The sequence below is a fragment of the Pseudomonas sp. HP_08 genome, from assembly GCF_055284095.1.
The window spans coordinates 55095-97218 of record NZ_JBTOQC010000019.1 but is presented as its reverse complement, the minus strand read 5'-3'; the positions used below and the strand labels follow the sequence as shown (position 1 = coordinate 97218).

The window sequence follows — 42124 nt, the reverse complement described above, 5'->3', positions numbered from 1 at the left end:
GGCCGCCCGCTGGGCCGGGCGCGCCCCCGCCCCGCCCCCCGGCCCTCCCCGCCCCCGCCCCGCCCCCCGTGGGGGGGCGCGGCGCGTGGGGGGCCGGGCCGGCCCCCCCCCCCCCCCCCCGGCTGTTGCGGCTGCCATGACGGCGTAGCCAATCACGGCAGCCAGGATCGAGCCGGTCAGAATGCCCATGCGGTCTACGCCGGCATACGGGCTGACACCCGGTTCAAACGCGAGTGAGCCGACAAACAGGCTCATGGTAAAGCCGATGCCGCACAGAATCGAAACCCCGAACACCTGACCCCAGTTGGCGCCCTTCGGCAACTGTGCCAGGCCGCAGGCCACGGCCAGCCAGGTCAGGCCAAACACGCCCAGCGTCTTGCCCAGCAGCAGCCCTGCGGTAATGCCCATGGCCACCGGATGAGTGAAGCTCTCCAGCGTCACGCCGGCCAGTGGCACGCCTGCATTGGCGAAGGCAAACAGCGGCAGGATGGCGAAGGCCACCCAAGGGTGCAGGCTGTGTTCAAGGATCAACAGTGGGGAAGCTTCCCGCGCCGGATCACGTGCATTGCGCAACGGTATGCACAAGGCCAGTGCCACGCCGGCCAGCGTTGCATGCACGCCGCTCTTGAGCACACACACCCACAGCAGCAGGCCGATCAGCAGGTACGGTGCCAGCCGGACCACGCCTAGGCGGTTCATCGCCACCAGCGCCACCAGTGAGGCAACTGCAAGGCCGAGTGCCAGATTGGACAACTCGCCGGAATAGAACAGCGCAATGACGATGATTGCGCCCAGGTCGTCGATGATCGCCAGGGTCATGAGAAACAGTTTGAGCGACAACGGCACGCGTTTACCGAGCAGGGCCAGCACCCCGAGGGCAAAGGCAATGTCGGTCGCCATCGGGATCGCCCAGCCGCCCAACGCGGTGGTGTTGTTCATGTTCAGCAACACATAGATGAGCGCCGGGATCAACATGCCGCCAATGGCTGCGGCACCGGGCAGAACGATTTGCGAAGGTTTGGAAAGATGACCGACCAGTATTTCGCGCTTCACTTCCAGGCCTATGACCAGAAAGAACAGCGCCATCAGTCCGTCGTTGATCCATAACAGCAAGGGCTTGGCGATTTGCAGAGTGCCAACGCCTGCCACCACCGGAACTTCAAGAAATGCGTTATACAGCCACGCCAGAGGAGAGTTGTTGATAATCAGGGCCAGTGCTGCCGCCGCAATCAGCAACAGGCCGCCTGCCGCTTCAAGCTGGAAAAAACGAATAATGGTATGGCGCATGGGGCCGCTCTGCAGGTGATGAAGAGGAATCGGGACTCTGATTCACAAAAGCTCTGATTCATAAAAGCCTTGGCTCACACAGAGGGTGTGAAACGCCTGCGCTCAGCCATATTGCCGACCTGGAACGCATTAACCAAAGTGCCAGAAAGTCTAACAATTACAGGGTTAATTACTGCGCGGCTGTATCTACAGATGTTGTAGGACTATTCCTAAAATAATCTTTGTTATTGCCTGCCAGCCACTTTGAAAGTCTTGTAATACTTTTGGGAGCGTCATCAATGAGCGATAACCGTCTGTGGGTGCGTGATGCAATCCGCATCATCGAGGCCGATTTCCAGCGCAGCGCCGATACCCATTTGATTCCGTTACCTTTACCGGGTCTGCCCGGAATCGATCTGTATTTCAAGGATGAGTCCAGCCACCCCACCGGCAGCCTTAAACATCGCCTGGCGCGTTCGCTGTTTCTGTATGCATTGTGTAACGGCTGGCTCAAACCTGGCGCACCGGTGATCGAGGCCTCAAGCGGCTCTACGGCGGTGTCGGAGGCTTATTTTGCGCGACTGCTGGGCGTACCGTTTATCGCGGTGATGCCGGCCAGCACTTCCAGGATCAAGATCGAGCAGATTGCTTTCTATGGGGGCCAGAGTCATCTGGTCCAGGACCCGACCCGCATCCACGAAGAGTCCGAGCGTCTGGCCCGCGAGAGTGGCGGGCACTTCATGGACCAGTTCACCTATGCCGAGCGCGCCACCGACTGGCGCGCCAACAACAATATTGCCGAGTCGATCTTTCAACAGATGCGCCTGGAGCGTTATCCGCAACCCAACTGGCTGGTGTCGAGCCCCGGCACCGGAGGCACCACGGCGACCCTGGGCCGTTATGTGTGTTATCGGCAGTACGCGACCCGCGTGTTATGCGCCGATGCCGAACGCTCGGTATTTTTCGACGCTTATCGCAGCGGCGACAGCAGCCTGCGCCTGGACCACGGTTCACGCATCGAAGGCATCGGCCGGCCACGGGTCGAGGCGTCGTTCCTGCCCAATGTCATCGATGCGATGGTCAAGGTCCCGGATGCCTTGTCACTGGCGGCCATGCACTATCTGGCGCGGCGGCTGGGGCGCAAGGTCGGCGGTTCCAGCGGCACCAACCTGATCGGCGCCCTGCAAGCGGCCCGGCACATGGTCCAGGCCGGCGAGCAGGGCTCGATCGTGGCGATTCTCTGCGATGGCGGCGAACGCTACGCCAGCACTTATTACGACGATACCTGGCTCAAGGCGCAGGGCTTTGAGCTGGACGAACTGATCGACGCTGTCGCCGCCAGTGCCGAGCGCGGCGCACCGTTGCCCGAAGGGATTGCGCGCCACGGTATTTGAGCCAGGGCCGGTGTGCCCAGCAGCAGGTCTGCGGCCTTTTCGCCGATCATGATCGCCCCGGCATTGGTATTGCCGGTGGTCAGGGTCGGCATGATCGACGCATCGGCCACGCGCAGCCCTTGCAGGCCGTGGACGCGCAACTGATCGTCGACCACGGCCAGTGCGTCGCTGCCCATCTTGCAGGTGCCGACCGGGTGAAACACGGTGCCGAGGTTATGGCGAATCCATTGTTCGATCTGTTGCTGGCTGTCGATTTGCCGACCGGGCACCAGTTCGCCCTTGAGCCGTGCCGAAAAGGCTTTTGTGTCGGCCAACTGGCGCACCAGACGCACGCCGGCTACCAGCTTGCGCAGGTCTTCGGGGTGGCTGAGAAAGTTGGCGTCGATAATCGGCTTGTCGTGCGGGTCGGCAGAGTTGAGGCGCACCTGGCCGCGGCTTTGCGGGTGCATGACGCCGATGTGCAGGCTGATACCGTGGCCGACCGGCACCAGGCGCTGCGGCTGGTTCTTCAGTGCCGGCGCGACAATCAGCCCCAGCTCCGGGACTTCATCGTCGGGCGCCAGGCGCAGAAAGGCACCCGATTCCACGGTATTGGAGGTCAACGGCCCCTGACGCCTGGCCAGATACTTCAAGGGCGAAGTTGCCAGCGGCCATACGCCCTTGGCCGAAAGGCCATAGCCCAGATCGCTGTCGCTGCGGTACATCAGCACCACATCCTGGTGGTCCTGCAGGTTCTGGCCCACGCCGGGCAGTTCATGCTGCTGGGCAATGCCATGACGCGCCAGCTCCTGCGCCGGGCCGATCCCGGATAGCAACAACAGTTGCGGTGAATTGATGGAGCCGGCACTGAGTATCACCTCACGCTTGGCCAGCACCCGCGAGACCGTACCGTTCTGGCTGATCTCGACACCGGTGGCGCGCAGGTTTTCCAGGATCACCCGATGGGTCAGGGTCGAGCTCAGTACCGTGAGGTTGGGGCGATGCAGTGCCGGGTAGAGAAAGGCCCGGGCGGCGCTGCAACGTTCGCCGTTGATCTGGGTGACATGGAACGGGCCGTAGCCTTCCTGCTCTTCGCTGTTGAAATCGGGGTTATAGCGCCAGCCCAGCTCGGCAGCGGCATCGAAGAACACCCGGTTGACCGGGGCCGGGCTGCGCAGGTCGGTGACGTTCAATTCGCCGTTCTGGCCATGCCAGGGCGAGGCGCCAGGCTCGAAGTGCTCGGAGCGCAGAAAATACGGCAGCAGTTCGTCGTAGCTCCAGCCCTGATTGCCGGCGGCGGCCCAGCGGTCGTAATCGTTGCGGTGGCCGCGAATGTAGATCATGCCGTTGATGGCACTGGAGCCGCCCCAAAGCCTGCCGCGCGGGCAGGGAATCGCTCGTTCGCCGCTGCTGCTCTGGGCGCTGAACTGGTGCATCCAGTTCCACTTGGGATTGGCGATCAGGCGAATAATGCCAGCGGGCGTGCGCACATAGGCACCGGGAAACAGGTTGCGATCGCTGGGGCCGGCCTCGATCAGGCAGACCGTGGTCTGCGGATCGGCGGACAACCGGTTAGCCAGCACGCAACCGGCCGACCCGGCCCCGACCACAATGTAGTCGAACGCACGCGGGGCTGAATGAGTCATGGCAGGCTCCTTATCAAAGAATGAAATCAAGGGTGAATAAACAGCTCACAGGCCCAGCAGCGAGCCGACATCGAGCATCACTTGCACGCCAGCGACAAAGCCGTTGGCGCTGAGCTGGCGAGCTTCGGGGTTATAAAAATTGTCTGGGTTGATCACGTACTGGATGCTGGGCTCCAGGGCCAGGTGGCGGGTTATGGCAATGTGCGCGTTGGCCTCGACGGCGTAGACGTTGCGCTCGCCGGGCCGGCTGTCACCGTCATTGGCGATGCGCGCGCGTTGCTGGGCGCGCAACTGGCTGTCGTTGAGGCGCAGATAACTGGCCTTGAGGTTGAGCTTGTCGTGCGCACGGCCAAATGGCGCCAGATAGGTAAGCCCGGCTTCGGCAAAGTGCCGGAAGGGCTGCTTGTCATCGGCCGTTGTCGACAGCGAACCGAACAGCAGCAGTGCTTGCGGCGAATGACGCAGGCCGTGATCGGCCCGCCACAGCGACTGCTGAAACTTGAAAAACGCGCCTGCTGTACCGTTTTCACGTGCCCCGCTCAACGGGTCGATCTGCTCGGCGCTGTTGAAGTAGCCGTTAAGTTCGTAATGCCAGGCGTAGGCGTCGGCGCTTTTGCTGCCGATGCCCAGTAGCACACTGGTACCGCTGGCATCGGTGGTGCTGAAATCCAGGCCGTTGCGCTCTTTGAGGTAATCCTGTGGGTTGGACTCGAACGCGCCGCCATGCACATACAGGTTGGGCGTCAGGTTGTACTTGAGATAACCGCCCCACGCGCCGTAGGGAGGCGGCAGGATGCCGGTGGACGAGTCGATGACCGGGTCGTTGCAGGTGACCACGGTTTCGCAGTTATAGATGTAGAAATAACGCCGGGCGTTGGTGCGTCCCAGACTCATGTCGAGCCGCGCGTCTAACCAGGTTTGCTGATAAGTCAGCAGGCTGAGCTGGTGGCTGGTGAGATCGTTGTGAATCGGCGCGCCGGCAAAGTAACTGCCCGCTGCGCCTTGCCAGTTGCGCGAGGTCGGCTGGCCGGTGCCGTTATCGAGGATAAACAGGGTTTGTTCGACGTGCAGGCTGGCCCCGTCGATGCTTGAAAGTTTTTGCAGGTCGATATCGGCACCCAGATACAGGTTGCCGCTATTGCCAAAGCTGTGTGGGCGAGGACCGGTGTCGAGGTTTTTCATCGACAGGTTCCAGAACTGCACATGCGCCTGGATGCCGTAGCTGGACAATTGTTTGCCCAGGCTGGCCAGCGGAGCGTCGGCGGGCGGGGATTGGGCCAGGCACAGAGGGCTGCACAAGGCCGTGGCCAGTAATGACACCAGCAAAACAGGGGTTTTCATGTTCGCTACTCTTATTGTTTTTGTGGGTGTGTCGAATGCTCAGCCGCGCTGGCGAGCCAGTACCGACGGTGCGGTTTCCTTGAGAAACAGCGCCAGCAATGCCGCGAGCAGGGCGCTGGCGCAGGAAATCCACATGACGATGGGCAGGCCGAAATGATCGGCGGCAAAGCCTGCCAGGGTCGGGGCGATAAAGCCGCCGATCAGTTCGCCAATGCCCATGATCATGCCCAGTGCAGTGGCGATCATTTCCCGCGGCACGGTTTCTGCCGGAATCGTGGCCATGAACAGGGTGAAGCAGCCCAGTCCCGTGTAGGTCAAAAGCATCAAGGCGCCGAGCATCCAGGGCCCGGTGGCATACAGCAGTGCCAGTGGACAGCAGGCTGCAATCAGGGAAAACACCACCAGTGTCGGCCGTCGACCGAAGCGGTCAGAAAGGGTCGCCACGCCAAAGCCCCATACCACCCAGGCTGCGCCCAGGCAGCTCATGACCACGCCCATGCTGGCCGGGCTGTAGCTCATGACCTTGACCAGATAGGTCGGGGTGAAGGCAATCAGAATCACGAACCAACTGACAAACACGCAGCTGATCAGCGTGCACAGCACGATGTTACGGCTCTTGAGCAGGGTCAAAGCGTGTGGCGCTGCGGGTGATCCATCGAGCGTTTTGGGGTTGCTGGCCGGCGCGATATCGGGTTTGACATAGCGCCAGATCAACAGGGCGATAATCAGGCCGGGAATCAGTGAAACGATAAATGCATGGCGCCAGCCCCAGGCTTCGGCCATGGCAACCAGTACTGGCGGGCCAATCACCGCGCCGAACAGGCCGGCTGCCGAGCCTTGTAGCAGGCCCATGTTCAGGCCTCGACGGTGTGGCGACGAGGCCTGAACCATCAATGACTGCGACAGCGGCAGGATGGGCCCTTCGGCCAGGCCCATGATGGCGCGAAACAGCAGCAGGCTGAGAAAGCCTGTCACCAGTCCCGACAGCGCAGAGCACAGTGAGAACAGGATCACCGCGATGATCAGCAGCGGTTTGCGCTTGCCGGTGCGATCCGACCAAGCCCCGACCAGGGCGCCGGAAATCGCCCAGGCCAGTGCCAGAATCGAGGTCAGCATGCCCAGGTGGCTGTTGCTCAGTTGCAGTTCGTCGGCCATGAATGGAAACAGGAACGACAGGGCCAGCCGGTCGAAGAATACGAAGCCGAAGGTCAGGAACAGCACACTCAATAAAACGTTTTCGTAGCGGGCTCCGGTGTTTTTATAGCGCGCAGAATGTTGGGCAGTAGTGGGCATGATCAGCCTCTGATTGTTGTTGTGATGGGGCATTCAGAAGTGACTTTAAGCGGGCAGCCAGCAGCCGGTTTGATCGAATCGGACCGGTTTTTTGTCGTTATCGGACGCTGTCGATCAGCGCCAAGGCAGGCGTTGACAAGGCACATGGTTCATATGTTAATGACCGGCCAGGGCCTGCCGGTTTTGCCTTGTTGAACCTTTGCGGAAGATTCGTCGCCCATGAAAAAAATAATGATGGCGTCATGTTCACTGCTCGAAATCCGACACGCCGATACCCAGAGCATCGCGCCGCCACAGCGGCTGGCGTTCTGGGAACACTACAACGCCGCCTCTCTGGTCGGGCTCAAATGCAACAGCTGGTGCGAGAGTGGCTTTGTGGGCAGGCAGCACAACCTGCAACTCGATGAACTGGGACTGGCATGGGTTGCCGGCAACCAGCATGTGGTCGAGCGCGACAGCTCGATGATCCGCACGGTGCCCAAAGAGTCTGTGTTTGTGTCGCTGGTGACGGGCAGCGGCTCATTCTTCTATCAGGACGGCGACTGCCAGTTGCTGGAGCCGGGCGAACTGATCATCTACCGCACCGATAAACCCTATCTGATCGGATTTTCCGGTACCTGCGAGCAATTCATTTTCGATGTGCCGCAGGCACAGTTCGCCGAGCGCTGCCTGAAGCGCTTCGACAAATCATTGAAAATCAGCGCCGATAACCGCGTGCAACGCCTGCTGCTGCGCACCCTGAGCGAGCAGACCGGCGCCTTCTTTCGGCGGCCGGACAGCGAGCAGGCCAACGGTTACAAGGAGCAGACGTTCGAGCTGTTGGGCAATATCATCGCCGGCCAGCTGGGGATAGGGCGCATCAATGCCCTGAGCGCTTCTTACTTGCTGGCTGCCAAGAAGTGCATTCAGGAGCAACTGAGCGATTCGGACTTGAGTTGCGAGCGGGTGGCGGCGCAGATCGGTATTTCGCCACGCCATCTGACCCGGTTATTCGCGCTGGAAGACACGCTGCCCAGTCGTTTCATTCTGGAGCAGCGTCTGATGCAGGCCCACGAACTGCTGGTCACGCGGCGCAGTGTCGGGCTGGATGTCAGCGAAATCGCTTACCGTCACGGTTTTACCAGCCAGGCCCATTTTGCCCGCGCCTTCAAGGCCCGCTTCGGTGTAACACCGAGTCAGGCCCGTGAGGCGCAGCGTCCGGCGACTTAGGCGGTGATCAGCCTTCGATCCCCAGCAGGTCCCGCGCCACTGCTTCGGCAATACGAATACCGTCCACGCCGGCCGACAGAATGCCGCCGGCATAGCCTGCGCCTTCACCGGCCGGGTACAGGCCCTTGACGTTGAGGCTCTGCATGTCGGCGCCGCGGGTAATGCGCACCGGTGCCGAGGTGCGGGTTTCAAGGCCGGTCAGCACCGCATCGTGCAGGGCATAGCCCTTGATCTGCCGGTCGAAGACGGGCAGGGCTTCACGAATCGCGTCGATGGCGAACGCCGGCAAGGCTTCGGCCAGATCGACCAGCTTCACGCCCGGCTTGTAGGATGGCTCGACACTGCCCAGCGCCGTGGATGGCCGGCCGGCAATGAAGTCGCCAACCAGTTGCGCTGGTGCCTCGTAGTTGCTGCCGCCCAGGGTGTAGGCCAGCGATTCCAGGCGCTCCTGAAACTCGATGCCGGCCAGCGGGCCGCCCGGATAGTCACGCTCCGGGTCGATGCCGACCACCAGCCCCGAGTTGGCATTGCGCTCGTTGCGCGAATACTGGCTCATGCCGTTGGTGACCACGCGCTCCGGTTCCGAGGTCGCGGCCACTACCGTGCCGCCTGGGCACATGCAGAAGCTGTACACCGAACGGCCGTTGCTGGCGTGGTAGACCAGTTTGTAATCGGCGGCGCCCAGTTTCGGGTGGCCGGCGTATTTGCCCAGGCGGGCCTGGTCGATCAGCGACTGCGGGTGCTCGATGCGGAAGCCCACCGAGAATGGCTTGGCTTCCATGTACACGCCACGGCCGTGCAGCATGCGGAAGGTGTCGCGGGCGCTGTGACCCAAGGCCAGCACCACATGACGCGACTCGATGCGCTCGCCGTTGGCCAGCTCGACGCCGTGCACCTGGCCATCGTCGATCAGCAGGTCGCTGACCTTGTGTTCGAAGCGCACTTCACCGCCCAGCGCGATGATTTCGGCGCGCATGTTCTCGACCATGCCGGTCAGGCGGAAGGTGCCGATGTGCGGCTTGTTGACGTAGAGAATCTCGTCCGGGGCGCCGGCCTTGACGAACTCGTTGAGCACCTTGCGACCATGAAACTGCGGGTCCTTGATCTGGCTGTAGAGCTTGCCGTCGGAGAACGTCCCGGCGCCGCCTTCGCCAAACTGCACATTGGACTCGGTGTTGAGCACGCTCTTGCGCCACAGGCCCCAGGTGTCCTTGGTGCGCTGACGGACTTCCTTGCCGCGCTCCAGCACGATCGGCTTGAAGCCCATCTGCGCCAGTAGCAGGCCGGCGAAGATGCCGCACGGGCCGAAGCCGATCACCAGCGGGCGGGTGCTGAAGCCTTCAGGTGCGTGGCCGACGAATTTGTAGCTGACATCCGGCGCCGGAACCAGTTGATGGTCGTGGGCCAGTTTTTTCAGCAGCGCCGCTTCATCACTGACGGTGAAGTCCAGCGTGTAGATGAACAGCAGCTCGGAGGATTTCTTGCGCGCGTCATAACTGCGCTTGAAGACGCTGAAATCCAGCAGTTCGCTGCTGTCGATGCCCAGGCGCTCGAGCAGGGCGCTGCGCAGCGCCTCTTCGGGGTGATCGAGGGGCAGCTTGAGTTCGTTGATTCGTAACATTCAAAAGGTCCAGTTTCCGGGCCGCAGGTTCAGCCCGGCAGCACTACAAGAACCGGGCATTATAGGCGGCATCGAAGACCAGATGTTATGCGTTTAATCGTTGCGCGCACCGCCGTAGTAGCCACAGCCGCGCACGGCTTTGCCGTTGATGCGCAACTCGGCGCTCAGATGGCCCACCGCGCCGGTCTTGCTATCGACGCAGCGCTGCGGCGCGACCCACAGTTCGACGCGCTGGCCGTTGGCTTCGCTGCTGAGGTTGAAGCGCCCGTCCGGCAATTGTTCTTCCAGGTAGGGCAGGGCAACCGGCGGCTGGTCCTGGACCTCGATGATCATGCCCTTGCCGCTGACATTCACATTCCACGCCGGATCAAGGCCCTCGGCATGCAGGGTCAGGCGCTTGAAGTTAGGGTCTTCGCAGGCCTGCCCGGGGCGTTCGACACGGTACAACTGGTACAGATCGACCTGGCCATCGCTGCCGGCCGCCTTGCTGGCATTGAAATGACCGCGCAGGTCGGCGAAGACCCGGCCCTGGCTGTCGGCCAGGCTGGCGGCTTCCTGCAGGATGCCGGTGGCGCCACGGTCCAGCACGACATAGCGGCGCTGCTCGTGGCACGGCTCGAACAACAGTTTGCCGGCCTCGCCACTGAGCGTGCCCTGCATGCGGACCATGCTGGCGGTGGAAACCTTGGCAGGTGCGGCGGTTTGCAGTCCCAGCCACTGACAGCCGGCGAACAGGGGCAACAGGGAAAATACGAGGGCGGTGCGGACAAAGGACATGGGCAGCCTCCAGACAGGAGGTGCCACGTTACGCAGAGTGAGAATGTATCTCAAGAGGGGAGCGCGGGTTGACAGGCTTTGTTCAGCGCATTCATCGCGGCGATAGCGGATCGCCGCGATGAATCTTTGAAGGGCTCGTGAGGCGCTTAACCGCCCAGATACGCCTCGCGCACTTTCGGGTCGGTCAGCAGTTGCTCGCCCGAACCTTCCATCACCACCCGGCCGTTCTCCAGCACATAGGCACGGTCGGCGATCTTCAGGGCCTGGTTGGCGTTCTGTTCGACCAGAAACACCGTCACGCCATCGCGACGCAGTTGTTCGATGATGTCGAAAATCTGCTGGATGATGATCGGTGCCAGGCCCAGCGACGGCTCGTCGAGCAGCAGCAGTTTGGGCTTGCTCATCAACGCACGGCCGATGGCGAGCATTTGCTGCTCGCCGCCGGACATGGTGCCGCCGCGCTGGCTGAAGCGCTCTTTGAGGCGCGGGAACAGGTGCAAGACCTTGTCCATCTGCTCCTGATAGTCGCCCTTGTCGGTGAAGAACCCGCCCATGGCCAGGTTCTCCTCGACGGTCAGGCGGGCAAACACGCGGCGGCCTTCAGGCACCACCGCGATGCTCTTGCGCATGATCACCGAGGACTCCTGGCCCACCAGTTCTTCACCCAGGTAGCGGATGCTGCCGCTGTGCGCGCGCGGCGAGCCGCACAGCGTCATCAGCAGGGTCGATTTACCGGCACCGTTGGCGCCGATCAGGGTGACGATCTCGCCCTTGCGCACCTCGACATTGACGCTGTGCAGCGCCTGGATCTTGCCGTAGAAGGTCGAAACGTTCTCGAACTGGAGCATTTACGCTTCCCCCAGATAGGCTTTGATGACATCCGGGTTGTCGCGGATCTCGTGCGGCACACCGTTGGCCAGGGGCGTGCCCTGGTTGATCACGAAGATATGGTCGGAAATGCTCATGACCAGTTTCATGTCGTGTTCGATCAGCAATACCGTGGCATTGTGATCGTTGCGCAGCACGCCGATCAAGGCCTTGAGGTCTTCGGTTTCACGCGGGTTGAGGCCCGCGGCCGGTTCGTCGAGCATCAGGATGCGCGGCCGGGTCATCATGCAACGGGCAATTTCCAGGCGGCGTTGCTGACCGTAGGCCAGGGTACCGGCCGGGCGGTTGGCGAACTCCTTGAGGTTGACCGCTTCCAGCCAGTACTCGGCGTACTCCATGGCCTCGCGCTCGCTACGGCGGAACGCCGGCGTCTTGAACAGGCCAGCCAGAAAGTTGGTGTTCAAGTGACGGTGCTGGGCGACCAGCAGGTTTTCCACGGCGGTCATTTCTTTGAACAACCGCACGTTCTGGAAGGTGCGCACCACGCCCTTGCGCGCGATCTGATGCCCGGCCAGGCCCTGGATCGGCTCGCCGTCGAGCAGGATGCTGCCGGAGGTCGGCTTGTAGAAACCGGTCAGGCAGTTGAACACCGTGGTCTTGCCGGCACCGTTGGGGCCGATGATCGACACCACCTGTTTTTCATTGACGGTCAGCGCCACGCCGTTAACGGCCAGCAGGCCACCAAAGCGCATGGACAGACCCGAGGCTTGCAATAGTGGGCGGCTCATTTGCGCAGCTCCATATGAGGACGTTGCATGGGCAGGAAGCCTTGAGGACGCCAGACCATCATCAGCACCATCATGGCGCCGAACATCAACATGCGGTATTCGCTGAATTCACGCATCAGTTCGGGCAGCAGAATCATCACGATCGCCGCCAGGATCACGCCCAGTTGCGAGCCCATGCCGCCGAGCACGACGATGGCGAGGATGATTGCCGATTCGATGAAGGTGAACGACTCCGGTGTCACAAGTCCCTGGCGAGCGGCAAAGAAGCTGCCGGCAAAGCCTGCAAACGCAGCGCCCAGGGTGAAGGCCGAGAGTTTGATGATGGTCGGGTTCAGGCCCAGCGCGCGGCAGGCGATCTCGTCTTCACGCAACGCTTCCCAGGCGCGGCCGATCGGCATGCGCAGCAGGCGGTTGATGACGAACAGCGCGACCAGCGCCAGCATCAGGGCAACCAGATACAGGAAGATGACCTTGTTGATCGAGTTGTACGGCAGGCCGAAAAACTCGTGGAAGGTCTGCATGCCTTCAGCGGCCTTGCGCTCGAACGACAGGCCGAAGAAGGTCGGCTTCTCGATGTTGCTGATGCCGTTGGGGCCGCCGGTGAAGCTGGTCATGTTACGCAGCAGCAGGCGAATGATTTCGCCGAAGCCCAGCGTCACGATAGCCAGATAGTCACCGCGCAAACGCAGTACCGGAAAGCCCAGCAAAAAGCCGAACAGTGCGGCCATCATCCCGGCAATCGGCAGGCAGATCCAGAAACCCCAGCCGAAGTAGAACGACAGCAGGGCATAGCTGTAGGCGCCGACCGCATAGAAACCCACGTAGCCCAGGTCGAGCAGACCGGCAAGGCCGACCACGATGTTCAGGCCCAGGCCGAGCATCACGTAGATCAGGATCAGGGTGGCGATGTCGACCGCGCCGCGCGAGCCGAAGAACGGCCACACCAGTGCGACCATGACCATGGCCAGAATGATCCAGCGCTGGGTGCTCGGCAGGGTCAGGAAGTTGCTGGCCTTGGCCGGCACCACCGGCAGGCTCGGCGAGGCGCGCCACAGGGCGGAAATCTGCTCGTGGAACAGGACGCGCAGGAAGATCGCCAGGGCGCTGCCGAGGATGATTGCAATGGTCGAACTGCTGGCATTGAGGACAGTCAGGTTGACCCCGACGATCTCCAGCTTCAGGCCCAGCACCGGGTAGGCGACGGCCAGCACCAGCAAGGCGCTGAAAAATGCCGACTTGAGATTCTTGCTCATACTTTTTCAACCTCCGGGCGGCCCAGCAGGCCGGTAGGCCGGAACAGCAGTACCAGAACCAGCAGGCTGAACGCCACGACATCCTTGTACTGGTCACCGAACACATCGGCGCCAAAGGCTTCGGCAATGCCCAGTACCAGGCCGCCGAGCATGGCGCCCGGAATGCTGCCGATACCGCCCAGTACCGCTGCGGTGAATGCCTTGATACCGACCAGAAAGCCTGCGTTGGGGTTGATGACCCCGTACTGCATGCTCAGCAGCACGGCCGCAACCGCCGCCAGCGCTGCACCGATCACGAAGGTCAGGGCAATGATGTTGTTGGTATTGATACCCAGCAGGTTGGCCATCTTGATGTCTTCGGCGCAGGCACGGCAGGCGCGGCCCAGGCGTGAGCGCGAGATGAACCAGGTCAGGGCGAGCATGGTGATCACGGTGACGACGAAGATCAGCACCTGCATGTAGGAGATCACCACTTCATGAGTGCTGGCCGAGCCAAACACGAAGTTGCCCGGAATCAGGTTGGGGATCGATTTGTCCTTGGAGTCCTGCGACAGCAGTACCGTGTTTTGTAGAAACAGCGACATGCCGATGGCGGAAATCAACGGGATCAGCCGGTTGCTGCCACGCAGCGGCCGGTAGGCAACCCGTTCGATGGTGTATCCGTAGGCACTGGTCACCACGATGCTGGCCACGAAGGCCGCCGTAATGATCAGGGGCAGACTGCCCAGGCCCATCATGGTCAGGCCCGCAATGGCGATGAACGCCACATAGGAGCCGATCATGTACACCTCGCCGTGGGCGAAGTTGATCATGCCGATGATGCCGTAGACCATGGTGTAGCCAATGGCGATCAAGGCGTAGGTGCTGCCAATGGTCATGCCATTAACCAGCTGTTGAAAGAAATGATAGATGTCTATCTCGGGCATTACAGCGCTCCTGAAAACCTGCACGCGGTTCATGGGTCGGTCGTTGTGCGCCTGCGCGTCGTGGTATCGCTCCACGTTGACACAAGCCCGCTGAACGTCGGGCACGGCTTCGAGTTGTTCGGGTGTCGGGGCATCTTGTGGACGCCATGCACCGCGTAAAACAAAGCCCACTGCGATTGCAGTGGGCTCTGGTGTTCATCGAAGGGGTGAAATCACTTCACTGGCGCTTCGGTCTTGGTGCCGTCCTTGTGCCAGGTGTAGACCACGAATTTGAAGTCCTTCAGGTCGCCCTTGTCATCGAAGGCCAGCTCGCCGGTCGGGGTCTTGAAGGTGTTGGCGCGCAGGGCGGCCGCTACCTTGTCGGTGTCTTCGCTTTTGGCCAGGGTGATTGCATCGGCGATCACCTGGACAGCGGCGTAGGACGGGAACACGAACGGGCCGCTGGAATCTTCTTTCTTGGCCTTGAACGCATCGACCAGCGCTTTGTTGGCAGGGTCCTGGTCGAACGAAGCCGGCAGGGTGACCAGCAGGCCTTCGGAGGCATCCTGAGCGATCTGCGAGATCGAGGCGTTACCCACGCCTTCCGGACCCATGAAGCCGGCTTTCAGGCCTTTTTCCTGGGACTGGCGCAGGATCAGGCCCAGCTCAGGGTGGTAGCCGCCGTAGTAGACGAAGTCGACGTTGGCTTGCTTCATCTTGGCGATCAGCGAAGAGAAGTCCTTGTCGCCGGCATTGATACCTTCGAACAGGGCAACCTTGATGCCGTCTTTTTCCAGGGTCTGCTTGACCGCGGTGGCAATGCCTTCACCGTACTGCTGCTTGTCGTGAATGACCGCAACCACTTTCGGTTTGACCTGCTTGGCAATGTAGTTGCCGGCGGCCGGGCCCTGGGCGCTGTCCAGGCCGATGGTGCGGAATACCAGTTTGTAGCCACGGGCAGTCAGGTCCGGGCTGGTGGCAGCCGGGGTGACCATGATGATGCCTTCGTCTTCGTAAACGTCCGAAGCCGGCTGGGCGGAGCTGGAGCACAGGTGGCCGATGACGAACTTCACGCCGTCGTTGACGATCTTGTTGGCAACGGCAACGGCTTGCTTGGGATCGCAGGCGTCATCGTATTCGACCGCTTCAAGCTTCTTGCCGTCGACGCCGCCCTTGGCGTTGATCTGCTCGATGGCCATTTTGGCACCGCTGAACTGCATGTCGCCGTACTGGGCAACAGCGCCGGTCTTGGGACCTGCGATGCCGATCTTGATGGTATCGGCTGCGAACGAATGGCTTGCAACGCCTGCCACTACCAATGCCGCAAACAGCTTGGAAAGCTTCTTGGTACCCTTGATCATGATGCTCCACTCTTGCGTTGTAGTTTTTATAATCCTGACGGCCAAGGCTGCAGGACCGGATGGGTTGCAACCGGTCTTTCCCCGCCCTGCCAACTGTACCGGCACAGTTTAGAGTGCCGCTGGATCGATTGAAAAGCTGGCAGTTTGGATAAGAACCGCTGCATGTCGCCTGATCGACACAAAGTTACATAATTGCACTGTTGTTTCGGTTTGCCGGCGTGTTGCCGGCAGCGGTTCAGGCGACCTGCGGGTGTTACTTGTGCGGTGGCGGCGCTGCTTTTCGCTACGGCCTGGCTAGCGGCCCGTGTGGGCGCCAAACCTCGCATAAAAGCCGCATGTGCCGTCATACACGGGTGTTGCCGGGTTTTTCTCCGGGGAAGGCGGCGCTATCATTGCGTCGATTTCCACTCGGTGAAACCCATGAACCAAGAACCAAGCACCCTCTATGCCAAAATCCTCGGTGAGACCGCGATTATTCCCTGGCATCAATTGCAACCATTCTTTGCAAAGGGTGCCCTGTTGTGGGTCGATCCCACGCTCGATCTGATTGCCGTGGGTGAAGCCCTCGCCGAAGACAATGCCGCCACTCTGGCCACCTGGATGGACGCAGGCCAGGTCGCCAAGGTGTCTGAAACAAGGGCGCTGGACTTTTTTGAACGTGATGCACAGTTATGGGCGGTAGTGGTTTCGCCATGGATCCTGATCCAGGACAGGGCAAGCAACTGATTTGTGCGTCTTTATGGTGCATAGAGTTGCGCTGTTCTGGTGTTCAATCCGACCAGCGCGTGCGCTTGGTACGGACCGGGCTGCTGCCCGGATGTTGATTCGGCGGCGCGGGCAAATCGTGAAACAGGTCCATTGAGCGCGGCATATCGGTTTCTGCCAGTCGGTCCTGAAGCATGAGCGAGGCAGGCCACAGGCTGGCAGGTTCACATTCGTTCATTCGGGTGATCATGGGCAGCAGCCGCTCCAGCGGCTGCGGCTTGCTGAACAGATAGCCCTGCACATAATCGCTGCCGTACTGGCTGAGAAAGTCCAGTTGCGCCGGGGTTTCCACGCCTTCGGTGACCACCTTCAAGTGCAGGGTGTGGGCCATGACAATGATCGCGTGAACGATTTCCATGTCCTGGGGCGACTTGGGAATGTCCTGGATGAACGAGCGGTCGATCTTCAGCGTGTCCAGCGGCAGTCGCTTGAGATAGGCCAGCGAAGAGTAGCCGGTACCGAAGTCGTCGATCGACAGCGACACGCCCAGGCTGCGAATGTGTTTGAGCAGCACAATGGTGTTACTGATATTGCCCATCAGCGCGTTTTCAGTGACTTCCAGCTCCAGCCGGCCCGGCGCGACATTGGCCTGGCTCAAGGCATCCTCGACCTCATCGCCCAGTTCTTCGCGGGCAAGGTTCAGCGCCGAGCAGTTCACCGCGATGATCAACTCATCGAAACCGTCCAGGCGCAGAGCTCCGAGGTCCTTGCACGCCCGGCGCAGCACCCAGTTGTCCAGGTCGGCGATCAGGCCGTTGGCTTCGGCGATGCCGATAAAACGATCCGGGGTCAGCAGGCCATGTTGCGGATGCTCCCAGCGCACCAGCGCCTCCAGCTTGGCGACATGCCCGGTGCGCAGGTCAATGATCGGCTGGTAATAGACCTGCAGCCCGGTTTCTTCGCGCAATGCATTGCGCAGTTCTTCTTCCAGGTGCAGTTCAAGGCTGGCCTTGGTCTTGAGGGCAGGGCTGAAGAAGTTTGCCCGGTTGCGCCCGTTGCCTTTGGACTGGTACAGCGCAAGGTCGGCGTGCTTGAGCAATTCATCGCTGGTCGAGCCGTCGCGGGGGAATACGGCGATGCCGATGCTGGTGGTCATGACCATGCGCCGCCCGGCCAGGGCGATGGGTTCTTTCATCTTCTGCATGACCCGATGCGCCAGGTGCCGGGCTTCGTCGTAATGCGGGATGCTGAGCAGGATGCAGAACTCGTCGCCGCCAAAGCGTGACACCACGTCCTGAATGCGGGTGGCGCTGCGAATGCGTTCGGCGATCACCTTGAGCAATTCGTCGCCGGCATCGTGGCCCAGGCTGTCGTTGATGCGCTTGAAATGGTCGATGTCGAGGAACATGACCGCCAGCATGCCGTGGTTGGCAGCGTGTTCGACCAGTTTTTCGGCGAACAACTGGTTGAAGCCGCGGCGGTTGACCAGGTTGGTCAAAGGGTCGTAATGCGCCACTTGCTGCAACGATACCCGCGCCTGATCGAGCTGGCTGAGCAGGGCATTGACCCGCTGCAGGTCGCGCTCTTTGCCTTGCAGCTTCTTGTCGGCCATGGCTGCGCTGATGCTGCCGGCGATGATCAGCAGGGTGATGGTGGCCAGGGTCAGGCCCAGTTGCTGGCTGTTCTCGGTGTTGGGTATTTGCAAGGGTGCGCCGGCGGGCAGCACCAGATGCAGGGCCTGCATGCCCAGCAGGTGCATGGCCAGCAAGCCTGCGCCCAGCAGCGCGCTGGTGCCATAACGGAACATCTGATGAAACATGCCACCGTGCTTGCGCAGCAGGCGCGGCGCGACCAGCAACGCTGCACTGGCGACAATCGCGAGAAGAATCGACAGCCCGAACAGGGTCGGGTCGTAATATTGGCTGGCATTGGAACGCATGGCCGCCATGCCGATGTAATGCATGGCGCTGATGCCCAGACCGATCAATACCGCGTTGAACGTCACGCCGGTGATCGTCAGCCTTTCCTGGCAAAGGCTACGGATCGCCAGGGCGCCGGCAAACAACACGATCACTAGCGAGATCAGGGTAATGCCCAGATCGAAGGTGACATTCAGCGGTGCCTGAAAGGCCAGCATGCTGATGAAGTGCATGGCCCAGACACCGCCCGCCAGGCACAGCGCGCCCAGGCATTTCCACAGGCGCCGGTTACGGCTCGGCTCGACATGGATGGCCCGATCGGCGATGTCCATGGTTGCAAAGCAGGCAGCGCAGATCACGCCGTAAGCCAGCGCAACCAGAAAAATATTGTGACTGCAGTCGATCAGCACCTGCCCCGATGTCGGAAGCCCGACAAACACATGCAAACCCGGCCATTCCATAGCGAGCCCTATATCTACACTGCAGGGTCGCCAAGGGCTCTGGGCTCCTTTGGCGATTCGGATATCAGTATAGAAGCTGATAAAAACTCGCCAGTTCCATCGCTAATTAATTTACCGCCGCGCGGCAAGATCGTGGCCTAGGCTGAGTACGGATCTGCAATGCCTTTTCCGTACCGTCTCAAACAGCAAGGATGCCTGGATGAACAAGCCTCTGCCGGACGTTTCCACTCAGGCCAGCAATGCCTGGCGCGTGTTGTTTCTGCTGTTTCTGGCCAACCTGTTCAACTTTTTCGACCGGGCGATTCCTTCGATCGTCACCGAGCCTATTCGCCTTGAATGGCACCTGAGCGATTTCCAGCTGGGGTTGATGGGCACCGCATTTACCCTGGTGTACGCCATCGCCGGCCTGCCGCTGGGACGCCTGGCCGATAACGGTTCACGCAAGGCCATCATGGGCGGTGGCCTGGCGGTGTGGAGTGCGCTGACCGCCGTCAACGGCATGGCCAGCAGCTTCTGGACATTCGTGCTGGTGCGCATGGGCGTGGGCATCGGTGAGGCCAGTTACGCCCCGGCGGCCAATTCGCTGATCGGCGACCTGTTCCCGGCAAGGCGTCGGGCGCGGGCCATGGGTATTTTCATGCTCGGCCTGCCGCTGGGCTTGATGCTGGCGTTCTTTACCATCGGTGCGATGGTCAAGGCCTTCGACAGCTGGCGAGCACCGTTCTTTATTGCGGCCGTGCCGGGCCTGATCCTGGCGCTGTTCATGTTTTTCATTCGTGAGCCACAACGGGGCGCGGCAGAAAGCGTGGTGGTTTCGCACGCGAAGATCGAGCGGCCCATTCGCCGCTTGCTGGGCATTGCCACGTTCCGCTGGCTGATGCTGGCAGGTCTTGCCTACAACTTCGCCGCCTATGCCTGCAACTCGTTCATGGTGCCCATGTTGCAACGTTACTTTCAGGTGTCGTTGCAGGAAGCGGCAGTAGCCACCGGGGTGATCGTCGGCGTGACCGGGTTGTTTGGCCTGACATTGGGCGGGCTGGTGGCCGACAAACTGCATGAGCGTTCGGTCAATGGCCGGCTGTGGTTTGCAGCGTTGAGCATGCTGGTGGCGACGCTTGCAACCGGCTATGCCCTGTATGCGGGGCAGGTGGCAATCACGCTGTTTGTGGCGGTGTTCAGCCTGGGCTGGCTGTTTGCCTATAACTTTTATACCTGCGTGTACCCGGCTATCCAGGACGTGGTGGAGCCTCGCTTGAGGGCCACGGCCATGGCGTTGTTCTTCGCCGGGTTATACCTGCTCGGGGGTGGCCTGGGGCCGGTGATGGTGGGGTTGTTATCCGATCATTTCGCCCAGCAGGCGATGCTGGCCGCGGGCGCGTTGCAGATGAACGAAACCTTCAAGGCGGTCGGGTTGCATGGCGCGTTGTACCTGATCCCGGCCGCCTTGCTGGCGACGCTGGTGTTCCTGCTGCTGGCGACCCGCAGCTTCGGACGTGATGCCGAAGCGATGCGGGCGCGGTTGTAGGCGGCAGGGGATTTAACCTGCTACCAGCACCCTGATCGACTCCAGACGCAGGGCCGCTTTGTCGAGCATGGCCAGGCCTTGCTCGCGCAGTTTGCGCAGCGCTTCAAGTTCGCTGTCGCGCACGGTCGGGTTAACCGCTTGCAAGGCAGTCAGGCGCGCCAGTTCTTCCTCGGTATCGGCCGCCAGGCGACGCTGGGCTTCTGCCACGCGCTCGGCATGACGCGGGGCGATCTTGGCTTCGCCGGCGTTGATCTTCGGCGTCAGCACGTCGCGCTGTGCCTGGATGAACTTGTTGGCGCTGGCGCGTGGCACGCTTTCCAACTGGTCGTTGAGGGTGTTGAACGACACCCGGCCCGACAAGTCGTTGCCATTGCCGTCCAGCAGGCAGCGCAGCGCCGCCGGTGGCAGGTAGCGGCCCAGTTGCAGGGCACGCGGGGCGACCACTTCGCTGACGTAGATCAGCTCGAGCAACACGGTACCCGGCTTGAGCGCCTTGTTCTTGATCAGCGCCACTGCGGTGTTGCCCATCGAACCGGACAGCACCAGGTCCATGCCGCCTTGCACCATCGGGTGTTCCCAGGTGATGAACTGCATGTCTTCGCGGCTCAGCGCCTGATTGCGGTCGTAGGTGATGGTCACACCTTCGTCGTCGCCCAGCGGGAAGCTGGCGTCGAGCATTTTTTCGCTGGGCTTGAGGATCAGCGCGTTTTCCGAATGGTCTTCGCTGTCGATGCCGAAGGCGTTGAACAGGGTTTCCATATAGATAGGCAGCGAGAACTGATCGTCCTGCTCCAGAATCGCCTCGACCAGTGCTTCACCTTCGCCCGCACCGCCGGAGTTGAGCTCCAGCAGGCGGTCGCGGCCGGTGTGGAGTTCACCTTCAAGGCGCTCGCGTTCGGTGCGGGCTTCATCGATCAGCGCTTGCCATTGGTCGTCATCGCCACCTTCAAGCAGCGGCAGCAGGCGCGGGCCGAATTGATGCTGCAGCGCGTTGCCGGTCGGGCAGGTATTAAGGAAGGCATTCAGCGCCTCGTGGTACCACTGGAACAGCCGCGCCTGCGGGCTGGTTTCAAGGTACGGCACGTGCAGCTCGATGGTGTGCTTCTGGCCGATCCGGTCCAGACGGCCAATACGCTGCTCCAGCAGGTCCGGGTGGGACGGCAGGTCGAACAGCACCAGGTGATGGGCAAACTGGAAGTTGCGGCCTTCACTGCCGATTTCCGAGCAGATCAACACCTGGGCGCCAAATTCTTCATCGGCAAAATAAGCGGCGGCGCGGTCGCGTTCCAGAATGTTCATGCCTTCATGGAACACCGTGGCCGGGATGCCGGAGCGCACGCGCAGGGCATCTTCCAGGTCCATGGCGGTTTCGGCATGGGCGCAGATCACCAGCACTTTGACGCGCTTGAGCATCTTCAGCGTGTCGATCAGCCATTCGACCCGTGGATCGAAGCGCCACCAGCGTTCTTCTTCGCCGGTCTCGGCCTGCGCCTGGAAGCTGACTTCCGGGTACAGGTCGGCATGCTCGCCCAGCGGCAGCTCCATGTACTCGTCAGGGTTGGCCAGCGGGTAGGCGTGCAACTGGCGTTGCGGAAAGCCCTGCACGGCGGCGCGGGTGTTGCGGAACAGCACGCGGCCGGTGCCGTGACGGTCGAGCAGCTCGCGGACCAGCCGCGCCTTGGCTTCGTCGTCGCCGGCATTCACGGCGCTGATCAGCGTGTCGCCTTCAGCGCCCAGGAAGCCACTGATGGTCTTGGTCGCCTTGGCCGACAGCTTGCCCTTGTCGAGCAGCTCTTGCACCGCTTCGGCCACCGGGCGGTAATGCTCGCTCTCGGCGCGGAAGGCGGCCAGGTCGTGGAACCGGTTCGGGTCGAGCAGGCGCAGGCGCGCAAAGTGGCTGTCCTGGCCCAGTTGCTCTGGCGTCGCGGTCAGCAGCAGCACGCCGGGGATGACCTCGGCCAGTTGCTCGACCAGCGAGTATTCGGTGCTGGCTTTTTCTTCGTGCCAGACCAGGTGGTGAGCTTCGTCGACCACCATCAGGTCCCAGCCGGCGGCAAACAGCGCGTCCTGGGCCTTTTCGTCCTCGACCAGCCACTCCAGCGCGACCAGCGCCAGTTGGGTGTCTTCGAACGGGTTGCCGGCATCGCTTTCGATAAAGCGTTCGCGGTCGAACAGCGCGACCTGCAGGTTGAAGCGGCGGCGCATTTCGACCAGCCACTGGTGCTGGAGGTTTTCCGGCACCAGGATCAGGACCCGGCTGGCGCGGCCAGAGAGCAGCTGGCGATGGATCACCAGGCCCGCTTCGATGGTTTTGCCCAGGCCCACTTCGTCCGCCAGCAGAACCCGCGGCGCAATGCGGTCGGCCACTTCACGAGCGATGTGCAACTGGTGCGCGATCGGTTGCGCACGCACGCCACCCAGGCCCCACAGCGAAGACTGCAACTGGCGGCTGGTGTGTTCCAGGGTGTTGTAGCGCAGCGAGAACCACGACAGCGGGTCGATCTGCCCGGCAAACAGGCGGTCGGTGGCCAGGCGGAACTGAATGAAGTTCGACAGCTGGGTTTCCGGCAGGGTCACCAGTTCGTTCTGGCTGTTGAAGCCGTGATAGACCAGCAGGCCGTCGACATCTTCGACTTCGCGTACGGTCAGTTTCCAGTTGTCGAAATGGGTGATCAGGTCACCTGGCGAGAAGCGCACGCGGGTCAATGGCGCGTTGCGCAGTGCGTACTGGCGGGTCTCGCCAGTGGCCGGATAGAGCACGGTCAACAAGCGGCCGTCCTGTGCCAGAACGGTGCCTAATCCGAGCTCGGCTTCGCTGTCGCTGATCCAGCGTTGCCCCGGTTGATACTGCTGCGCCATGCTGCCTGTCTCCGCGGTGAAAAAGCGGGCTATGGTAACGGAAGCTGTCGCCAAGACCAAAGGCGGCGTGAAAAAACCGCCTGTTTATATGGCCAAGGCGCCCGTCAAGGGCACTAATTGCCCAAAACATAGTCGAAAAGTTTCTGCCGTAAAGGCTCAAGTCGACGAAATGGCCGCCGAAAGCCTGATAACAGGAGAACTCATCATGCTGCAACCGACGCTTCCTCTGAGTGTGGTCCCAGTGACTTCGCAACTGGACCCGGCCAAACGCCTGCCGGACGTCCCGCCTGTTGCGCCGGTGCAACCGAGCTCCAACGAAACCACCATCGACCTGCGTTACGAAGACGCCGAGCGTTCGGCACTGCTGTTGCGTGAAGAGCAGGAACGCCAGCAGCGCCAGCAACGTGGCGAGGCGCCGCCGGAGCACGATCATGATGACGAGCTGTTGGTCATCCCCGGCGACTCGCTCAATGCCGACAACACCGTGCCGGTGGTGCCGTTGATCGACAACGAGCCACGTCAGGGCTTGTGGGTCGACGTCGAGGTCTGATACATCTGGCCAACCCTGTTGTCAGAGAACTGCCCATCATGAGCGATGAAGCCCAACTGATCGATTTCGGCGCCGAGCGTGCCAAGCGTATCCATGATGCCAATGACAAACGCTTGAACGAGATGCGCAAGGCGTTCGAGCAGGTCATGCCGCTGAGCAGTAAAAAGAAGTCGAAGAAACCGAAGAAACGCTGAACCCCCGCCTTGATAACACCGTGCGAGCCCACAGGCTTGCACGGTGCATGACCTGCCTCTGCGTCAGAACTCTCTGCCAACCGTCTCGATCACTGATCCAGATCAATGCCTGGCTGTGCGCGGCGGATTAATCTTTCTCCATCGAACAGCAACACACCGGAGGAAGGCCATCATGTTCCTGGAAAATTCTGACACCGTTATTACCGTCGGTTACGTCACCCTGACCATGCTGGCCTTGTTCTTCACCGGCATGGGACTGTTTATCTGGAAAGACTCGCGCAACTGAGAGCCGGCTTTCCATCACGAGCACGCAAGGCATTTAGGGCGACTTCGGTCGCCTGTTTTTTTGTCTGGAATTTGAGGGGCTGTTTCGCGCGAACCCCGGTCGTTCAAACGGCCGGGGTTTTTCGGGTCAACCGAAGGTGATGGGCGGCAATACCGTCAATTCAACCGTCTGCTGCTTGCGGGGGGCCAGAATCTCGGCTTCGCCATCGACCACCAGATCATCGTTCTGGTTGAACACGCGGGTGGCGATGCGCACGCGGAACTTGGGCAGTTTTTCGAGGATTTCCAGGCGCACGGTCAAGGTATCGCCCAGTTTGACCGGCTTCTGGAAGGTCATGGTCTGGCCGATATAAATAGTGCCAGGCCCAGGCAGCTCGCAGGCGACGGCGGCGCTGATCAGGGCACCGCTGAACATGCCGTGGGCGATGCGCTCCTTGAACATGGTCTTGGCGGCGTACTCGGCGTCCAGGTGCACCGGGTTGTGGTCGCCCGACATGGCGGCGAACAGCTGGATATCGCGTTCTTCGACGGTTTTGCTGTAGCTGGCGGTCTGGCCGACTTCGAGGGCTTCGTAGGGCGTGTTGGTGACCTGGGTCATTCGATTATCCTGACTATTAAAAGAAAAGGCCGGTGCGTCATTCGGCTCTAGGCGGTCGTGGTTGTTCAATGGCCCATTGCAGCCAGTCGATCACGTCGCGCGTTACTTCATCACGGTTGGTTTCGTTGAACAGCTCATGGCGAGCATCGGGGTAGAGTTTAAGCTGTAATGCCTGATGACCCACCCCGGTCAAAACATGGGCCAGTCGTTTCAGACGCTTGCCATGGCTGACCGGATCACATTCGCCGCCGATTATCAGCAGCGGCAGCCTGGAGTCGATCTGCGCCAAAGCCTGCGGCTTGCTGATTTTTGCCAGCCCGCCCAATAGATCGAACCACAGCTGATTGGTGCAACGAAAGCCGCACAACGGGTCTTGCAGGTAGGCATCAACTTCTTGCGCATCACGGCTGAGCCAGTCGAAGCGGGTGCGCGCCGGCTTGAAATCCTGATTGAAGGTGCCGAACGACAGCCAGTCGATCAACGCGCTGCGCCCGCGCGGCCCTTGACGCAGGCGTTCAAGACGGGCGATCTGGCGGGCGCTGCGGTACAGGGCGACGGGCTGGTAGTTCGAGCCGCTGAGAATCGCACCCTGCAGGCTGGCGCCGTGATGCATCAGCCAGGCCTGGGCGATGTAGCTGCCCATGCTGTGGCCCAGCAAAAACAACGGCCGCTGCGGGTGCCGCTCTTCAAGGGTTCGGGCCATGAGCGCCAGGTCGCCAAGCACCTTGCTCCAGCCATTGTCATCGGCGAAATGCCCCAGCGTGCCCTGTGCGGCGGTCTTGCCGTGGCCGCGCTGATCATGGGCATACAGGGCGATGCCCGCCGCATTCAGGGCCTCGCCCAGCCGGGCATAGCGGCCACTGTGTTCGGCCATTCCGTGGGACAGCATGACCACGGCGCGCACGGACGACGCCGGCACCCAGGCATGGACGAACAGGCGGCAATGATCGTGGGTGTCGAGCCAGAAGGTCTGCTGTGTCATGGTCGTGTCCGCGAGCAACGGCGATGGGGTTCAGTGTATACCGGCAGGGGCTTGCAGGCCGATGGCGCGGTGCAATCAAGGGTGCATGGGAATATTGAGGTGCGTCGCAAATCGTGACTATTTGTAACCTTTCAGTCGCATTTGTGACTCGTGCTGACTCGTTTGCTGCTAGTCGCTGTTTGGCAAAGCTGCTAATCTCGGCCCGCTTTTTGACTCGTCATCAAGCGAAAGCGTGAATCGCATAACTCCAATACATTCACTCACCATCGCGCCTGCGATGGGCAGAGTTCGCTATCGCTAAGGAGCTGGCTTGCATGATCGAAAACTTCTGGAAGGACAAGTACCCCACTGGTGTGGCTGCCGAGATCGATCCTGACAAGTACCCGAATGTCCAGACCGTGCTCAAGCAGTCCTGCCAGCGCTTTGCCGACAAGCCAGCCTTCAGCAACCTGGGCAAGACCCTGACCTATGGCGAGCTGTATGAATTGTCTGGCGCCTTTGCCGCCTGGATCCAGCAGCACACTGACTTGAAGCCCGGCGACCGTATTGCCGTGCAACTGCCCAACGTCCTGCAATACCCGGTCGCGGTATTCGGCGCCATGCGTGCGGGCCTGATCGTGGTCAACACCAACCCGCTGTACACCGCGCGGGAGATGGAACACCAGCTCAATGACTCCGGTGCCAAGGCGCTGTTGTGCCTGGCCAACATGGCGCACCTGGCCGAGAAGGTGGTGCCCAAGACCCAGGTCAGGCACGTTATCGTCACTGAGGTGGCCGACCTGCTGCCAACGCTCAAGCGCCTGCTGGTCAACAGCGTCATCAAGTACGTGAAGAAGATGGTCCCGGCCTATCACCTGCCGCAGGCCGTGCGCTTCAACGATGCCCTGGCCAAGGGCCGTGGCAAAGCGGTCGCCGAGGTATCGCCCGCCAGCGACGATGTGGCGGTGCTGCAATACACCGGTGGCACCACCGGCGTTGCCAAGGGCGCGATGCTGACCCACCGCAACCTGATCGCCAACATGCTGCAATGCCGTGAACTGATGGGCTCGAACCTTAATGAAGGTTGCGAAATCCTCATCACGCCGCTGCCGCTGTACCACATCTACGCCTTCACCTTTCACTGCATGGCGATGATGCAGTGCGGCAACCACAACGTCCTGATCACCAACCCGCGCGATTTGCCGGTGATGGTCAAGGAACTGTCGAAGTGGAAGTTCAGCGGTTTCGTCGGCCTCAATACCCTGTTCGTTGCCCTGTGCAACAACCAGGATTTCCGCAACCTGGATTTCTCTGCGCTCAAAGTCACGCTGTCTGGCGGCATGGCCCTGCAACAGGCGGTGGCCGAGCGCTGGAAAGCGGTGACCCAGTGTCCGATCTGTGAAGGCTACGGCATGACCGAAACCAGCCCGGTGGCCACGGTCAACCCGATTCAGCACATCCAGATCGGCACCATCGGCATTCCGGTGCCGTCGACCCAGTGCAAGGTCATTGACGACGCGGGCACTGAACTGGCGTTCGGCGAAGTCGGCGAACTGTGCATCAAGGGCCCGCAGGTCATGAAGGGCTATTGGCAGCGCGTCGAGGCCACCGAAGAGATTCTGGATGCCGAGGGCTGGCTCAAGACCGGCGACATCGCGCTGATCCAGCCCGACGGCTACCTGCGCATCGTTGACCGCAAGAAGGACATGATCCTGATCTCCGGCTTCAACGTGTACCCCAATGAAATCGAGGACGTACTGGTCAGCCTGCCGGGCGTGTCGCAATGCGCGGCCATCGGTGTGCCGGACGAGAAGTCCGGTGAGGCGATCAAGGTGTTCGTGGTGGTCAAGCCTGGTATGACCCTGACCAAGGACCAGGTCATCGAGCACATGCGCGCCAACCTGACCGGCTATAAAGTGGCCCGCAGCGTCGAATTCCGCGATGCCCTGCCGACCACCAACGTCGGCAAGATCCTGCGCCGCGAACTGCGCGACGAAGAGCTGAAAAAGCTTGGCGTGAAGAAATGATGCAGGGCCACGTTTTGTTGCTGACATAACGCTGTCGCGCAGCAAACACTGGCCTTATGCAGGAGAGTGCTTGCCGGAGTGCCGGACCAGCGCGACCGGTGCGTCAGCAGTCTTAAAATTTCTGCGTTTCATCCATTCCTGTGGGCGCTTCGCGCCCAGTCGCGGGCAAGCGCGCTCCTGCAGGATCTGCGACAATCCCCGCTTTGCCCCTTAGACGTGACCTTGCGTACCTGATGACCGCCGAATCGCCCTCTATCGACCAGTTGTTGAAAAACCTCGACCACGCCATGAGCGGCGACCGTCACAAGCTGCGGCGTCAGTTGCATGAGCTGCGCAAGAAGCCCGACGAGGCGAAGCTGGCGGCGTGGCTTGAGCGCTTCCAGGCGTCCTGTGCCAAGGTCGAGGCGCGACGTCTCAGTGTGCCGAAGATCCGCTACGACGATCACCTGCCCATCGCTGCCAAGCGCGACGAGATCAAGGACGCGCTGCTCAAGCACCAAGTGCTGATCATCGCCGGCGAAACCGGCTCTGGCAAAACCACCCAGCTACCCAAGATCTGCCTGGAAATCGGCCGCGGCCAGTACGGTCTGATCGGCCACACCCAGCCGCGACGGATCGCGGCGCGCAGTGTCGCCACCCGGGTCGCTGAAGAACTGGCCACGCCTTTGGGTTCGCTGGTCGGCTATCAGGTGCGGTTCGAGGACCAGAGCGGCGACAACACGCTGATCAAGCTGATGACCGACGGTATCCTGCTGGCCGAGACCCAGAACGACCGCTTTCTTGAGCGCTACGACACCCTGATCGTCGACGAAGCCCACGAACGCAGCCTGAACATCGATTTTCTGCTGGGTTACCTCAAGACGCTGCTGCCGCGTCGCCCGGACCTGAAAGTCATCATCACCTCGGCAACCATCGACCTGCAGCGCTTCTCCGAGCATTTCGACAATGCGCCGATCATCGAAGTGTCGGGGCGCACCTTCCCGGTCGAGACCGTCTACCGGCCCATGACCAGCGAGCAGGACGAGGAGGGCAACAGCGTCGAGGAAGACCTGACCGTCGACCAGGCGATCCTGGCGACCCTCGACGAAATAGCCGCCGTGGAGCGCAGCGAGGGCAAATCGCCGGGCGATGTGCTGGTGTTCCTGCCGGGTGAGCGCGAGATCCGCGATGCCGCCGAAGTGCTGCGCAAGGCGCAGCTCAGGCACACCGAGATTCTGCCGCTGTACGCGCGCCTGTCGCCGGCCGAACAGCAGCGCATCTTTCAGTCGCACCCCGGCCGGCGCGTGGTGCTGGCCACCAACGTTGCCGAAACCTCGCTGACCGTGCCGGGCATTCGTTACGTGATCGACACCGGCACCGCGCGCATCAGCCGCTACAGCTACCGCGCCAAGATTCAGCGCCTGCCGATCGAGGCGGTGTCGCAGGCCAGCGCCAACCAGCGCAAGGGCCGCTGTGGCCGGGTCGAGCCGGGTGTTTGCTTCCGTCTGTACAGCGAAGAAGATTTTCTCGCGCGCCCGGAATTTACCGACCCGGAGATTCTGCGCACCAACCTGGCGGCGGTGATTCTGCAGATGCTGCACCTGCGTCTGGGTGACATCAGCGAGTTCCCGTTCATCGAGCCGCCGGATGGCAAGGCCATCAGCGACGGCTTCAACCTGTTGCAGGAGCTGTCGGCGGTCACCCGCGAGAACCAGCTGACGCCGCTGGGCCGCCAGCTGGCGCGCCTGCCGGTGGACCCGCGCATGGGCCGCATGCTGCTGGAAGCGGCGCAACAGGGCAGCCTGCAAGAAGTGTTGATCATCGCCAGTGCGCTGTCGGTGCAGGATGTGCGCGAGCGCCCGCCCGAGCGCCAGCAAGCCGCCGACCAGGCCCACGCACAATGGAAAGACGCCGACTCGGACTTCGCCGCGCTGGTCAATCTGTGGCGCGGCTTCGAGGAGCAGCGCCAGGCGCTGACCTCCAGCCCGTTGCGCAACTGGTGCCGGCGCAACTTCCTCAATTACCTGCGCTTGCGCGAATGGCGCGATGCGCACCGGCAATTGAGCCTGATCTGCCGTGAACTGAAACTGCCGGTCAACGCGGAACCGGCCGATTACCCGAAATTTCACAAGGCTATCCTGTCCGGTCTGCTCAGCCACATTGGCCAGAAGACCGAAGAGGGCGATTACCTCGGCGCCCGCCAGCGGCGCTTCTGGGTGCATCCGTCTTCAGGGTTGGGACGCAAGCGACCACAGTGGGTCATGGCCGCCGAATTGATGGAGACCACCAAGCTGTACGCGCGCATGGTGGCCAAGATCGATGTCGACTGGATCGAGCCGCTGGCCGGGCACCTGATCAAGAAAAACCACTTCGAGCCGCACTGGGAGAAAAAGCGCGGCCAGGTCGTGGCCTTCGAGCAGATCACCCTGTACGGGCTGATCATTGTCGGTCGTCGCCCGGTGCATTACGGCCCGGTGGACCCGGTGGTGTCGCGCGAGATGTTCATTCGTGAAGGCCTGGTGCGTGGCGATATCCTCTCCCGCGCCAAATGCCTGAGCGCCAACGCGCGCTTGCTTGAAGAGCTCGACGAGCTGGAAGCCAAGGCGCGCCGCCGCGACATTCTGGCCGACGAAGAAACCCTGTACGGCTTTTATGAAGCGCGGCTGCCGGCCGAGGTGCACCAGACCGCGACCTTCGACAGCTGGTACCGGGTACACAGCCAGAAAGACCCGCAGTTGTTGATCATGCGCGAAGAAGACGTGCTGGCCCGCGATGCCAACGAAGTCACCGCTGCGCAGTACCCCGACACCTTGCGCCTGGGCGAGTTGACCCTGCCGCTGACTTATCACTTCGAGCCCAACCACCCGCGTGATGGCGTGACCCTGCGCGTGCCGGCGCCGCTGTTGCAGTCGCTGCCCGCCGAGCGCCTGGAGTGGCTGGTGCCGGGCCTGCTGGAAACCAAGTGCATTGCGCTGGTGCGCAACCTGCCCAAGGCGACCCGCAAGAACTTTGTGCCGGTGCCGGACTTTGTCCGCGCCGCCCTGCAGCGCATCACCTTTGCCGAAGGCTCGTTGCCGCAGGCGCTGGGCCGCGAGCTGCTGCGCATGACCGGCGCACGGGTCAGCGACGAGGTGTGGAGCGAGGCCGCCGAGCAGCTTGAAGGCCATCTGAAAATGAACCTTGAAGTGGTCGACGGCAACGGCAAGTTCCTTGGCGAAGGCCGCGATCTCGACACCCTGACCGCGCGCTTTGCCGAAGCCGGACAAGCTGCGCTGGCCATGCCGAACACCGCGAAAAACCAGCAGCCGGTTGAAGCCAAGGGCTTTGCCGCCGTGGCCCGGCAGACCCAGCAGAAAATTGCCGGCCTGTCGCTGACGGTGTACCCGGCACTGGTCGAGGAGGGCGGCACGGTCAAGGAAGGGCGCTTCCCGACCCAGGCCGAAGCCGAGTACCAGCACCGGCGTGCCTTGCAGCGCTTGCTGTTGCAGCAACTGGCCGACACCGCGAAATTCTTGCGCGGCAAATTGCCGGGGCAAACCGAACTGGCCCTGTTGTACCGCGATCTGGGCCGCGTCGACGCGCTGATCGAAGACATCCTGCTGGCCAGCCTGGACAGCTGCGTGCTTGAGGGTGAAGAAACATTACCCCGCGACGGCGCTGGCTTGCTGTCGCTGGCCGAACGCAAGCGCGGCGACTGGGCCGAGCATGCCGAGCGCCTGGCGCGTCTGACCCTGGAAATTCTCAAGCTGTGGCACGGGCTGCAAAAGAGCTTCAAGGGCAAGATCGACCTGGCCCGCGCCGTGGCGCTTAACGATATCAAGGCGCAGATCGGCAAGCTGGTGTACCCGGGCTTTGTGCGCGAGACCCCGGCGCAATGGCTCAAGGAGCTGCCGCGCTACCTCAAGGCAGTAGAGCTGCGTCTGGAAAAACTCCCGGCTCAAGTGCAGAAAGACCGCGTGTGGAGCACGCAATTGATCGAGCTGTGGGCGCAGTACCAGGCCCGCGCCGACAAGCACGCCCAGGAAGGCAAGCGCGACCCGGAACTGGTCACCTGGCGCTGGTGGCTGGAGGAATACCGTGTCTCGCTGTTTGCCCAACAACTGGGCACCCGCATGCCGGTGTCCGACAAGCGGCTGAACAAACAATGGAGTCAGGTGCAGGGTTAACGTGACGTTACCGGTGCGATAGCGCCTAAATGCGGCGATATGTCACACTTTGCGCCTTGCCTGACCTGTCGGCCCCTACCTTTAAAAAGAGAGAAACGACCGTGTATAACGTCGTCATCAGTGGCACCGGCCTGTATATCCCGGCCCAGAGCATCTCCAACGAAGAATTGGTGCATTCCTTCAATGCATGGGTGACGCAGTTCAACCATGAAAACGCCGCTGCCATCGAGCACGGCGAAGTCCAGGCGCTGGCGCCCTCCGATGCCGCCTTCATCGAAAAGGCCTCTGGCATCAAAAGCCGCTTCGTAATGGACAAGCAAGGCATCCTCGATCCGCAGCGCATGAAACCCTCGCTGCCGGAGCGCAGCAACGATGAGCGCTCGATTCTTTGTGAGATGGGCGTGGCTGCCGCTGAACAGGCCTTGCAGCGCGCCGGCAAGACCGCCGCCGACATCGACGGTGTGATTGTCGCCTGCTCCAACCTGCAACGTGCCTATCCTGCCATTTCGATCGAGATCCAGGCCGCGCTGGGCATTCAGGGTTACGGCTTTGATATGAACGTTGCCTGTTCGTCGGCGACCTTCGGCATCCAGACCGCCTACAACAATGTGCACCTGGGCCAGGCCCGCGCCATGCTGGTGATCAGTCCGGAAATCTGCACCGCGCACCTGAACTTCCGTGATCGCGACAGCCATTTCATCTTTGGCGATGCCGCCACTGCTGTAGTGGTCGAGCGTGCCGATCTTGCCACTTCGGCGCATCAGTTCGAGATTCTCGGCACGCGCTTGTCGACCCAGTTCTCCAACAACATCCGCAACAACTTCGGCTTCCTCAATCGCACCGCCGAAGAAGGCATTGGCGCGCCGGACAAGCTGTTCGTCCAGGAAGGCCGCAAGGTGTTCCGCGAGGTGTGCCCGATGGTCGCCGAACTGGTCGGCAGCCACTTGCAGGACACCGGCTTGAATGTCAGCGACGTCAAACGCTTCTGGCTGCATCAGGCCAACCTGAGCATGAACCACCTGATCGTCAAGAAATTGCTGGGCCGCGAGGCTGATCTGGATGAAGCACCGGTGATCCTCGACACCTACGCCAACACCAGTTCGGCAGGTTCGGTGATTGCGTTCCATAGGTATCAGGACGATTTGCCGACGGGCGCACTGGGTGTGCTGAGTTCGTTCGGGGCCGGCTATTCGATTGGCTGCGTGATTCTGCGCAAGCGCTGTTGACATCCTCCCCCACCTCGCCTTGTTAGGCGCCGGCTTTCGCCGGAAAGGAAGGGGATTTCCTACTGCGTCAGCCGACGCGAGTCGGCTGCTCGCTTCGATGGGTTCCTGCTGCTGGCGGCACTGAAACACCACTCACTTCACAGGCGATCCGGCCAAGTGTCCTTGCCTTTGAGCAGTTCAATCCACGCTCACGGATATTCTTCGACGCCACCAGATCGGCGTTCTCTGTGTGGCCGCAGGCCACGCAGAGAAACACGCTCTGGCTTTTTCGATTGTCTGCGTGGGTATGACCGCATTCCGGACATTCCCGACTCGTGTTTGCCGGTGGCACAGCTACCAGCCATCCACCTTGCCAGGCGGACTTGTAATCGAGCTGGCGGCGAAACTCGCCCCAGCCCTGATCCAGGATCGACTTGTTCAGGCCTGATTTGGCCCGCACGTTTTGACCCGGTTCTTCTTGTGTGCCGCTCGCCGAACGACTCATGTTTTTGACCTGCAAATCCTCGACACACAGCATCGCGTGGTTTTTGCTGATGCTGTTCGAGGTCTTGTGCAGGAAGTCGTTTCTGACGTTGGCAATCTGGGCGTGAACCTTCTGGACACGTGCTTTGGCACGCTTCCAGTTGCTGCTGAATTTAACCTTGCGACTCATCTGACGCTGGGCTTTAGCCAGACGATGCTCATGTCGCTTGAAACTTGACTCCGGCTGGACGACAGTCTCTTTTTGTCCATCCCAGAGGGTCGCGAAACGAACCACACCAAGGTCGATCCCGGCCGCTGTCGTGGCGGGGTGGCATGTGAGTGCTACCTTGCGGTCCGTCTGGATAGAAACGTACCAGTGCCCCGCCTTTTGGCTAACGGTGACGTTTTTGACGAGCCCCAGAACCTTGCAGCTTTTTCGGTAATTCAACCAGCCCAATTTCGGCAGGGAAATCCGTTCCTGCTGCTGATCAAGCTTGATCTGCTTACCGTCCGGGAACTTGAAGCTGTCTTTCTGCCCACGTTTCTTGAACGTTGGGAAAGAAGCCTTCTTTTCAAAGAAATTCTTGTAGGAGCGGTCCGCGTGCTTGAGCGCGTGCTGCAAGGGATGCACGGGTGCGTCCTTTAGCCATGGGGTCTCATCGCCGTTGCGCCAAGCGGTCAATTGCTTGGCCATCGGGACGTAGTGAATGTACTTTCCGCCCGCCTCGAAGTTTTCCTTCTGGATTGCCAAAGCCTTATTGAAAACGAAACGAGTCATGCCAGCAAATTGCTGCAGCTTTCGCCGCTGCTCACCGGTTGGCTCGATTCTGAATTTGTAGGCTTGGACTCTCTTCATGGCATTGACTATAGTTTGGTCTATGAATAAAGCAAATGACATCAGAACAGGCAGGCATTGCGTTTTCGCAATGAATGTGCATTTGGTTTTTCTCACCAAATACAGGAAAGACGTCTTGACGCAGCCAATGCTGGAAAGCCTTGAAGGGCTGTTTCGGAAGGTTTGCGAAGATTTTGAGGCGCAGCTTGTGGAATTCAACGGCGAGGACGATCACGTCCACCTGCTGGTGAATTACCCGCCAAAAGTAGCCGTTTCAGGGCTGGTAAACAGCTTGAAAGGTGCTTCCAGCAGAGTACTTCGAAGCCAGTTTCCGGAGCTGGAAAAGTATCTTTGGAAGGGGGCCTTGTGGTCGCCGAGCTACTTTTCAGGGTCATGTGGCGGGGCACCCATTGAGGTCATCAGGCAGTACATCGAAAATCAGAACTCACCGAAAAAACCAGGCCGGCCTTGCCGGCAACGCTATCCTTCCCCCACCTGAAGGAAGGGGTTTGCCGCGTTCTTTGATCAGCCGAAGAAAGGGGTAGGGCGCTGGAAATTCCAGCGCCCCGGTGCAGCGGTTTAGAATTTGACTTCGGCGTCCAGTTGCAGGATGTCGACGTCTTTGTTGCGACCGCCACGGCTGGCGAAGTCGGCTTCGGCCATCATGTAGGTTGCGCCCAGGGCGAAGTTCTTGTCGATTTCATAACCGACCTTGAACTTGTGGCCACGGGAACCGGTGGTGCCGTTGGCGAAGTCCGAGTCGGTGAAGGCACCGACCACAGCGTTACGCTGCACGTCGCGGTAGTTGTAGTCCAGGCTGAAACCGAACGCCTTGGTCTTGGCACCGGCCAGCCAGGCGGTGTCGTGACCGTCGGTGGATTCGTCGTTGATCACGTACTGGCCATAAACGGCCAGAGGCACGGCCAGGCCGCTGACGTCGATCTGACCGAAACCTTCATACAGACGGAATTCGGTGCTGGTGTTGCCGTTGACCGACAGGGCGCAAGGCGTGGTGGTGGCGGTGCCGCACGCGCTGTCCTTGTCGTTGTCGTAACCGTAGACGCTACCGCCCAGGGTGACTTTCAGGTTGTCGATCGGAGCGAATCTGGCGCCCAGCTGGCCTGTGTACAGGCGCAGGTCGTTCTTGAATTCCACGCCGTTGCCGTCGACGTTGTCCTTGAGGGTGTAGTGACCGGCGCTGGCAAACAGCTCGGTCTTGCCGGCCAGTGGCAGTTTGTAGGTCAGGGCCAGACCTTCCGGGTTGATGTCGCTATCCCAGATGATGTCGCCCATGTTGACCCACGGCTGGTTCATCTTGCCGCCGATGACCGACAGGCCCTGGATGGCGGTCGGGTGGTAGTCGATGTACGCCAGGTCCAGCCAGATCGACTTCTTCGAGAAGTAGCCGTCCAGGTCCTGGTTAGTGGAACGGGCGTCGTTGCCGCCACCGGTGGCGATACGGATGCCGCTGTCGACTTGCGGGTTGATCTCGGTGTAGGCACCCAGACGTGCACGCACGCGCTGACGGTCCTTGTCACGGCCGCCATTGTCGGCTTCGCCGGCGATGTCGATGTTTTCCTGGCGGATACGCACGTCGCCCTTGATCTGAGTCTTGGCCGCCCAGGCGACTTTCTTCTCGAAATCGCTCTGCGTCGACGACTTGGTGGCGGCGGCAGCTTGCTGCTCCTTGGCCAGGTCGGCTTGCAACTCGGCGTGCTGAGCGGTGCTGATCGAGCCGTTGGCTTTGAGCATGTCGAGCAGTTTGGCATCGACTGCGGCGCTGGCCGGTACACTCATGGCCAGCGCGAAGCCGCCACACAGGGCCGCTGCAGTACGAATAGAAACAGGACGCATAATCTTCTCCAAGATGAGGACGCAGGTTCGTGTCGACCCGCTGAACATCCCTTGCGGGATAACTACAAAGAGGGGTATGTAACCCCCCGGTTCTAAAAACAGGCGCCAGTATTGCTGCCAGTCATTACAAAAAAGTGGCAATGTAGTGGCATGTCCGTGACAATCCTGTTTCAGGCTGAAGGCTCAAGAGGCTTGAGATAGAGCGGTCCGCATGTGCAAGGCGTGTATAAACCTGACCGATCGGTAATACTCGGGCCCTGCCTGAACACCGGGGGAGAAGCTGATGTCCGTTGAAGTTGTCGACAGCCTGAGCCGCGTGACTGCCGCCCAATGGGACGCATTGCTGCCCGATGCCCAGCCGTTTTTGCGCCATGCTTTTTTAAGTTCGCTGGAAGACAGCGCCAGCCTGGGACCGCGTTCCGGCTGGCGTGCCGAGCACGTGCTGCACCTTGAGCAAGGCGAACTGATTGCCGCGTTGCCGGCGTACCGCAAGCGCCATTCCTACGGCGAATACGTGTTCGATCACGGCTGGGCCGATGCCTGTCGCCGCGCCGGCATTGCCTATTACCCCAAGCTGCTGGTAGCGGTGCCGTTCAGCCCGGTCAGCGGCGCGCGGGTGCTGGCCCGAACGCCTGAGGCCGGGATGGCCTTGCTGGAGGGTTTGCCGGGTTATCTGCACGCTCAGGGCCTGTCCAGCGCCCACGTGAACTTCACCGACCCGCACGCCGATGCCTTGCTGGCCACACAACCCGGCTGGTTGCAGCGCTATGGTTGCCAGTACCACTGGCACAACCGCGGCTACCGGGACTTTCAGGACTTTCTCGACGCCTTGAGCTCGCGCAAGCGCAAGCAGATGCGCAAGGAGCGCGAGCAAGTGGCGGGGCAGGGCATCGAGTTCGAGTGGCTCGACGGCGCGCAGATGAATGAAGCGCTGTGGGACTTTGTCTACGCCTGCTACAGCAACACCTACGAGGTGCGCGGCCAGGCGCCGTACCTGACCCGCGAATTCTTCAGCCTGCTGGGCGAACGCATGCCCGAGGCGATTCGCGTGGTGCTGGCGCGCCAGGGCAATCGCCCGGTGGCCATGGCCTTCAGCCTGGTGGGCGGCGGCAGCTTCTACGGGCGCTATTGGGGTTGCCTGGCCGAATTCGACCGGCTGCATTTCGAGACCTGCTTCTACCAGGGCATGGACTACGCCATCGCCGACGGCCTGCAACGCTTCGACGCCGGCGCACAAGGCGAGCACAAGTTGATCCGTGGCTTCGAGCCGCAGATCACCCATTCCTGGCACTACCTGCTGCACCCGGGCCTGAAAGAGGCGGTGGCGGATTTCCTGGAGCAGGAACGGGTAGGGATTCTGGCCTACGCCGAAGAGGCCCGCGGCGCGTTGCCGTATCGACAAGACTGATTCAGGGTCCGCGTCTGATCATGCACACATACAGGGAGACGTTTTGAAAAAGCTGGCAGGGATCTTACTGGGTAGCGCCTTGATCACAGGCTGCGTAGGGCATTATCAGCAACCGGATGCGCAGGCGCCTCACGCTGTTCTTGAAGCGATCGAGGGTGAGAACCAACTGATATTCAGTGGGTTTCATGGCTACTGGGCTTACCACGATGCCGACTGTACCGACACTGAAGAAACAGGCGTTTTAGGTACCCGAAAGGCGGATACAACCGAGCGTTTTCTGCTTAAACCGGATCGGCGCATCTTTGTAAGTGTCATGACCTCAGGAGGTTTGAGACAGACCGACGGCTACTACAGCGTTGCCTGTCTAAACGTAGGCAGTTTCATTCCGTCTACCGGCGCGACTTATCAGGTTCGCCAGAGGGTCGAGCCGGACACGTGCGCGCTGAGCATCATCGATGCCCGAACAGGCAAAGCTCCCGAGAGCTTTCGTCGCGAGCAGATAACAGAAGGCTGCCGCTGACACAGCGCTGACGCGCAGCAAACATGGCCCTGTAGGAGCGCGCTTGCCCGCGACCGGCTGCGTTAGCAGTCGTAAATTTTCAGCGTTTCTGAAATTTTGCGAGCGCTGGCGCACTCGGTCGCGGGCAAGCGCGCTCCTACAAATGTGTCCGGTCAGGTTCAATCCACCCCGACAAATCCGCCTGTCTGATGCTGCCACAGCCGTGCATACAGCCCGCCATGGGCCAGCAGTTCGCTGTGGCTGCCCATTTCCACGACCCGGCCTTTATCCAGCACCACCAGCCGGTCCATGCGTGCAATGGTCGACAAACGGTGGGCGATGGCGATCACGGTCTTGCCTTGCATCAGGGTTTCCAGGCTTTCCTGAATCGCCGCTTCAACCTCCGAGTCGAGTGCCGAGGTGGCTTCGTCCATGATCAGGATCGGCGCGTCCTTGAGCAGTACCCGCGTAATCGCGATGCGCTGGCGCTGGCCGCCGGACAGCTTGACCCCACGTTCGCCGACGTGCGCATCGAAGCCGGTACGGCCCTGCGCGTCGGACAATAACGGGATGAACTCATCAGCCTTGGCGCGGTGCACCGCTTCCCAGAGTTGCTCCTCGGTGGCGCCGGGATTGCCGTACAGCAGGTTGTCGCGAATCGAGCGGTGCAGCAGCGAGGTGTCCTGAGTGATCATGCCGATCTGCGCGCGCAGGCTTTCCTGAGTGACTTCGGCCACATCCTGGCCATCGATCAGAATCTTCCCGCTCTGCACGTCGTACAAACGCAGCAGCAGGTTGACCAGCGTCGACTTGCCCGCGCCGGAAGGGCCGATCAGGCCGATTTTCTCGCCGGGACGGATGTTCAGGTCCAGCCCCTGAATGATTCCGCGGCCATTGCCGTAGTGGAAATCCACAGCGTCGAATTTCACCCCGCCCTGGCTGATCGCCAGTTGTTTTGCGCCAGGCTTGTCGTTGACCGCCACCGGCTGCGAGATGCTTTCCAGGCCGTCCTGCACGGTGCCGATATTTTCGAAGATGCCGTTGACCACCCACATGATCCAGCCCGACATGTTGACGATGCGGATCACCAGGCCGGTGGCCAGGGCGATGGCGCCCATCGAAATCAGCGACTGGGTCCACAGCCACAAGGCAAGACCAGTGGTGCCGACGATCAGCAGCCCGTTCATGCTGGTGATCACCGTGTCCATGGCAGTGACCACGCGGCCGGCCAGTTGGGTCTTTTCAGTCTGTTCGGTGATGGCTTCACGCGCGTACTGCTGCTCGTGATTGGTGTGGGCGAACAGCTTGAGGGTGGTGATGTTGGTGTAGCCGTCGACGATGCGGCCCATCAGTTTGGAGCGCGCATCGGAAGCGTCCACCGAGCGCTGCTTGACCCGTGGCACGAAGTAGGCGAGGGCCAGGATGTAGGCGAAGATCCACGCCACCAGCGGGATGACCAGTCGCCAGTCGGCTTCGGCGAACAGCACCAGGGCGCTGATCGAATAGATCAGCACGTGCCACAGGGCATCCATGGCCTGCACCGCCGAGTCGCGCAGCGAGTTGCCGGTCTGCATGATGCGCTGGGCAATGCGCCCGGCGAAATCGCTCTGGAAAAAGTTGATGCTCTGCTTGAGCACATAGCGGTGGTTTTGCCAGCGGATCAGGCTGGTCATGCCCGGACCGATGGTCTGGTGCACCAGCAGGTCGTGTAGGCCGACGAAGATCGGCCGCAGCAGCAGGGTGACCACCACCATCCAGATCAGCTCGTTACGGTGGCGGCTGAAAAATTCCGCCGGTGGCGTGTTTTGCGCAAGGTCGATGATCCGGCTCAGGTAGCTGAACAGCGCGACTTCGATCAAGGCGACGATCAGGCCGACCACCAAGAGGGCGGCAAATGCCGGCCAGACCTGGCGCAAGTAATGAAGGTAAAAAGGCAGGACCCGATTGGGCGGTGCAGCACCGGGATCTTCCCGGAAAATGTCGATTAATTGCTCGAAACGACGATAAAGCATCAGCATGACGCCCACATCAGTGGGCTCTCCTTGAGGGTGGGAAAGATTCCCGTCCGGCCCGCCTTGTCGGCAAGGCGGGCCGGCCCCCGATCACTCCACGCGCTTGGCGGACTTGATCAGGATCGGGTCGATTGGCACGTTCTGCATGCCTTTCTGAGTAGCGGTACGGGCATTGACGATCTGGTCGACGACCTCCATGCCCTTGGTGACCTTGCCGAACACGGCGTAACCGTAGTCACGCACGCCGTTGTCGAGCATTTCATTGTCATTGGTGTTGATGAAGAACTGGCTGGTGGCCGAGTTCACGCTGGACGTACGCGCCATGGCGATGGTGCCGCGCACATTCTTCAGGCCGTTCTGAGCCTCGTTCTTGATCGGGTCCTTGGTGGACTTCTGGTTCATTTCACGGGTAAAGCCACCGCCCTGGACCATGAAGCCCGGGATCACGCGGTGGAAGATCGTGTTGCTGTAGAAGCCGCTGTCGACATAGCCGAGAAAGTTCTGGGTGCTGATCGGCGCTTTATCATCGGCCAGTTCCAGTTCGATCTGGCCGAAGCTGGTGTCGAGCACGACGTGCGTCCTCTTGGCGGCAGGCTCGGCAGCCATCAGATTGGCCGAGAACAACACGGTGCAGGCAGCGAGGGCGAGGGTCTTGAACATGAGGCAGTGAGTCCTTCAGTGGTGGTATCGACTGGCCGGCAAGCAAATCACGTTTGGCCGGGCTTGCCCAGCCCGATACACCTGATCTGTGCTGTCAGACTCGAAGTGCGCCAATGAATTCCAGCACGATGCGGTTGAAGTCCTCGGGCTGGTCCAGCGGCGTGGCGTGGCGGGAATTGTCGATGACCACCAGGCGCGCATTGGGGATCAGCTTTACATAGGCCTGTTTTATGGCGACCGGCGTGTAGTCACGGTCGGCGCTGACCACCAGTGTCGGGCAGGTGATGCGCGACAGTCGCTCTTGCACGCCCCAGCCGACGATGGCATCGAAACTGGCCAGATAGGCACGCTTGTCGTTACGCGCCCAGCGCTCGGCGATCTTGCGGCGCAAATCACTTTGCTCAGGGTGTGGAAACAGCAACTTGCCCAGCGCCTTGCCCAGCGTCTGCATGCTCATGACCCGCGCCAGGCTCCAGCGCTTGAACCACTGCCAGACATCATTGGCACCACGCACCTTGACCTGCGGCCCGCTGTTGACGATGCACAGGCTCTTGAGCAACTGCGGCTGATCCACCGCCAGTTGAAAGCCGACCATGGCGCCCATCGACAGGCCGACCAGGTGCACCGGTCCCAGGTGCAAGTGCTCGATCAACGCTTCGACATCGGCACTGAACGCCTTGATGCTGTAGCGCTCGCGCGGTTTGTCCGAGCGCCCGTGGCCGCGTAAATCCAGGGTAATGACCCGGTAATGGGCGCTGAACGCCGGAATCTGGTATTCCCAGTCCAGGCCACTGGAGCCCAGACCGTGCAGCAGCAGGAGCGGGACGCCCTGGCCATATTCTTCGTAGTGCAGCGAGCAGTCGTTGTGTTCGAAAAAGGCCATGCGTCCATCTCCTAGGCTTGGGGTGGCGCTGCGAACGGCGCACTCAGCGGCGCGGTGTCAAAGGTGCGGATCAGTTCGATCAGAATCTGTGTCGCCGGGCCCAGCGGTTTGTCCTTGCTGGAGTAAAGATAGAACGCCGGGTTGCGCGTGCCGCCTTTATCCAGCGGCAAAGGCTTGAGCACGCCGTCGCGCAGCTCGCGTTCGATCATGTGCCGGGGCAGCCAGGCAAAGCCCAGGCCGCTGCTGACAAAGGTGGTCGCGGTGCCGAGGCTGCCGACGGTCCAGCGCTGTTCGGCGCCCAGCCAGCCGACATCCTTGGGTTGCTGGCGGCCCGAATCGCGGATCACCACTTGCAACTGCGATTCCAGATCCTGAAAGGTCAACTCGCGGTTGGC

Annotated in this window: 32 protein-coding genes and 2 pseudogenes (1 of these 34 running past the window's edge); 13 read left to right on the top strand and 21 right to left on the bottom strand. The window is 61.2% G+C overall.

Annotated elements, in window-relative coordinates; all coding sequences use genetic code 11:
• Window positions 1–1287, bottom strand: a 1287-nt coding sequence (nhaA, locus tag ACYAS9_RS17920) for a Na+/H+ antiporter NhaA (RefSeq protein ID WP_463569604.1), incomplete at its 3' end; no start/stop codon positions are given.
• A 278-nt stretch (window positions 1288–1565) separates the two neighbouring features.
• Between nhaA and ACYAS9_RS17915 the strand changes: the two genes are divergently transcribed.
• Window positions 1566–2660: a PLP-dependent cysteine synthase family protein gene (locus tag ACYAS9_RS17915; protein WP_463569603.1), complete on the top strand. Its 1095-nt coding sequence runs from the start codon at window positions 1566–1568 to the stop codon at window positions 2658–2660.
• A 5-nt stretch (window positions 2661–2665) separates the two neighbouring features.
• Here the strand turns inward: ACYAS9_RS17915 and ACYAS9_RS17910 are convergent.
• The 3 genes and pseudogenes from ACYAS9_RS17910 to ACYAS9_RS17900 form a co-directional block, all read right to left on the bottom strand.
• Window positions 2666–4285: pseudogene (locus ACYAS9_RS17910) on the bottom strand (GMC family oxidoreductase); the annotation flags it as partial.
• A 45-nt stretch (window positions 4286–4330) separates the two neighbouring features.
• Window positions 4331–5626, bottom strand: coding sequence for a carbohydrate porin (locus ACYAS9_RS17905; RefSeq protein ID WP_463569602.1), 1296 nt, complete (start codon window positions 5624–5626; stop codon window positions 4331–4333).
• Between the two features lie 39 nt (window positions 5627–5665).
• Window positions 5666–6919: an MFS transporter gene (locus ACYAS9_RS17900; RefSeq protein ID WP_463569601.1), complete on the bottom strand. Its 1254-nt coding sequence runs from the start codon at window positions 6917–6919 to the stop codon at window positions 5666–5668.
• Window positions 6920–7153: 234 nt separating this feature from the next.
• Between ACYAS9_RS17900 and ACYAS9_RS17895 the strand changes: the two genes are divergently transcribed.
• Complete coding sequence (locus tag ACYAS9_RS17895) at window positions 7154–8128, top strand: helix-turn-helix domain-containing protein (protein ID WP_463569609.1); 975 nt, start codon at window positions 7154–7156, stop codon at window positions 8126–8128.
• A 7-nt stretch (window positions 8129–8135) separates the two neighbouring features.
• Here ACYAS9_RS17895 and ACYAS9_RS17890 read toward each other — a convergent pair whose 3' ends face one another.
• From ACYAS9_RS17890 to ACYAS9_RS17860, 7 genes are all read right to left on the bottom strand, one after another.
• Window positions 8136–9749, bottom strand: a complete 1614-nt coding sequence (locus ACYAS9_RS17890; RefSeq protein ID WP_463569600.1) for an NAD(P)/FAD-dependent oxidoreductase — start codon at window positions 9747–9749, stop codon at window positions 8136–8138.
• 93 nt (window positions 9750–9842) lie between these two features.
• A complete protein-coding gene (locus ACYAS9_RS17885; RefSeq protein ID WP_463569599.1) occupies window positions 9843–10526 on the bottom strand; it encodes a COG3650 family protein in 684 nt (227 codons plus the stop codon).
• 146 nt (window positions 10527–10672) lie between these two features.
• On the bottom strand, window positions 10673–11374 hold the full coding sequence (locus ACYAS9_RS17880; RefSeq protein ID WP_459749389.1) for an ABC transporter ATP-binding protein: 702 nt from the start codon (window positions 11372–11374) through the stop codon (window positions 10673–10675).
• Complete coding sequence (gene livG, locus ACYAS9_RS17875; RefSeq protein ID WP_463569598.1) at window positions 11375–12142, bottom strand: high-affinity branched-chain amino acid ABC transporter ATP-binding protein LivG; 768 nt, start codon at window positions 12140–12142, stop codon at window positions 11375–11377. It abuts the gene before it with no gap.
• The gene (locus ACYAS9_RS17870; protein WP_463569597.1) at window positions 12139–13395 is read right to left on the bottom strand and encodes a high-affinity branched-chain amino acid ABC transporter permease LivM; all 1257 of its coding nucleotides are present in this window, start codon (window positions 13393–13395) and stop codon (window positions 12139–12141) included. The genes livG and ACYAS9_RS17870 overlap by 4 nt, the downstream gene beginning before the upstream one ends.
• A complete protein-coding gene (livH, locus tag ACYAS9_RS17865) occupies window positions 13392–14321 on the bottom strand; it encodes a high-affinity branched-chain amino acid ABC transporter permease LivH (protein WP_056834788.1) in 930 nt (309 codons plus the stop codon). The genes ACYAS9_RS17870 and livH overlap by 4 nt, the downstream gene beginning before the upstream one ends.
• Before the next feature lie 212 nt (window positions 14322–14533).
• The gene (locus ACYAS9_RS17860) at window positions 14534–15661 is read right to left on the bottom strand and encodes a branched-chain amino acid ABC transporter substrate-binding protein (protein WP_463569596.1); all 1128 of its coding nucleotides are present in this window, start codon (window positions 15659–15661) and stop codon (window positions 14534–14536) included.
• Between the two features lie 420 nt (window positions 15662–16081).
• On the opposite strand from ACYAS9_RS17860, the gene ACYAS9_RS17855 reads away from it, so the two are divergent.
• Window positions 16082–16387 carry a DUF2288 domain-containing protein gene (locus ACYAS9_RS17855; protein WP_463569595.1) on the top strand — a complete coding sequence of 102 codons (306 nt, stop codon included), beginning with the start codon at window positions 16082–16084 and terminating at the stop codon, window positions 16385–16387.
• 186 nt (window positions 16388–16573) lie between these two features.
• Here ACYAS9_RS17855 and ACYAS9_RS17850 read toward each other — a convergent pair.
• Window positions 16574–18746, bottom strand: a pseudogene (locus ACYAS9_RS17850) (putative bifunctional diguanylate cyclase/phosphodiesterase); the annotation flags it as partial.
• A 199-nt stretch (window positions 18747–18945) separates the two neighbouring features.
• Here ACYAS9_RS17850 and ACYAS9_RS17845 point away from each other — a divergent pair.
• Window positions 18946–20271: a spinster family MFS transporter gene (locus ACYAS9_RS17845; protein WP_463569594.1), complete on the top strand. Its 1326-nt coding sequence runs from the start codon at window positions 18946–18948 to the stop codon at window positions 20269–20271.
• A 12-nt stretch (window positions 20272–20283) separates the two neighbouring features.
• Here the strand turns inward: ACYAS9_RS17845 and rapA are convergent, their stop codons facing one another.
• Window positions 20284–23130, bottom strand: coding sequence for an RNA polymerase-associated protein RapA (rapA, locus tag ACYAS9_RS17840; RefSeq protein ID WP_463569593.1), 2847 nt, complete (start codon window positions 23128–23130; stop codon window positions 20284–20286).
• 205 nt (window positions 23131–23335) lie between these two features.
• Here rapA and ACYAS9_RS17835 point away from each other — a divergent pair, with 205 nt between their 5' ends.
• From ACYAS9_RS17835 to ACYAS9_RS17825, 3 genes are all read left to right on the top strand, one after another.
• Complete coding sequence (locus tag ACYAS9_RS17835; RefSeq protein ID WP_463569592.1) at window positions 23336–23680, top strand: aspartate-semialdehyde dehydrogenase; 345 nt, start codon at window positions 23336–23338, stop codon at window positions 23678–23680.
• Between the two features lie 38 nt (window positions 23681–23718).
• Entirely contained in the window at window positions 23719–23874 is a 156-nt protein-coding gene (locus tag ACYAS9_RS17830) for a hypothetical protein (RefSeq protein WP_459749379.1), read from the top strand.
• Between the two features lie 172 nt (window positions 23875–24046).
• A complete protein-coding gene (locus tag ACYAS9_RS17825; RefSeq protein WP_463569591.1) occupies window positions 24047–24160 on the top strand; it encodes a cytochrome c oxidase subunit CcoM in 114 nt (37 codons plus the stop codon).
• Window positions 24161–24286: 126 nt separating this feature from the next.
• Here ACYAS9_RS17825 and ACYAS9_RS17820 read toward each other — a convergent pair whose 3' ends face one another.
• Window positions 24287–24757, bottom strand: coding sequence for a MaoC family dehydratase (locus ACYAS9_RS17820; protein ID WP_463569590.1), 471 nt, complete (start codon window positions 24755–24757; stop codon window positions 24287–24289).
• A gap of 37 nt (window positions 24758–24794) precedes the next feature.
• The gene (locus ACYAS9_RS17815; RefSeq protein WP_463569589.1) at window positions 24795–25739 is read right to left on the bottom strand and encodes a lysophospholipase; all 945 of its coding nucleotides are present in this window, start codon (window positions 25737–25739) and stop codon (window positions 24795–24797) included.
• Window positions 25740–26053: 314 nt separating this feature from the next.
• Between ACYAS9_RS17815 and fadD1 the strand changes: the two genes are divergently transcribed.
• From fadD1 to ACYAS9_RS17800, 3 genes are all read left to right on the top strand, one after another.
• Window positions 26054–27745: a long-chain-fatty-acid--CoA ligase FadD1 gene (gene fadD1 / locus ACYAS9_RS17810; RefSeq protein ID WP_463569588.1), complete on the top strand. Its 1692-nt coding sequence runs from the start codon at window positions 26054–26056 to the stop codon at window positions 27743–27745.
• A gap of 233 nt (window positions 27746–27978) precedes the next feature.
• Window positions 27979–31890, top strand: coding sequence for an ATP-dependent RNA helicase HrpA (hrpA, locus tag ACYAS9_RS17805; protein ID WP_463569587.1), 3912 nt, complete (start codon window positions 27979–27981; stop codon window positions 31888–31890).
• Window positions 31891–31991: 101 nt separating this feature from the next.
• On the top strand, window positions 31992–33116 hold the full coding sequence (locus ACYAS9_RS17800) for a beta-ketoacyl-ACP synthase III (RefSeq protein ID WP_463569586.1): 1125 nt from the start codon (window positions 31992–31994) through the stop codon (window positions 33114–33116).
• A gap of 67 nt (window positions 33117–33183) precedes the next feature.
• Here ACYAS9_RS17800 and ACYAS9_RS17795 read toward each other — a convergent pair whose 3' ends face one another.
• Window positions 33184–34434, bottom strand: a complete 1251-nt coding sequence (locus ACYAS9_RS17795) for an RNA-guided endonuclease InsQ/TnpB family protein (protein ID WP_463569585.1) — start codon at window positions 34432–34434, stop codon at window positions 33184–33186.
• A 22-nt stretch (window positions 34435–34456) separates the two neighbouring features.
• On the opposite strand from ACYAS9_RS17795, the gene tnpA reads away from it, so the two are divergent.
• Complete coding sequence (tnpA, locus tag ACYAS9_RS17790; protein WP_463569584.1) at window positions 34457–34912, top strand: IS200/IS605 family transposase; 456 nt, start codon at window positions 34457–34459, stop codon at window positions 34910–34912.
• Window positions 34913–34992: 80 nt separating this feature from the next.
• On the opposite strand, the gene ACYAS9_RS17785 is transcribed toward tnpA, so the two are convergent.
• Entirely contained in the window at window positions 34993–36267 is a 1275-nt protein-coding gene (locus tag ACYAS9_RS17785; RefSeq protein ID WP_463569583.1) for a putative porin, read from the bottom strand.
• Window positions 36268–36550: 283 nt separating this feature from the next.
• On the opposite strand from ACYAS9_RS17785, the gene ACYAS9_RS17780 reads away from it, so the two are divergent.
• Together ACYAS9_RS17780 and ACYAS9_RS17775 are read left to right on the top strand one after the other, a co-directional pair.
• Complete coding sequence (locus ACYAS9_RS17780; RefSeq protein ID WP_463569582.1) at window positions 36551–37675, top strand: GNAT family N-acetyltransferase; 1125 nt, start codon at window positions 36551–36553, stop codon at window positions 37673–37675.
• Window positions 37676–37718: 43 nt separating this feature from the next.
• Window positions 37719–38195 (top strand): hypothetical protein, encoded by a 477-nt coding sequence (locus ACYAS9_RS17775; RefSeq protein WP_463569581.1) that lies wholly within the window; start codon window positions 37719–37721, stop codon window positions 38193–38195.
• Window positions 38196–38353: 158 nt separating this feature from the next.
• Here ACYAS9_RS17775 and ACYAS9_RS17770 read toward each other — a convergent pair whose 3' ends face one another.
• The 4 genes from ACYAS9_RS17770 to ACYAS9_RS17755 form a co-directional block, all read right to left on the bottom strand.
• A complete protein-coding gene (locus ACYAS9_RS17770) occupies window positions 38354–40186 on the bottom strand; it encodes an ABC transporter ATP-binding protein (protein ID WP_463569608.1) in 1833 nt (610 codons plus the stop codon).
• Between the two features lie 90 nt (window positions 40187–40276).
• Window positions 40277–40846: a peptidylprolyl isomerase gene (locus tag ACYAS9_RS17765; protein WP_463569580.1), complete on the bottom strand. Its 570-nt coding sequence runs from the start codon at window positions 40844–40846 to the stop codon at window positions 40277–40279.
• Between the two features lie 94 nt (window positions 40847–40940).
• Entirely contained in the window at window positions 40941–41729 is a 789-nt protein-coding gene (locus tag ACYAS9_RS17760; RefSeq protein WP_463569579.1) for an alpha/beta fold hydrolase, read from the bottom strand.
• 11 nt (window positions 41730–41740) lie between these two features.
• Window positions 41741–42124: the 3' end of a LysR family transcriptional regulator gene (locus ACYAS9_RS17755; protein ID WP_463569578.1), read on the bottom strand. It continues 540 nt past the right edge of the window; only the last 384 of its 924 coding nucleotides appear in the window; its start codon lies beyond the right edge, outside the window — the gene reads right to left on this strand; the stop codon is at window positions 41741–41743.

Bases quoted from the DNA above. Each gene is read 5' to 3' on its own strand.
- ACYAS9_RS17915 (WP_463569603.1), top strand. From the start codon at position 1,566: ATGAGCGATAACCGTCTGTGGGTGCGTGATGCAATCCGCATCATCGAG.
- ACYAS9_RS17905 (WP_463569602.1), bottom strand. From the start codon at position 5,626: ATGAAAACCCCTGTTTTGCTGGTGTCATTACTGGCCACGGCCTTGTGC.
- ACYAS9_RS17900 (WP_463569601.1), bottom strand. From the start codon at position 6,919: ATGCCCACTACTGCCCAACATTCTGCGCGCTATAAAAACACCGGAGCC.
- ACYAS9_RS17895 (WP_463569609.1), top strand. From the start codon at position 7,154: ATGGCGTCATGTTCACTGCTCGAAATCCGACACGCCGATACCCAGAGC.
- ACYAS9_RS17890 (WP_463569600.1), bottom strand. From the start codon at position 9,749: ATGTTACGAATCAACGAACTCAAGCTGCCCCTCGATCACCCCGAAGAG.
- ACYAS9_RS17885 (WP_463569599.1), bottom strand. From the start codon at position 10,526: ATGTCCTTTGTCCGCACCGCCCTCGTATTTTCCCTGTTGCCCCTGTTC.
- ACYAS9_RS17880 (WP_459749389.1), bottom strand. From the start codon at position 11,374: ATGCTCCAGTTCGAGAACGTTTCGACCTTCTACGGCAAGATCCAGGCG.
- livG (WP_463569598.1), bottom strand. From the start codon at position 12,142: ATGAGCCGCCCACTATTGCAAGCCTCGGGTCTGTCCATGCGCTTTGGT.
- ACYAS9_RS17870 (WP_463569597.1), bottom strand. From the start codon at position 13,395: ATGAGCAAGAATCTCAAGTCGGCATTTTTCAGCGCCTTGCTGGTGCTG.
- livH (WP_056834788.1), bottom strand. From the start codon at position 14,321: ATGCCCGAGATAGACATCTATCATTTCTTTCAACAGCTGGTTAATGGC.
- ACYAS9_RS17860 (WP_463569596.1), bottom strand. From the start codon at position 15,661: ATGATCAAGGGTACCAAGAAGCTTTCCAAGCTGTTTGCGGCATTGGTA.
- ACYAS9_RS17855 (WP_463569595.1), top strand. From the start codon at position 16,082: ATGAACCAAGAACCAAGCACCCTCTATGCCAAAATCCTCGGTGAGACC.
- ACYAS9_RS17845 (WP_463569594.1), top strand. From the start codon at position 18,946: ATGAACAAGCCTCTGCCGGACGTTTCCACTCAGGCCAGCAATGCCTGG.
- rapA (WP_463569593.1), bottom strand. From the start codon at position 23,130: ATGGCGCAGCAGTATCAACCGGGGCAACGCTGGATCAGCGACAGCGAA.
- ACYAS9_RS17835 (WP_463569592.1), top strand. From the start codon at position 23,336: ATGCTGCAACCGACGCTTCCTCTGAGTGTGGTCCCAGTGACTTCGCAA.
- ACYAS9_RS17830 (WP_459749379.1), top strand. From the start codon at position 23,719: ATGAGCGATGAAGCCCAACTGATCGATTTCGGCGCCGAGCGTGCCAAG.
- ACYAS9_RS17825 (WP_463569591.1), top strand. From the start codon at position 24,047: ATGTTCCTGGAAAATTCTGACACCGTTATTACCGTCGGTTACGTCACC.
- ACYAS9_RS17820 (WP_463569590.1), bottom strand. From the start codon at position 24,757: ATGACCCAGGTCACCAACACGCCCTACGAAGCCCTCGAAGTCGGCCAG.
- ACYAS9_RS17815 (WP_463569589.1), bottom strand. From the start codon at position 25,739: ATGACACAGCAGACCTTCTGGCTCGACACCCACGATCATTGCCGCCTG.
- fadD1 (WP_463569588.1), top strand. From the start codon at position 26,054: ATGATCGAAAACTTCTGGAAGGACAAGTACCCCACTGGTGTGGCTGCC.
- hrpA (WP_463569587.1), top strand. From the start codon at position 27,979: ATGACCGCCGAATCGCCCTCTATCGACCAGTTGTTGAAAAACCTCGAC.
- ACYAS9_RS17795 (WP_463569585.1), bottom strand. From the start codon at position 34,434: ATGAAGAGAGTCCAAGCCTACAAATTCAGAATCGAGCCAACCGGTGAG.
- tnpA (WP_463569584.1), top strand. From the start codon at position 34,457: ATGAATAAAGCAAATGACATCAGAACAGGCAGGCATTGCGTTTTCGCA.
- ACYAS9_RS17785 (WP_463569583.1), bottom strand. From the start codon at position 36,267: ATGCGTCCTGTTTCTATTCGTACTGCAGCGGCCCTGTGTGGCGGCTTC.
- ACYAS9_RS17780 (WP_463569582.1), top strand. From the start codon at position 36,551: ATGTCCGTTGAAGTTGTCGACAGCCTGAGCCGCGTGACTGCCGCCCAA.
- ACYAS9_RS17770 (WP_463569608.1), bottom strand. From the start codon at position 40,186: ATGCTTTATCGTCGTTTCGAGCAATTAATCGACATTTTCCGGGAAGAT.
- ACYAS9_RS17765 (WP_463569580.1), bottom strand. From the start codon at position 40,846: ATGTTCAAGACCCTCGCCCTCGCTGCCTGCACCGTGTTGTTCTCGGCC.
- ACYAS9_RS17760 (WP_463569579.1), bottom strand. From the start codon at position 41,729: ATGGCCTTTTTCGAACACAACGACTGCTCGCTGCACTACGAAGAATAT.